The following is a 56509-nucleotide window of genomic DNA, read 5'->3' as shown; positions in this document are numbered from 1 at the left end:
GGCGTTCGGCCAGATGCTCCCCGGCGATCCGCCAGCGACCGATCGCCGCGGTGCCCAGCCGGGGCAGCGGCCAGCCCAGAACCCAGGCGAGGTAGTCCACGGCGAGCGCGGCAGCCCAGAGCGGCACGCGAAGCCGGTCCGGGCCCAATGCGCCTACCAGCCAGAGCGGGGCGGAAAGCGCCGACCAGGCGGCGAGTCGAAACGGCACCAGCCGTCGTGGATGCCCACGCAACACGGCAGCGATCACCAGCGGCCGCACCAGCATCACCGTCAGGTAGGCGACCGTGAACACGAACGCCCGTTCCTCCATGGCGCGCGGCAGCGTCACCGCCATCACCAGGGCAGCGAACATGGTGCCGATCACGACCGCCTGGATGGCCGTCCGCTCCGGTTCATAGCGACTGGTGATCCAGGCGGTGTGCGACCAGATCAACCAGAGCGCCAGGAACAGCAGCAGCGTACGACCGAGCCCGGCGACGAGCATCCAGCCGCTGTCGTCGCCGGCCTCGGTGAACCGTTGCGAGACCCGGGTGAGGGCGGCGACGAAGGCCAGGTCGAAGAAGAGCTCCAGGAAGGTGGCGCGTCCCGAACTCGTCGCTGGGCGCAGCAGGTCCGTACCGCGTCGCGCCACCATCGTCCGGCCCCCCGTCCGCCCTGTGGCACCAACGAGTCGGCCGTCGACGGGGTTGCGTCGGCCGGTGGCCGGGGCGTGCCGCCTGCCCGGCCACCGGAGGCGATCAGTTGACGTTCCTGCCCTTCGGCGCGGTGTCCCACTCGGAGCGGCCGAGGGTGGTCATCCATTCCCGGACCTTGCCGGTGTCCGTCGGGGAGAACGCGAGACTGAGCAGGAGCAGCAGCCGGGCCTTCTGCGGCAGCAGGTCGCCCCCGGCGATGATAGGGAGGCTGCTGCTCCCGCCGTAGGTGGAGCCGGACCCGGTGCGAGAGGCGGTCACGAAGACCACGCCCGACCGTGCGGCGGCCGTCCGGGCGCTGCTCTGCGCGGAGGAGAGACCGCCGGATCCGGTGCCCGCCGTGACGATGCCCTTGACTCCGGCCGCCGCGAAGGCGGTGATCGCCTCACCGCCGGCCTGCTGGTAGCCGTAGACCACCTCGACTCGGGGCAGCGCGGCCGGCTCGATCTGCGACATGTCGAACGGCGTCATCCAGCGGTTCTTGTCGTCGCAGTCGTCCACTCGCGACGGCGCCCGGCCGACCTTGATGTTGGGCCCGTCGATCCAGCCGAGCACGCCGAGTTCGCGGGTCTGGAACGTGTCCATCCGGTAGGTGCTCGTCTTGGTGACGTCCCGGGCGGCGTGGAACTCGTCGCCGAGCATGAGCACCGTGCCGTAGCAGTAGGTGGACTGGCTCGCCGCCAGGACGATCGAGTTGTAGAGGTTCGCCGGGCCGTCGGCCCCGATGACCTGCGGACCGTCCGGGGTCACCGCGGCCCACGGACGCATCGCCCCGGTGAGTACGACCGGCTTGCGGCTCTGCACGGTCAGGTCGAGCCAGTACGCGAACTCCTCCATCGTGTCCGTGCCGCTGGTGACCACGACGCCGTCCGAGCTCCGCAGTGCCGACTCCACGGCGAGGGTGAGCGCGTGGAACTCGGCCATGCTGTACCCGCCGGAGCCCTTGTTGCCGAACTGCACCGTTGTCACGTCGGCGACCTCGCCGATCTCGGGCTGTAGTTGGGCGACCATGTCCTTGATCGCGATCCGCCCGGACTGGTAGTTGGTGAAGCTGCTCCGCGAGGTGGCGACGCCCGAGATCGTGCCGCCGGTCCCGATCACGGTGACCTTGGGCTTCTTGGTCTTCACGGCGGCGACGGCCTGGGTGTAGGCCACGCTGCGGATGCCCTCCGGACCGGTCACTGCGAGCGCGTGTTCGCGCGGAGCGTCCGCCGGTGGTCGAGGTTCCGCCGTGACGGCGAGCACGACGGCGGCAGCGACCGCGGCGGTGATCATCGGTGTCAGGATGGCGCCGAGGCGGCGGGGGGAGATGGTCGGACGACCTTGCAGGCTGGGCAAGTTGACCTCCGCGAAAGCTGGGATGCGCATTCTCCGGTGTGCGCTTTCGTCGGTACTACAGGTTCATGCCCGTCTATCGCTACCTCTTGCGGACCGCCATGTGTGTCGAGAGGGCGGTTCGGAGGCCTATGTCCGTTTGTTGAGCTGGAAATCCGTGCTCGTGGTGCTCTCGCGGGGCGTGCGGTCCGGCGCGTCGGCGTGGAGATCGTTTGCGGCGATCTCCACGCCATCCACCGTTGAGCGTCACGGGGCGACTGCGGCCATCACCAATTCCGCGATCTTCTTCTCGACCGCCGGGCTCCACCTCTGGAGCGCGTACGACACCGGCCACAGGTCCCCGTCGTCGAGCTTGGCCGCGTCCTGGAACTCCAGCGTGGAGTAGCGGGTGTTGAACTTCCCCGAGTTCTTGAACGCGACGACGATCTTGCCGTCGGCGTTCGCGTACGCGGGCATCCCGTACCAGGTCTTCGGCGACAGCTGCGGAGCGGCCGTGGTCACCGTCGAGTGCACCCGCTCGGCGAGCGCACGATCGTCCGGCGCCATCTTCGCGATGCTGTCGAGAGCAACTTGTAGCTCGTCGGCCTTCTTGGCGCCCTTCTTTCCCTGGGCGCGCAGCTCGGCGGCGCGCTCCTTCATGGCGGCACGCTCGTCGGCGCTGAAACCGGACTCGGTCGTGGAAGTCGTCGCGGGCATTCGGGCTGCCTTTCGATCCTCGGGCTCGGCGACATGCCGGCCGTCTGAAAGGAAGGCTAGGCCCGGCGGCTCCCCGGTGCTTCTCGATTCCTGACCGGATCGGGCCGTCGTGGCTGGGTGACCCGTAGGTGTCGTCGTTCGGCCAGTTCCTCCGCGCCGACGACGGTGAGTACCGGGGTGCCGGGCGGCGCGAACATGGTCACCACCAGCTGCGACTGCGCGTCTGGAAGGTTGTTGGCACCCTGGTAGTGGATCACGTCGCCCCCGGGCTCGAAGAGGGCGTCACCGGCCTTGAGTACCCGGGGCGGCTGCCCTTCCAACTCGAAGAGGATCTCGCCTTGCGTGACGTAGCCGAAGAGCGGCCCGGGGTGCCGGTGCGGCGGCGCGCCGGGGTCGCCGGGCGGCAGGGTGACCCGGATGGTTCTGGCCTCGGCGCCGGCCGGGATCCGGGCCGCCGCCTCCGGCAGGGTCGCGATCACCTCGACGCCTGGGGGCAGGTGTGCTTGCTCAGCGCTCATGTGTTCCTCCATCCGGCGACTGTTCACGAGCAGGGACCGGACAGCCGCCCTGTTTGTGACGGACCTACCCGACGAACCTGCTCATGGCCGCCGGAGATCCGGTCGCGCGGGCACCGGCCGGTGTCGCGAAGCGTCAGCCGGGGGGGCTATAGCGGTCAGAGGTCCTTCTCGAAGGAGAGTTGGTTGTACGGCGAGGTGCCGTAGGCGCCGATCTCGCGGTATCCGGCACTGCGGTAAAGAGCGATGGCTTCGCCGAGCGAGTTGTGGGTTCCCAGCCGGACCGTGACCACGCCGTGCGCGGCGGCGTCGGCTTCCAGTTGCTTCAGGAGGCGTCGGCCCAGGCCGAGGCCGCGGATTGACGTATCGGTCCACAAGTGGCGGATCTCCGCGATACCGGGGGCCAGCCGGACCCATACGCCGCATCCGGCGGGTCGGTCGCGCTCGCAGGCGAGCAAGAGCGTCCCGTCCAGTTCCTCGGGTCGGGTCAGCGTCGCCTCGTCGTAGCCTCCGGGGAAGCGTTCGGCCAGCTCGGTTGCGTACCGGCGCAGGCACCGCCATGCTCGTTGGTCATCCGCCGAGACCGGGGTGATCGTGACTGTCGCCAGACGTAGCAGCCGCCGGACCTGTTGCTGGGCGGCCACCAGCTCATCCTGCTGGCCCGGAGTGAGCTCGCCGAGCAGGTCGACGACACCGGCACGAGACCGATCATCGAGGGCGCTGCGTTCCCGTTGGCCGGCGTCGGTGAGCTCAGCGATCCTGGCTCGGCCGTCGGCGGGATGCGGGACGACCCGGACCAGCCCCTGCTCTTCGAGGGCCCGAAGCAGCCGGCTCAGATACCCGGAATCCAGGCCAAGACGGCTGCGCAGCTCACCAACGGCGGTGCGGTCACCGATCTCCCAGAGCAGTCGGGACAGCCCGAGGGGGCGATCAAGGCCGAGGTACTGATCGGTGAGCAGACCCAGACGCGCGGTGTAGAAGCGGTTGAAATCCCGTACCCGCTCGATGACGTCAGCCTTCATCCCGTCGAGATTAGCTGACCGAGGTCAAACGAATCATCGGACGATCCGGAGGTCCGTTTCGCCTGGCCTTACCAGGTCCCTCCACGTGAAGATCCCTCGGCGCCACCTGTGGAGATCGGCGTTCGTGGTGCGGCTGGTCAGGGCGACGGTCTCCTGCTTCCGTCGATCACCAAGTGACATGCACGGCTGATCGCCGCACCCGCCCCGGGGCCTGCCCGCTGTGTGGTGGGGAGTCGCACCTCCCGGACGGCGCGGGCGGCGGCCGGAAGCCGCGTCGCGATGCAGTGGGGGTCAGGCGGACCGCCTGACCCCCACCGGTCGGTGCGGCTCTCTGTCAGCCCAGGTACTTCTCCCATGGGCCGGTGATGGCCAGCGTGAGGCCAGGGTCCTGCATGTTGACGAAGAGCACCTTGCCGTCGGCGCTGAAGGCCGGCCCGCAGAACTCCGAGTCGTTGAGCTGGTTACGGGCGATCGCGTACGTGGGGCCGCCCGGGGTCGCGCTGAGCACGTGGGAGGCGCCCGAGCCGTCCTCGGCGAGTACGAGGCTTCCCCACGGGGTGACGGTCACGTTGTCCGGGCCGTCGAAGGTGAGGTCGTTGTACTTGACCGGCGTACCCTCCTCGGACTGGGTCTGGTGCGGGAAGTACGTGACCAGCTGGATGGTCTGGGCCCGGTAGTCGTAGAACCAGACCATGCCGTCGTGCGGGGCGGCGTCCGTGGGGAGGTCACCCTCGTCCCAGGCGTAGGAGTTGACCACGTAGACGCCCTCGTCGGTGCCCCACACACCCTCGAACTTGCGTCCGCGCGTGACCTGGCCGTCGGTGAACTGCTCGCGTACCGGCCTGGTCCGCGCGTCGCGGTCGGGCACCTCGATCCACCGTACGGGGAACGGACGGCCCAGCTGGGCGGAGGTCAGGTAGGCGACGTCGGGCAGCACCGATCCGTCGTCCATGATGATCTGCATCGCGGCGAGGACGCCGGCGTTCGGAGCGAGGCCGGTGAGCACGCCGGGACCGACCTTGACCCCGTGCGGCGCGGCCCAGCGGTAGAAGAGGCCGTTGGGTCCGTCGGCGTCCTCGGAGAGGTAGATCTTGGTGCGGTCCTTGTCGACCGCCAGGGCCTCGTGGGAGTAGCGGCCCAGGCACTTGATCGGCCGCGGGTCCGCGCCACCGTCGGCGCGGACCTCGAAGACGTAGCCGTGGTCCTTCTGGAAGACGCCGGACCGGCCGCCCTCCGACCACTTGTCGCCGGCCCGGTCCTCGGTCTCCTCGCAGGTCAGCCAGGTACCCCAGGGGGTCGGTCCGCCGGCGCAGTTGGCGACGGTGCCGGAGAGGGCGACGAACTCACCGAGGTTCCGCCCCGCGCCGTCGGTCCTGATCACGGTGCAGCCACCGGCGTCGACGGCGCCCGTGTCGTAGACCGTGCCCTTGACGTGCGGTACGCCGAACTCGGCGCCCGGGTCGATCTCGTGGTTCTGGATCAGGGTGTAGCGGCCGTGGCCGGCGTCGTAGACGGCCATGCCGTCGTGGGAGGACGGGGTCGGGCCCTGGCCGTGGTCGAGGCGGGTGACGCCGGTCCGGGTCACGATCGTGTAGCTGAAGCCCTGCGGCAGGGCCAGGATGCCGTCGGGGTCGTCCACGAGTGGCGGGAAGGGCACCCGGCCGGATCCGACCGGCGGGCGGGTCCCGCCCGGGTGGGCCTGGGCCAGGGAGGGGAAGGCGCCGGCGACGGCGATGCCCACACCGGCGGCCGCGCCGCCGGCGAGGAAACTGCGACGGGAGGAAGGCACGTGGATCAGCTCCTGATCGAGACAAGTGCGACGCGTTGCAGCCAACTCGCGTGCGCGTACACCGACGCGTCGCTCGTGAGATCGGTCGATGACATCAGAGTTAAGAATCGGGGCTAGGCACGCGCTGCTCAGGCGGCGCGTACCGCCCGTGACGCTCCCGAGCACGCGATCCGGGGACGGCTGACCCGATCGGACTCACCTTGACAGGGGCGGCTAATCGGATTAGCTTTTAGCTAACCGAGTTAGCCAGCCCCCTGGAGGGTTCCATGACCGAGTACCTGACCGTCAACTCCGGCACCCTCGCCTACGAGGTGACCGGCGGCTCCGGACCGCTCGTCGTACTCGCCCACGGCATGGGCGACAGCCGCGAGGCGTACCGGTTCGTCACCCCACACCTGGTGGCTGCCGGCTACCGGGTCGTCGCGGTCGACCTGCGCGGCTGCGGCGAGTCGAGCGCGCAGTGGCCCTCGTACAGCCGCACCGACATCGCCGGCGACCTGCTCGCGGTGATCCGGCACCTCGGTGGCCCGGCCGTGCTGGTCGGCCACTCGATCTCCGGCGGAGCCGCCACCATCGCGGCCGCCCAGGCACCCGACCTGATCACCGGCATCGTCGAACTGGCTCCGTTCACCCGCAAGCAGTCGATCAAGCTGAGTGACCTGCGGGTCGGCCGCTACCGCAACGGCATGCTCCGGCTGCTCGGCGCCGGCCTGCTGGGCAGCGTGCCGCTCTGGCGCAGCTACCTCGACATCGCCTACCCCGGGAAGAAGCCGGTCGACTGGACCGACCGGACGGCCCGGATCGACGCCATGATGCGCGAGCCCGGCCGGATGAGGGCGATGCAGAAGATGGGCCAATCGGCGCCCGTCGACGCCGGGGCGCAACTGGGCGACGTACGCTGCCCGGTGCTGATCGTCGAGGGCTCGCTCGACCCGGACTGGGCCGACCCACGGGCCGAGGGTGAGGCGATCGTGGCGGCCCTGCCGGCCGGACTGGGCCAGCTGGAGATGATCGAGGGCGCGGGTCACTACCCGCACGTCCAGTACCCCGACGAGGTGACGTCCCTGCTGCTCACCTTCCTGCGGGCGCACACCCGCGCCTAGGGCCTGGTCAAAGTCCCTGGCCGGCCCCCGCCCCACGCCTCGTCCGTCGTGGTGTCCTCAGACGAGCAGACGCTCCCGCAACGCCGCTCCGAGGTTGAATCGGCCCACCGTCTGCGGGCCGGTCGGATCGTGCACGTCGAGGGTGTTGTTGCGGCGCATCAGCTCACGAACCGGAGGCGGCAGCCGGGGTGGGTCGTCCATCGCCGCGAGAACCTGGCCGGCGCTCGTGATCAGCCGATCGACCAGGGTGGTCGCGTCGGTGTCCACCCGCACCCGGCCGTACTCCCAGCCGGCGGTGGTCAGGTCGAGCACCTCGAACACGCGGGTGACGAGCGGGTTCGGGTCGGTCAGCCGGTCGAGCCGGGACGCCCGGCCGCCGACCACCGTGACAGCGGCCGCGACCTGGGCGTACGGGTGGAAGCCGGACGGCAGCGCGATCAGTGGCCAGCGGAGTGCCTGGCCGGCCTCCTTCCACAGCGGCCGGTAGTTCCGGCGGTGCACCAGGAGCCGGCGGCCCGTCCGTAGGTGGATCTCATGGGCCTGCGCCTGTAGATCCGTGTGGGCTTCCTCGGCGACCTGGCTGACGATCCGAGCGGCAACGATCAACCCGTCGTCACCGTCCAGCATCCCGCTGACCGCCTCGACCTGCTCGGGAAACCCGACCTGCGCCCGGGCGCCGTACCGGTACTGGACGTCGCGTAGCAGCGCCTGCTGCCGCTCCGGATCGAGTTGGACCCGCCCGCCGCCCAGCAACCGCCGGAGCCACCGCATTTCGCCTCGTTTCAGCAGAACCATGCCGGACCGCGGCAATGCTAGTGCGTCCGGCCTCCCTTTTGTCCCGCGGCATCGCCTGACACGGATCTCGGATTCCGGCCGCCTGCCGCCCGTCGGCTGGCAGGGTAGATGTCCATGGACAGGAAGCGCGTCGACGGTTGGATCGCCGCCTACGAGCAGGCGTGGCGAACGCCGGGCACGGACCCGCTGGTCACGCTCTTCACCGCAGATGCGAGCTACCGGAATGCGGGCCAGTGCTCCGGCCTTCAGGCCGGGGGTGAAGGCCCGCGCGGGGAGGGTCGTGAGGCCTGAGCAGTGCTTTAATCGGGATGGTTCTGTTGCTCGATGTACTGTTTTACGGCGTTCAGCGGTGGACCGTCGACCGAGCCTGCGAAGTACGAGCCTGACCACAGTTTGTTGGCCCGGTAGTAGTGGCGCACGAGGTCGGGGAATTCCTGCCGTAGGCGGCGCGAGGAGACGCCTTTGAGGCTGTTGACCAGCCGGGCGACCGCGACTTTGGGCGGGTAGTTGACCAGCAGGTGCACGTGGTTGTTCTCGCCGTTGAACTCGACCAGCTGAGTTTCGAAGTCGGCGCACACGTCCTGCATGATCGCCTCCATTCGGGTCAGGTGCCGGTCGGTGAACACGTTGTGCCGGAGCTTCTGACGAAGACCAAGTGGACGTGCATCGCGAAAACGCAGTGTCTGCCGGTGCGTATGTCTTGGATTTCAGCCATAGACCAACATGATACTGTGGCGGTCGTGCAGCTCCGTTACAACTATCGGGTCTACCCGGACGCCGCCCAGCGCACCGCGCTGGCGCAGGCGTTCGGGTGCGCGCGGGTGGTGTTCAACGACGGGTTGCGTCTGCGTCAGCAGGCACGGGAGGTGGGTGAGGAGTACGTCTCGGATGCGGAGTTGTCCAAGCGGGTCATCACGCAGGCCAAGACGACCCCGCAACGGGCGTGGCTGGGTGAGGTGTCCTCAGTCGTGTTGCAGCAGGCCCTCGCGGATCTGAACACCGCGTACCGCAACTTCTTCGCCTCGGTCTCGGGCAAGCGCAAGGGGCGCAAGGTCGCCCCGCCCCGGTTCCGGTCGCGCAGGGACAACCGGCAGGCCATCCGGTTCACCAAGAATTCCCGGTTCAAGGTCCTCGACAACGGCCGTCTGCGTCTGCCGAAGGTCGGCGACCTGGACGTGCGGTGGTCGCGCCAGTTGCCGTCGGACCCGTCGTCCGTGGCGATCATCAAGGACGCGGCAGGCAGGTACTTCGCCTCGTTCGTCGTCCAGACCACGGACCAGACGCTGCCCGAGTTGGACTCGGAGGTCGGCATCGACCTGGGGTTGACGCACTTCGCGGTGCTCTCGGACGGCACGAAGATCACGGCGCCGAAGTTCCTGCGTCGCGCGGCCCGCAAGCTCAAGCGGCTGCAGCAGGCCCTCTCGCGCAAGCAGAAGGGCTCGAACAGGCGCAAGAAGGCCGTCGTGAAGGTCGCTTGCGCCCATGCGCGGGTGGCTGACACCCGGCGGGACTGGCAGCACAAGCTGTCCACGACGATCGTTCGCGAGAATCAAGCGATCTACGTCGAGGATCTGTGCGTTGCCGGTCTCGGCCGGACCAGGCTCGCCAAATCGGTGCACGACGCCGGGTGGGCCAGCTTCACCGCGATGCTGGAGTACAAGGCGGCACGTTACGGGCGCACGTTCGCCCGGGTTGACAGGTTCTTCCCGTCCACCCGGATGTGCTCGGCATGCGGCCGCATCAGCGAGAAGATGACGCTCAACGTCCGGTCGTGGGACTGTCCCTGCGGAGCAGCCCACGACCGGGACGTCAACGCCGCCATCAACGTGTTGGCCGCCGGACAGGCGGACAACGAAAACGACCGTGGAGCGCACGTAAGACCGGCATCCGTGCCGGCAGCGCGCAGAGAAGCGGTAACCCACCCAGACGCCGCGTGTTCCACACGCAGCGTGGAGGGAATCTCCGTCCTTTAGGGCGGAGAGGATGTCAAGGCGACCCGGTCGACCAGGAGTACCGGGACCTGTGGATCATGCGATTCGCCGAGGACGGACGCTGCCGGTCGTTCGAGGAGTGGCCGTTCTGGCCTGGACAACAGCCGGCGAACCCTCCCGACGGACCGTGACCCGGTAGTTACGGCACTCATTGCAGGGTGAGCGCGGTTTCGGACTCGAGGCGGGACAGCTTCTCCGGGTTACGGACGTAGTAGACCCCGGTGACCAGGGCGTCCTCGATCCGCAGTGCGGCGACGCCGTCGATCTCCCCGTCGACGCGGAACAGCAGCGCCGGGCTGCCGTTGATCACGGTCGGCTCGGTGGTGAGGGTGCCGCCGACCTTGCGCACGCTACCGATGAAGAATCGGATTGCCTTTTCCGGACCGACGATCGGCCGCGCCGCCGCCTGTTTGACGCCGCCACCGTCGCTGAGCACGACCACATCGGGCGCGAGCACGTCGAGCAGACCCCGCAGGTCGCTGGTGTCGACCGCGCGCTGGAACGCCTCCAGCGCCGCCCGGCTCTCGCTCGGGGAGACCACCTTGCGGGGGCGGCGGGCCTCCACGTGCCGCCGGGCGCGGTGCGCGATCTGGCGTACGGCCGCCGAGCTCTTGTCGACGGCCGCCGCGATCTCGTCGTAGCTGACGTCGAACGCCTCACGCAGCACGAAGACGGCGCGCTCGGTCGGCGAGAGCGTCTCGAGGACGAGCATCATGGCCATCGACAGGCTCTCGGCCAGTTCGACATTCTCGGCCGTGTCCGGTGCCGTGCGCAGTGGCTCGGGCAGCCAGGGGCCGACGTACGCCTCCTTGCGCCGCTGCATGGCGCGCAGGCGGTTGAGCGACTGGCGGGTGGTGATCCGGATCAGGTAGGCGCGTGGATCACGTACCTGACCCGGATCGACCTTGACCCACCGCAGCCAGGTCTCCTGAAGTACGTCCTCTGTGTCGGCCGCCGATCCGAGGATCTCGTAGGCGACGGTGAAGAGCAGGTTCCGGTGGGCTACGAACGTTTCCGTCGCCGGGTCACCGGCGTGGTCGCTCATCTCGGCGTCTCTCCTCCAGCCGGCCGGCTGGTGACCGTCGTCGCCTCGCCGGCTTCGGCGCGCCGCGACTCCTGGCGCTGGCGGTCCTTGAACCAGAGATTGAAGAAGCCGGGCCTACGCGCCTCGTGCCGCAGCTGCCAGACGGTGCTCTTGCACACGGCCTCCTTCATCATCGCAACCGGCCGGCCGCCCTGGAGGAACACCCCGGTCGCGGTGTCGTTCCTCCTGGCGTACTGGATGATCCCGGCGCGCCGTCCCAGGCTTATGCACTCGCCGAAGAAGCCGACGTCGAAGGCGGCGGGCGGCGCGCCGGCGAGCCGGCTCAGCACCGTCTCGGCGGCCTGCGGGCCCAGCTGCACCGCGGACTGGCAGCTCATCCGCACCGGCAGGTTCGACGGCGCCGCCGAGTCCCCGGCCGCGACGATGCGTACGTCGTCCACGCTCGTGAGAGTCTCGTCGGTGAGCAGGCGGCCCAGGCCATCGGTGCTCAGCCCGCTGCGCGCGGCCAGGTCCGGCACGCCGAATCCGGCGGTCCAGATGGTCACGCCGCTGGGCAGCTCGCGGCCGTCGGCGAGCTGGACGGCATCACCTCTCACGCCGGTCACCGTTGCACCTGGACCCTCGATCACGGTCACGCCGAGTTTGGCGAGCCGTCCGGCCACCGAGCGCCGGGCACGCGGATGCAGGTACGGCCCGAGTACCCGTCCGCACACGAGGGTCACCTTCCGGCCCAGCTCCGCCAGCTCGGAAGCGGTCTCGAGGCCGGTCGGCCCGGCTCCCACCACCGTCATCGCGGCCGATGCCGGCGCGGCGTCGACGACCGGCCGCAGCCGTCGTGCCTCCTCCAGGGTGGCGATCGGGTAGGAGTGCTCCGCCGCGCCGGGCACGCGCGGGTCGGCGCTGCCGCTGCCCACGGCGTAGATCAGGTAGTCGTAGTCAAGGGTGCCGCCGCTCGCCAGGGTGACGCGACGCCCGGTCGTGTCGATCCGGGTCACGGTGTCGACCACCAGCCCGACGCCGGAGGCCAGGATCTCCTGGTAGTCCACGATCGCGTCGTCCGATCCGCCGACGAGTTGGTGCAGGCGGATCCGCTCGACGAAGGCCGGGCGCGGGTTGATCAGGGTCACCGCCACGTCGTCGCGTCGGGTCAGGCGGTTGGCCGCCATCACGCCCGCGTACCCGCCGCCGACCACGATGACATTCGTCTTCTCGACCATGGCCTCTCCTTCTTCAAGGTGTGGCCTTAAGACACCGGGCGTACCGCTGTTTGTGACATCGGTGAGCCAGATCACTCACCGGGCCGACCCGTGAGCACGCGGGCGCCGGATCAGCCGCCGAGGGGCTGGCGACGCCACGAATGGAAGACACCTCGATGCCGGCTCATGACCAGTTGAGACGTTGGCGCAGGAGGGATCGTTCGGCCGGGTTGGTGCTCAGGGCGAGGGCACGTCCGTCAGCGGCTCGTGCCTCGACGGTGTCACCGATGTCGCGGAGAAGTTCGGCGCGAGTGGCGTGGAAGAGATGGTAGTGGCTCAGCTCGCCGGCCAGGCGATCAACTTCGGCGAGCGCGGCTGCCGGGCCGGCGACGAAACGTAGCGCGATCGCCCGATGGAGACGGGTGACCGGTGACGGTGCGAGGTGCAACAGCAGGTCGTACAGCACCGTGATCTGGGTCCAGTCGGTGTCCTCCCACCGGATGGCTTCCGCGTGACAGGCGACGATCGCTGCTTGCAGCTGGTATGGGCCTGGTCGCCGCTGCGCTGCGGCGCGGGCGATCAGCCGACTCGCGTCCGCGATGGCCTGGTGGTTCCACGACGATCGATCCTGGTGTTGGAGCGACACGATCTCGTTGTCGCGGTCGAAGCGGGCGCCGGCCCTGGCCCGGTGCAGCCGGATCAGGGCGAGCAAACCGGTGACCTCGGGCTCGGTGGGCATGAGCTGATGCAGCAGCGCGGCGAGGAACTCGGCGTCGTCGGCGACGTCGCGAGACTGGGGCTGGTCGCCGCCGGTGGACAGGTAGCCCTCGTTGAACAGCAGATAGATCACGGCGAGGACTTCCGCGAGGCGGTCGCCGAGGTCGTCCGGGGACGGGACACGGTACGGGATGCCGGCGTCGGTGATCTTCCGTTTGGCGCGAGTGATGCGTTGGCCGATGGTGCTCTCCGGGATGAGGAACGCTCTGGCGATCTGTGCGGTGGTCAGGCCACAGACCACCCGGAGAGTCAGGGCGATCTGGGCGGTACGAGGCAGTGTCGGGTGGCAGCAGGTGAAGATCAGCCGTAGACGGTGGTCGGGCTGCGGCTCGGCCGGCCACGGCACCAGGGCGAGCTTCTGCCGGTGACGATGCTCGCGGCGGAGGTGGTCGAGGCCGCGGCGGCGGGCAACGGTGTACAGCCACGCGTCCGGTCGGTCTGGGATGCCCTCCGCGGGCCAGTGCGTCAGGGCGGCCTCGACAGCTTCCTGTACGAGATCTTCGGCGGCGCTGAAGTCGCCGACCAGATGGACGAGGGACGCGGCGAGCCGGCCCGCGTGGTCGCGCACCACGCGGGCGAGCTCGGCGTACGTCGGCTGGGTCAAGCGGCGATGGGCCGGATCTCCACCACGGGGCAGGCCGGCCACGACTTCGCCACGCGTAGGGCCTCGTCGAGATCGGCCACCTCGATCTCGGCGTACCCGCTGATGATCTCCTTGCCTTCGACGAACGGTCCGTCGGAGACCAGTGGCTCGACCCGGTCGAGCCGCAGCGTGGTCGCGGTGTCCGGCGGCAGGAGATGGGAGTGGTGGGTGATCTTGTCGTGGTGGTCGGCGAACCACTGTCGCACGCGGTCGTAGGCGCGTCCGCGCTCGGATTCATCCATGGCGGCCAGGTCGGCAGCGAACTGCTCGGTGTCGACGAACATCAGCACGTACTTCATCGTTCCTCCGGTCGGTCCGATGCGGACAGGGTGGCCATTCGTCGGGTCAGCTCCGCGTTCCGCTCACCGTAGAACTGGTTTTCCGATGCGCGCTGCACCGTCGCGCCGCATACGACCAGGCAGGGCGTGGCCCGGTGGTAGTTGTCGGGAATCGGGTTGGAACCGGCTGACAGCGTCACTGGCGATCCTCCTTCGTCGGGCCTTCACCAGTCAGACGACCGGCGAGCGGCCGGATCCGACAGCCCGCCGGAACTTCTTCGGGCGAGCACCATCGGTACGCGGGCGTCAAGGCACGACTGCGCAAGGCGCACCCGCCGATCGGGGCACTTCTTCGCCATGGGCGGCCGACCTTGGAAGTCCGCTGAGCCCGCCTTTCGCTGCACTAGCCTGCGCTGCGGCAGGAGCAGCCGCTCTGACATCCGCAGGAGTCGGTCCCGGCGGTGCTGCCGGTGCGGGCCGGGGCGCAGCAGGCGTCGCCGCGCCAGGCTTCCCGGCCTTCCTTGACGGCTGCGGCCGCGATCACCAGCGCCGCCACGGGGTCGGCCCAGGACCAGCCGAACAGGCTGTTCAAGCCCAGACCCACGAGCAGCACCGCGGACAGGTAGGTGCACAGCAGCGTCTGTTTCGAGTCGGCGACCGCGGAGCGGGAGCCGAGCTCGCGGCCGGCCCGCCGCTGGGCGTAGGACAGTGCGGGCATGATCAGCAGCGAGAGCGCCGCGAGGACGAGCCCGACGCTGGAGTGTCGCGGCTCGGCGTCTCCCACCAGTGCCCGTATCGATTCGACGCTCACGTAGGCGGCGAGGGCGAAGAACGACACCGCGATGACGCGTAGCGCGGTCTTCTCGCGTGCCTCCGGGTCGCGGCCGGCGAACTGCCATGCCACCGCGGCGGCCGACGACACCTCGATCACGGAGTCGAGCCCGAACCCGATGAGCGCCGTGGAGGAGGCGTGGGTACCGGCGGTGATCGCGACGACGGCCTCGATCACGTTGTAGGTGATGGTGGCGGCCACGAGCAGCTGGATCCGCCGCGCCAGCACCGCCCGCCGGGCGGGGGGCGAGCCGAGCACGGGTAGCTGGCGTGACGGGGAGGCCATCAGCAGCAGTCCTTGCTGCCGGCGTCGGAGCAGGCTGCCGGATCCACGGCCAGTACGAGTCCCAGAAGGTCGCCCAGGGCGTGGGCGAGGCGAGGATCGGCGAGCTCGTAGCGGGTGCGCCGGCCTTCCGGGGCGGCCACGACGAGTCCGCAGCCGCGCAGGCAGGCGAGGTGGTTGGACAGGTTCTGTCGGGTGGTGCCCAGCAGGTCGGCGAGTTCCGCGGGGTAGCCGGGCGCTTCCTTGAGGGCGAGGAGCAGGCGGGCGCGGATCGGGTCGGACAGGGCGTGGCCGAACCGGGCGAGCACCTGCCCGTGCGTCAACGTCTCCATGGCCCGATAGTACATTGCGTGATGTACTAACCCGAGTGCGTGCTCAGGTGCAGGTCGGTTGTCGGCGGGGCGTACGCGGCTCCCGCCGTTGCGTCGGGGAGATGTCGACAGCGCCGCTCAGCGGGCCCGTTTCGTCGCCCGTTTGCGGGGTGGCGTCAGCAGGTCGGCTATCTGAGCGATCGCGGCCGGCACCAGGCGGTAGTACGCCCAGACGCCACGCTTCTCGCGTTCGAGCAGGCCGGCCTCGGTGAGGATCCGGAGGTGATGACTCACGGTCGGCTGGGAGAGTCCCAGCGGCGCGGTGAGGTCACTCACGGAGGCTTCACCCTCCGGATTGGACTGGATGAGGCTGAGCAGCCGCAGTCGGGCCGGATCGGCGAATGCCTTGAGCACTCCGGCAAGGCGTTCGGCGTCGGCACGTTTGATCGGCTCCCCGGCAAGCGGCGACATCGCAGGCATGGCGGTTTTCGCAGGTACCACGCGCTCCATAGTTGCACCGACACCATCGACAAGTCTCAGGAACCGGGACCCGTACCCCGATGGCGGTCACGGAGCCGGCGGCGAAGGCCCGGCCTCAGCTCCGGTCGGTGGCGCCTCGCGGGGTCGCGGGCTTGTCGGCGTGCCGCCCGCCGGCGGGATCGCGGGTGCGCCGGAGTCGCGCCGGCTGGGACGCCTGAATCGGTGACTGCCACAAGCATGCCGACTGGCGATGGCCGGAACTTCGGAAGATTCAAGATCAAATTAAGGAAATTAAGGTGCGGGCATTGACCCCTTAAAAAAGTCAAAGTAAAACTGATGCGTACGCGTCGCCGGGGTTGAGGGAGTCGAGGGTGGACTGGCAGGAGCTGACGGACCTGACGCGCGGGCAGCAGTTCGTGGTCGAGCGGGTCCGCCTCGCCGGCAGCGGCGTCGTCGTCGAGGGGCAGTTCGAGCCGCCGCAGCTGGCCCAGCTCGGCGTCGACGACCAGGTGTTCGTTGCCGCGTTCGTACGGTCGCACGGTTCGATCAAGGAGATGGAACGGATCTTCGGGGTGAGCTACCCGACGATCAAGTCCCGGTTGAACCGCATCGCCGAGCACCTCGATTTCGTCGACACCGATCCGGCACCCACCGGCGCCGACGTCGTCGACCGGCTGCGGCGGGGGGAGATCAGCGTCGAGGAGGCGCTGGCCGAGCTGGAGAAGTCCCGGTGATCCCGCAGTTGGTGACGGTAGGTCATCGCCGTCCCGACGGCCGCTGGCGACGGCTGTACGTCCCTGTCCTGCCGGTAGCACTGGTGCTGTCGCCGCTGCTGCTGCTCGGCGTGCTCGGCGGACTGGTCGCCTGCCTGGTCTTCCGGGTCAGCCCGGTGGGCGCGCTGCGTGGCGCCGGTCGCCTGTTGTGGGCGCTGCCCGGCGCCCGGTTCGAGATCGAGGACGGCCGGACGGCCGTGCTGGTGAGCGTCAGATGAGTCGAAGGGGAGAAGCGACGATGAATGAACAGCGCCGCCAGGTCCTGCAGATGCTGGCCGAGGGCAAGATCACCGCGGACGAGGCCGAGCGGCTGATCGACGCCCTCGAACGGGAACAGCCCGCTTCGCCGCCGGGGACCGCGGCCCAGCCGAAACCGCGACCCAAGTACCTGCGCGTGGTGATGAACTCGGAGGACCACACCGGCGGCGACGGGCCGAGCCGGGTCAACGTCCGGGTGCCGCTACAACTGCTGCGCGCCGGGGTCCGGCTCACCAGCCTCGTCCCTCCGCAGGCGCTCGCCCGGGTGAACGTGAAGCTGCACGAGTCGGGGGTGCCGATCGACCTCACCCAGCTCAGGCCGGAGCACATCGAGGACCTCATCGAACATCTCGACGACCTCACCGTCGACCTCGACGACCCCAGCGCCAAGGTGCAGGTGTTCTGCGAGTGACACCGTCATGGAGCCGGGCAGGTCCGGGTGACGGGCGGGGGCTGGCGGCGGTCAGGAAAGGCGGCGGGAGTGGGCCGCGAGCAACGAACGCAGCGGCGCCGGGTCCGCAGCAGCATCGAGGCCACGCTTCGGCAGTACGAGCATCGACCCTCCGCGCCGCTGCGACGCGAGCAGGACGAACGACCGGTCCGTCTCGACATGAAGCGGGTACTGCGCCCAAAGTGTCGTGGACTGTCCGGTGGCGCTACGCACGTGGATCCCGCCCTCGGTGACCGTGGCCTGCATGGGCTGCGACAGCCCGGGATTGCCGCGCATGATCTGCCGCACCGACAACCGGTAGATCCACGAACCGTTGGAGACCCGGCGCAGCAGGACGCTGAACCCGGCGGCAGCGAGCACCACCACGACGAAGAAGACGGCCATTCCGATGAGGGGACCCGCCGCCATGTCCCCGGACAGCGCGGAGGAAACGAAGACGACGGAGACCGCGGCAACCGTCAGGAGAGTGCTCAGCCACCGCAGGTACCAGGGACGCGAGATCCTGCGGGTCTGGGCGCCGAAGCCGTCAAGCAGGTCGTCCGAGGTGAGCGTGTAACGCAACTCCACCGGGTCGGCCGTCACATTCTCCGAGGGCATGGCGGGGAAGCTTACTGGCCCCGCGCACACGCGCGAACCGGGCATGACGCTGCCGGGTTTCGAGACGACTGATTCTGGTCGCCGGGCAGTCCCGGGACGGCGGGCCGTCGTACGGATGGGGGCGTCAGTTTGCCCTCCCTGAGGGTCCGCTCGCCCGTTGAGCAGTAACGCATCCGGCGTGCGCATCGACGGGCGGTAGAGCGGGCGGGCGTCGATAATGACAAGAGTGCCGCTCGCCTTCGTCCTTCACCATCACCGCAAACCACGACCGCACTTCGACCTGCGGCTCGAGGAGAATGGTGTGTTGCGCTCCTGGGCGGTACCTCGCGGGCTGCCGGACGATCCCAGCGACAACCGGCTCGCGATCGCCGTGCCCGACCACCACCTTGACCACCTCACCTACGAGGACGCCGACAAGTCGATCGCCGACATCGGCACGTGGGAGGAGCACGACCGCACCGAGCGCCGGATGTTGTTCACCTTGCACGGTCGTACCGGCCCCCGGCGATACGCGCTCATCCGCACTGGCGAGGGGTGGCTGCTCCACCTGACGAAAGAGCAGCCCTCGGCCGAGCGCGCATAGCAGGTGACGCCACCGGTGCGACGGCGGCCGCGCGGGAAGTGCTGCAGGTTCAGGCCGTGGTCTCCTTCTCGGCGCGCTCGGCGTCTAGGAAAAGTCCGAGGGCTTCCACGACCAGGCGGTGGTCGTCGAGTTGGGGAAGCCCCGAGACGGTGACGGTGCCGACCGGGCCGGTGCCCCTCAGGATGATCGGGAAGCAGCCGCCGTGTGCGGCGTAGCGGGCCGGATCGAGGTGGGCCTGCTCCTCGAAGGTGGCGCCGCGGTCACGGTAGCTCTGGCCGACGAGGTAGGAGCTGTGACCGAACCGGCGCACGACGCGGATCTTGCGCTCGATCCAGTCGTCGTTGTCGGCGGAGGTACCGGGCAGCGCGTAGTGGAAGAGCTGGTGGTCGCCGAGGCGGATGTCGATCGTGACGCCGTGGCCCCGTTCCCTGGCCATCTCGACCAGGCGCGTCCCCAGGGCCCACGCGTCGTCGTGGCCGAAACGGTCGAACTGGAGGCGTTCTTCCTGCTCCTGAAGCTCTGGCATCACGGTGTACGGCTCCCTTCCTCGTTCGTCACAGCGATCTAAACAGAGCAGGAGGCGGTCAGGCGCCACGGTGTGCCTCGGGCAACAGCTCTCCCTCCGGTGTCGCGTCACGCCGGAGGGGAGGCGACGACCGGCCGGACCCGGTTGCGCGGCCCGATCGGTGGTGATCGGGCCAGCGGCCACCGTCGATCCGTCGGCGCTCTCCCCATGGCCGGTGGCCGCCGCGGCGACCGGCGGCCACGAACGGCATGACCGACGCCCCACCGGGTACGCGACGACAATGCGCGTCACCAAGTACCTGCACTCGTGCCTGCTCGTCGACACGGGCGCGGCCCGGCTGCTCATCGATCCCGGCCGGTTCACCTTCGTCGAAGGCCGGGTCACCCCCGAGGATTTCGGCGAACTCGACGCGATCGCCGTGACCCACCACCATCCGGACCACGCCGACCCGGACGCCCTGACCCGCGAGCGGCTCCTCCCGCCGGCGCTCGTCGTACGCGACTGGAGGTGATCATCGGCCCGCTACGATCGCCTGCCCGGTGGTGCGACCGACTCGCCGGGGTGCCTCGTGCGTTCCGCGCGTCGAAGAGGACGACGGCGGCGAGGACCGCGGGCACGGCGCCGGCGGCCAGCAGCGGTGGGACGAACAGCAACGGTGCCGCCAGCCCGAGCAGCGTGAGCAGGGCGATCGGTCGGTCCGGCGAGACGCGACCGTAGACCGCGTGTTCCAGACGAGCCCGTCCCAGCAGGAACAGCGTGGGCCCGCCGATGAGTACGACGACCCACGCCGAGTGGATGTGCCCGAGTGGCTCGATGATGATCATTTCGTCGCCGACGGCGGTGACGACGACGCCGGCCATCATGGTCAGGTGCGCCAGTGCCATGGGACGGGCCAGCCGTAGCGGATCGGCCGCGGCGGCGATGGCTCTGTCCAGCAACTCCCCGGCGCGGAAGACGTAGATCCGCCAGAAGAGGATGGTGGTGAGGATCGACACGGCGAAGGCGCCGGTCTGGTCGGCGGTCATGTCGGTACGGGTGAACGTGAGCCCCGTGACGAGAATCAGCTCACCGAGGGCGATGATGAAGAGCTGACGGTGACGTTCCGCCAGATGCTCGGCGGAGACCGGCCACTCCGGTGAGGCCACCCGTCCGAGCCCGGGGGTGGGAAACCGGAGGCTGAACGCGGCGTAGTCGACGAGGGCGGCGAGGATCCACAGTACCTCGCGCGCGACGCCGCCGGCGAGGCCGCCGGCCAGCCACAGGGCGCCGGTAGCGGTGGACCAGACGAGCAACCGCCAAGCGGTGCGCCTCTCGGTTGCGGCAGGGTGACGACGAGGAAGAGCATCACCGCGACGTGGAGGGCGGCGGAAACGCCCGCGAAGACGATGCCGCGCTCGCCGAAGGCGTCGGTCAGCACGGCCGCCATCGCGAGACTGCCGATCATCATTCCCAGGACGACCGCCTGCACCACGGGACGTCGAGGGTCCATCCGGTTCGTCAGCCACGCCGTGATGGTCCAGACCCACCACAGCGCGAGCAGCAGCACGAGCGTCCGGTAAGCCCCGGTCCAGGTCAGATCCGAGATCAGCGTCCGGGAGAGCTGCGTGAGGGCGAAGACGAACGCCAGGTCGAAGAAGAGCTCCAGGAACGCGACCTGCTGTCGTTCCTGGGACGCCCGGAGCAGCCCGACCGGCTCTTCGTTCCCCATCACCTTTCCCACCGGGCCGTCGTGCGAGCGCGGAGTTCCGGAACGCGGCGCCATGGCTCTTCGTCCGCAACCCGCGGGACTGCTGCTACCAGCAGGATTATCCGCCGGCGGCCCGGTTCGGGGGCCGTTCGGCCCGTTGTCCTCGCCGATTCCTGGCGTCCCGGAGAAGCGACAGGGCGATGACGAGGAGGCCGAGCAGGGCGACGACGGCATTGGCAGTCGTGAGGAACACGCTCTCACCCCGGGTGGCGTGGTCGAGGTGGGTCAGGTGGAAGAAGAAGTGGGGTACGGCGAAGATGGAGAACGCCGCCGCCGCGGGGATGGTGAACTCGGATCGCGGTACGGCGAGCGCGATGCCGAGGACGACCGCGATACCGAGGGTGGCCCCGCCGAAGTCCCGCGCGTAGTGCTCGCTGAACGGCGGGGTGAGAGCGACCGTCGGAAAGTTGCGGTAGAAGCTTTCGGGAAAGGCCTGGTTCCAGAATCCGACGACGAGTTCGTCGAGGAAGAGAACGGCCAGGGCGATCCGGATCATCGCCGTCAGCCAAGGGCCTCGGATACGGTTTGCCGCCGTGGCGGACGTCCGGCCCGCGCTCACCGAACCTTCCTCGTGGTGCTCCGTGCCGCCGGGCTCGCCAGCCACTGGTCGAAGGTCTGCATGCCTCGCGGGCCAGGCCCGGTGGGCAGCAAGGCACCCCCGGCCATGGCCCGACCGGTTGCCCCCGGAAGGCGGACCGGCAGCACGACGCGATGACTGCCCCGGAAGCGTAGTAGCCGGCGGGCCATGTCCGGCATTCTCAACTGTTGCGGGCCGGCGATGTCCGGCACCAGGCCGGCCGGCTCCGCCACGGCGAGGTCGACCAGACAACGAGCGACTTCGTGAGCCGCGATCGGCTGGCTGAGCACCTGGGGCACCGCCACGATCGGTCCGCGGTACGCGGCCCGCTGCGCGGCGAACTCGTGGAACTGTGTCGAGCGCAGCACCGTCGCGGGCACCCGGCCGTCCAGGACGAGCTCCTCCTGCCGCCGTTTGCCCGCGTAGTAGCCGAAGCCCACCCGGTCGACTCCGACGACCGACAGGGCGACGTGGTGCCGCACCCCGGCGCGCCGGCCGGCGGCGAGCAGGTTGCCGGTCACGGTGCCGAAGAAGTTCACCGACCTCTTCCGGCTGATCGTCGACCTGTTGGTCACGTCGATCACGGCAGCCACGTCGGTCAACGCTTCGTCGAGCCCGGTGCCGCGGATCAGGTCCACGCCTCTGGAGCGGGCGATCACGACGGGTTCGTGGCCGCGCGCCCGTACGCTGTCGACCACTCGCCGCCCGATCCAGCCGGTCCCGCCGGCTACCGCGATACGCACTGAGCCACCTCCCGATCCGCGTCCGCCCCAGTGGTGCGTCACCCGGCCCGGGTGCTGGTGCGCAGGGGAGTCGGCCGTCGTGCCGCCATGTTGGTCCTATCCATCCGTAGTTCCGGCCAAGGCTGGAACCCCAGCAAATCGCTCAATGGGTTGGAGCCCTCACGTTCGCTCACGGCCCTGCGGCGGGTTGACCTCCGGAAGCGGGCGTCCTGAGCCCGAACATGCTTCGGGCGTTCCGCTAGTGGACCGGACGGCATCACGATTCGTGACAGGGCTCGCACCGGTACCCGTCACGATTCGGAGAGCCGCGCGGTCCTCACAGGTGACGACACCCCCACCACCGGGCGATGGACATCGAGGCGAACCAGCTCCGCCTCGACCGTGTCGCGCGGTCCCGAGGCGTCGCAGCTGGAGTCCGACCCGCGGGGTATCCAGGTGGCCGGGCACCTCGACGGCGGGTAACGAGCACGGAAGCAGTCCGGAATCCGGGACGGAAGGGATGAGGCGGGCGGCCATGGGAGAACGCGGGAAAGACGGGACGCTGATCGACGCGTTGGAGGTGTTCGACGCCCTCCGCCCCCGGCTCTTCGGCATCGCCTACCGGATGCTCGGCAGCGTCACCGAGGCGGAGGACGTCCTACAGGACGCCTGGCTCCGATGGCAGCAGGCCGACCGCAGCCAGGTACGCGACCCCATCGGATTCCTGGTCACGGCGACCTCTCGACTCGCTCTGAACGCCGCCACATCGGCTCGCGCCAGGCGTGAGCTGTATCCCGGGCCGTGGCTGCCCGAACCCGTCGACACGGCCGCCGACCCGATGTTCGTGGCCGAACTGAAGGAGTCGCTCGAACTCGCCGCGCTGCTCCTGCTGGAACGGCTGACCCCCGCGGAGCGGGCGGTGTACGTGCTGCGCGAGGCGTTCGACTACCCGTTCCGGCGGATCGGCGAGTTGCTCGGCATCGGCGAGGCACACGCGCGGCAGCTCGGTCGACGCGCGCGTACCCACCTGGCGCGGGAGCGGCACGACCCGGTCGGCCGCGCGGACCACAGGCGTCTGCTGCACACCTTCCTGGCCGCCGCCCGGTCAGGCGAGCTGAGCCAGCTCGAGAAACTGCTCGCCGACACGGCCGCCTCCTACGCCGACGGCGGAGGCGCCGTCCGGGCCGCACCGGTACCCGTCGTCGGGCGCGACAACGTCGCGCGTTACCTCCTGGGACTGTTCCAGAAGTTCGGTCGTGACCTCTCGCTGGAGATCGTCGAAGCCAACGGTCAGGCCGCGATCCTCGCGTCGCGCGCCGGAACCGCGGTCGCCCTGCTCACCGTCGACGCCTCGCCCAACGGAATCGAACGAGTGCTGATCGTCCTCAATCCGGAGAAACTCACTCAGTTCCAGCGGCAGTCGTCGATATCCCCGGATCGATCGGCCGAGGGCCCGGCCGATCGATCCGGCCCCCGGTAGCCGTCCGCCCCGGTGGCAGCGCGTTCCGCCGGCACCGGACTGCCCGTGTCGTCGCCGTACCCGCGTCACCGCCTCGCGAATGAGATCGTTGGCAGGTGACGGAGTCACTCGACCTGCACCTGGAGTTCGATCCGGGCGCGGGCTCCCCGGGCCGCTCGCTGGAGAACGCGTTGCGGGAGAGCATCCGGACCGGCCGGTTGCGGGCCGGCTCGCGGCTGCCGGGGAGCCGGAGCCTGGCCACCGACCTGGGCCTGGCCCGCGGCACGGTAGTGCGGGCGTACGCGCAGCTGGTGGCGGAAGGGTGGCTGGTGTCGGCGCCGGGCTCGGGCACCCAGGTCGCGGAGGTACGCCACGATCTGCCCGGCTCGCGGCGGAGACCACGGCCGTCGGCGGCGCTCGAGCCGGTCATCGAGTTGCGGCCGGGAGTCCCCGATCTCGGTTCGTTCCCGCGTACGGCCTGGGCGGCCAGTGTCCGGCGGGCCATGGCGACGGCGTCGCGCGGCACGTTGGACTACCCCGAGCCGACGGGCCTGCCCGCGCTGCGGGCGGCGTTGGCCGACTATCTCGCCCGTACCCGGGGGGTGCGCTGCGACCCGGACTCGGTGGTGGTCACCGCGGGCTTCACGCAGGGCCTGTCCCTGCTGGCGCGAGCGCTGCACCGGCGGGGCGTACGCGCCGTCGCCGCCGAGAACCCCGGTCTGGCCCCGCACCGCATGGTGCTCCGTGCCGCAGGCATGACGGTCACCCCGCTCACCGTCGGCGCGGGCGGGGCCGACCCGGACGAGGCGGCAGGTCAGGCTGCTCTGCTCACTCCCGCGCACCAGCATCCGACCGGGGTGGTGCTCGCCCCGCGGCACCGCTACCGGTTCATCGCCTGGGCGCGGGAACGCGACGCGTTCCTGATCGAGGACGACTACGACGGCGAGTTCCGCTACGACCAACGCCCGGTGGGCGCGATGCAGGCGCTGGCGCCGGAGCGGGTCGTCTACGCAGGCAGCACGAGCAAGTCGCTGGCGCCGGGCGTGCGCCTGGGCTGGTTCGTCGTTCCCGAGCCGCTGCGTCGCGATGTGGCGGAGGTGATCCTTCAGGCCGGTGCCGCGGTCTCCGCGATCGACCAGCTCGTGCTGGCCGACCTGCTCGCGCACGGTGACTACGACAGGCACATCCGCCGCATGCGCCTGATCTACCGGCGCCGGCGGGCCGAGCTGGCCGACCGGCTGGCCGAGGTGACAAGCACCCCGTTGCAGGGCATCGCCGCCGGCATGCACGCGCTGCTGCCGTTGACCTCGGTGGCCGAGGAGCGGCGGCTGATCCAGGCCGGGCGTGGCCGGGGCCTGCACCTGGTCGGTCTGCACAGCAGCGGCTACTGCCACGATCCGGCGGACGAGCGGCAGCCGGCGGCCCTGATCCTCGGGTACGCGGCGCCGCCGTCGCACGCGTGGAAGTCGGCGCTGACCGAACTCAGCCAACTGGTCCAACAGAACCGTCGCTGAGTGGTCCAATCTGCTGGTCCGGGGCGGGCTACGTTCGACTCATGCAGACGATGAAGATTGGAAACAACGAGGTAGTGCTGCTGGGCACAGCCATGCCGCCGACGTTGCCGCAGGGCTCGCACGTGATGACGGCGACGATCGAACTGCCGCCGGGCGATCCGGGATCGCCGCCGCACCGCCACTCCGGTCCGGTGTTCGGCTACCTGCTCGAGGGCGAAATGATCTTCGAGCTCGAGGGTGAGCCGGAGCGGGTGATCAAGGCCGGCGAGGCGTTCTGGGAGCCCGGTGGCGACGTCATCCACTACCAGGCCGCCAACAACCTGCCCGACCGTACGACCAAGTTCCTGATCGTCATGGTTTGCGCGCCGGACCAGGAGATGCTGGTGCTGGTCAGCCCCGAGGAACTCGAACAGCGCAAGGACCGCCGGGCGCCCCGGCGAACTGACGGAGCGTCTTGATCATGCGTATCCTGCTCGCCGGCTCGACCGGCGTCATCGGCCGCCGGCTCGGGCCGCTCCTGAGCGCTCGCGGGCACCAGGTCATCGGACTGGCCCGCACCGGACCGCTCGCCGTCGACGTGCTCGACCGGGACGCGGTGGCGGCCGCTGTCCGCGACGTCCGGCCCGACGTGGTGATGCACCAACTCACCAACCTGAGCGCCGGCGACCGCGCCGCCAATGCGCGGCTGCGCCGGGACGGGACCCGCAACCTGGTCGACGCGGCGCTCGCCGTCGGGGTGCGCCGGATCGTGGCGCAGGGCATCGCCTGGGCGTACGAGCCGGGCGCCGAGCCCGCGACCGAGGACACCCCGCTCGACCTCGACGCCGCCGAGCCACGGCAGAACACGGTGGCCGCTGTCGCCGCCCTCGAATCCGCCGTCCGGGAGGCGCCCGAGTGGGTCGTGCTGCGGTACGGCACCCTCTACGGCCCGGGCACCTGGTACGCCCGCGACGGACTGATGGCCCGGTACGCCGCCGCCGGCGAGCTCCCCGCAGACGCCGACGTGACCAGCCTGCTGCACATCGACGACGCGGCTGCCGCCGCGCTCGCCGCTCTCGACTGGCCCTCCGGCGCGGTCAACGTCTGCGACGACGAGCCCGCCGCGGGTTCGGAATGGGTGCCCGAATTCTGCGCGGCGGTCGGGGTCACGGCTCCCGCGATGGTCGCGGACGAACGGCACGGCTGGGCCCGGGGAGCGAACAACCACTACGCCCGTAAGCACCTCGGCTGGATCCCGAAGCACCCCGCCTGGCGGGCCGGGTTCGCCACCCTGTGAGCCGCCCGCCGCGGCGCCGGTCCCGCGGCACGTCTGGTGTCGTGGGCGGCCGGCCCCGGGCTGACCCGGCGGCGGTCGGTCGTCATCATCCTGCCCGCTGCGGCGGGCTGACCGGCCGGGATCGGCGGCGGCCCGAGCCCGGGGCGACCGCTTACCGCCGCCGCCCCGGACCGGGTAGTGGTTCAGGCGATCCGGTAGGCCCGCTGGATCGTCTGCGTCACCGTGTTGCCGGCGGTGTCGGTGGCCGTCAGGCGCAACGACACGAAGCCGGGCCGTCGCGGGTGGACGATGCGGGCGACGTCCCGGACGACCGGCAACGGGACCCACGTCTTCCCGTCGTCGAACGACGCGGAGACGCCGAGCGACCGGTTGGGCGCGGCGGCCGAGCCGGCCTGCTGGTCCAACGCCACGGGAATGGTCATCGCCCTGCCCGCCCGTGCCGTGTTGGTGTCGTCGAGCTTGGGCATCGGCCGTGCCGTCGTCAGGGGCAGTCGTTCGGGCTTCGACGTGTGGGCCGAGGCGAAGGTCCACGCCACCGAGACCGACGTCGACAGCGTGTCCGGTGCGCCGCGCGTGACGGTGGCCTCCAGCTGGTAGGTGGCCTTCTCCGCGGGTACCGCGAAGTCCGCCCACGCACCCTCGGCGGTGGCGATCTCCTTACCGTTGCGCAGCAACCGCAGGTGGACCGGCAGGTCGTCGCGGCTGGCCGGACGAGCGTCCGCGTCGCCGAACAGCGGCGGCGCCGCCACCGAGATGGTGTCGCCGTCGCGGCCCGCGTACCCCAGTGGTGACCAGGTCGGGGCCTCGGCCACGGTGGCGCCGAAGGGGGCCGCGTTCCAGGTCCGGGTGTACGTCCGGCCCGCCTGGAAGGTGGAGTCCTGCGTGGTGAGGTTGTCGCCCTCGACGAAGGTGGACGTCCAGACGATCCCACCGTCGGTGTTGTAGTACTCGGTTCCGTGGAAGGGCAGGTCGATCGACGTGCTCGAACCGATCGGGCCGGGCCCGCCGGGGGACGCCGCGCGGTGCTGACGTACCGCGGTCGCCGTGGTGGACTGGCTGCGGTAGGTCGCCTTGACGGTGGCCAGGTTCTTCGGCGACAGCTTCCGGGTCAGCCCGGTGAACATGTCTCCCTTGAGCACGTACGCGAGATCGTAGGTGTAGGGGCTGTTCCGGAAGGTTCCGTCCTTGCCGGGCCGGGCGAGCCCGACGCCCAACGTCACGGCGAACTCCGGCGCCGCGGCCGCCGGTCCGATTCGGCCGAAGAACACCTCCGCGAACGACGCACCGTCGAGCTGGACGCCCGGGTAGCGCAAGCCGTCGTTCCAGTTGGCGCTCACGTGGATGGCGAGCGGTGCGGCGTCCCGTTGGGGCACGGTCAGCGAGACCGGCCGCGCCGTACGGGCGTCGATCGCCTCGGTGACCGGGCCGCGTACGTCCAGGACCGGCTGCACGAGCAGGGTCGACATGTCGCCGTCGTGGATGGTGCTGTAGAGCGCGTAGCGGCCCTTGGGCAGCCGCATGGTGCCCCCGCCCGGTTGGCCGTCGAGGGTGGTGAACTCGCCGGTCGTCAGGTTCGCCGCCACGGTCCGGTACTCGGTGGCCGGTCGGCCGTCGCGGCCGGTGTGGTCGAGCCGCACGTCATAGCTCTCGACCTCCCGGTTGAGCGCGAAGGGTGTGCGTACCCGCAGGTCCCCGGCGCCGGTCGCGGTCAGCGCACCCTGGTAGACGCCGTCCTCGGCCTCCACCCGGGTGTCCACGGTGATGGTCGCCTCGGCCCGGCCGCCGGCCGGCACCACGAGGGTGGTCGGGCTGACCGCGACCATGCCGGCCGGGGTCGGGCCGACGGTCAGCGACAGGGTGATCGGCGCGGTGCTGGTGTTGCGGTAGCCGACGACCTGGGTGATCGGCGTGTCGTCGGCGTGCGGCCAGCGCTGGACCGGGAAGTCGATCGCGGCGAGTTCGGCGGCGACCGGCTGGGCGACGGCCCGGCCGATGTCCACCCGGCCCGCGCCCTGTTCGTAGAGGCTGTTCTCACCGGCGGGCTTGGCCGAGTCCATCAGTGCGGCCTTCAGCTGCTGTCCCGACCAGTCCGGGTGCTGTCCGGCGAGGATCGCGGCCGCGCCCGCCACGTGCGGGGTGGCCATCGAGGTACCCGACATCGGGACGTAACCGCCGCCGGGGGCCGCCGCCACGATGTCGACACCCGGTGCGCTGATCTCCGGCTTGATGTGGTTGTCGCCGACGCGGGGGCCCTTGGAGGAGAAGTAGGCCCGCTGGTCGTCGGCGTCGACCGCGGCGACGGCGAGGGCGTCGTCCGCGGAGGCCGGCGTCGAGACCGACTTGGGCTTGCCTTCGTTGCCGGCGGCGACCACGAAGAGCGTGCCGTAGCGGTGGCTCAGCTCCTGGACCGCGGTCTCGAGTGGGTCGAGCGCCGGGGTGTCGGTGTCGCCGAGGCTCAGGCTGACCACCCGCGCCTGCGCCGCGGCCCACTGCATGCCGGCGATGACGTCCGAGTCCTGACACTCGTTGGTGGCGCAGACCTTGCCGACGAGCAGCTTCGCGCCCGGTGCCACCCCGCGGTACCGGCCGTCGGAGGCGGCGCCGCTGCCGACGATGGTCGACGCCACGTGGGTGCCGTGGCCGACCGCGTCCGCGGGGTCGTCGCCACCGGTGAAGTCCCGGACGGCGGCGAGGCGCCCGGCGAAGTCGGGGTGGTCGGCGTCGATCCCGGTGTCCAGCACACCGACGGTGACGCCGCTGCCGTCGAAGCCGGCCTGCCAGGCCGCCGGGGCGCCGATCTGCGGCACGCTGCGGTCCAGCGTGACCTTGCGCTTGCCGTCGAGCCAGACATGACTGACCCCGGTGGCGAGCGTACGTGCGGACTGCGTACCGCGGGTGATTGACGACCAGAGCGCCACCCGGTCGGCCAGGCCCGCCCGCACGGCCAGCGCCCGGGCGGCGGGCAGGTCGGCGCGCACCCGCGCCGAACCCCCGACGGCCGCGGACCGCGCCTGCGCGGCCATGTTCTCCGGGTACGCGACCAGCAACGGCAGTTCGGCCGTGCGGTCGTCGTAGCCGAACTGACCGAGCGCGGTGAGGTCGAACAGCCGCGGGTCGAGCCGGCCGTCGCGCAGCAGCGGTACCGCGTCGACCGGGATGACGTACTGGTGGCCCCCCTCCCGGCTGCTCACGAACCGCATTCCGGTCCGTCCCGGTCCATGCTGGATCTCCGGGTGGCCGTTCGCGTCCAGCGACACGCGGTCTCCGGTGATCAACGTGAAGGTGCCGCCTGGTCCGGAGACCGCCGGCGTCGCCGGCTCCTCCTGCGCGCTCGCTGGGGAAGCCGACAGGCCGGCCGCGGCCAGCACTGTCGCGAGCACTGCGGCTGTCAGCGAGCGTCGTTGCCGTCGTCGCACATCGTCCTCTCCGCCACGGGCCTCTCCCGGGGTCGGCACGATGACGCCTGACCGGCACGTCGGGTTGATCAAGCGGACTGTGACGGGCGTCACAATATTGGACCGCGCCGGTGGGGCCGGTCCGCCCGTCCGGGTTGCATGCGGCGGTGACCAGCGGACGAGGCTTCGAGGGGGCAATGGTCGGATGCGCGACGCCGAGGAGTTCGACGCCCTCTACGCGGCCTGTGCGGGTCGGATCGTGGGCCACGTCTATCTGCTGACCGGCAACCTGAGCGAGGCGGAGGACGCCGTCGCCGAGGCGTTCATGCGGGCCTGGCAGCGCTGGCAGACGGTGCGGGAGGCGGACAGCCCGGAGGCGTGGGTGCGCCGGGTCGCCTCCCGGATCGCGGTGAGCAGCTGGCGCAAGGCGCTCAACCGGATGCGCGCACACCACCGGGCCGTCGTCGAACAGAGCGTCCCCGGCCTCAGCGAGGACCACGTCGCCCTGCTGCAGGCGCTGCGGCGGCTGAGCGCCGACGAACGCCGCGCCGTCGTGCTGTACCACCTGAACGATCTCAGTGTCGCCGAGGTGGCGGCCGAGATGCAGCGGCCCACCGGGACCGTCAAGTCGTACCTTGCTCGCGGCCGGAGAGCGATGGCCGGGATGCTGACCGAGGAGCACCAGGAGGGGGCGTCCCATGGCTGACCCACGCGACGACCTCACGGCCATCGCCGACGGGATCCGTCGGGTCACGACGCTACCGCCGGCGCAGACCGTGCGCCGCCGCAGCGACCGCCGCCGTCGTCGTCGCACGGCCGTCACCGGCGTCGGCCTCGCCGCGCTGGCGCTGCTCGCCGGCGCAACCGTGCTGCAGGCGCGGAATCACCTCGGTACGCCGGACCGTGGTGTCGTGGCCCCGGCGGGCGAGGTCCCGCCGTCGGTGTCACCGTCCGTGACCGCGCCGGCGGGCCCGCAGGAGATCCTCGCCGGTCGCCGGCAGGTCGCGATCGTGGTCCCCGGTATGAACCGGGCGGTGTTGGCGGTCGACCGGGACGGCGACCAGGTGCGGGCCACCGCCGAGCACGGCATCGACGACCGGGCGCTGTGGGTCCTGCGGCCCGAGGGCGACCGATTCCGGATCGTGCTGGCCGGCCCGGGTGGCACCGGCCAGGTCTGCATGACCGTCGTGCACGACGCCGCACCGGGCAGTGTCCGAGACCGGGTGTGCGATCCGGGCGCGCAGACCCAGCTGTTCAAGATCGAGCAGTTGGCCGACGGCAGCTACTCGATCTTCCAGGGCCGCCGCTACGTCCAGGTGGTCGACGGCACGAACGCTCTGGTGCCTGACCTGCCGGAGGCGCTCACCACCACGTACGAGTTCGAGGACCGCGGTCCCGCCGCCGACGCGCGGGCAGGTGGGGGTGGGGCGCCAGATTGACCTGAAGTACCGGCCGTGCCATGTCGTCGTCATCGGGCCCAACGGTCAGGCTTCGCGAGCGTAGGACGCTAGGCGGTCGGCGAACGCGATGACGAGGCCACGCAGTTCGTCCGGGCGTTCGATGACGAACGGCCGGCCGAGTGAGGCGAGCACCGGGGGCAACCAGTCGAGCCGCTCGGCCCGTAGCTCGACACGCAGCCAACGCTCGGTCTCCGGATCCCCGCCTGCCTCGGGCGCGGGCTCGTCCACGGTCGCGACGCTGGCGGGGAGTCGAGCGCGGATCTGCTCGACCGTCCCGTGGATCCGCAAGGTCACCCGATGCCGGTACTCAGCGGTGGCGAACCCGGACAGGACGCGCTGTGCCGGACCGGGTTCCACGGGCGCCTCGAACGAGCCGGGCAGGGTCCGCGCGTCCGCGATGCGATCAAGCCGGAAGGTTCGGTCCGAGCTGATCTCGGGGTCCGTGCCGGTGACGTACCACCTGCCCGAATGGGCGACGATCCCGTACGGGTGCAGGCTGCGTTCGCTGCGCCGGCCGTGGCGGTCGGTGTATCTGATCGAGACCGGCCGACGGTGGCGTACCGCGTCGGCGATGGTGAGCAACACCTCGGCGTCGGGGGTGGCGAACTCGCCGGGCGAAGCCGTGAAGGCGAGGGATTCCAGGACCGTGTCGAGTCGGCGGGCGACACGCTCGGGCAGCACCCTGCGGATCTTGGCCGCAGCCGTCTCGCCCGCCGTGTCGGCAGTCGTCATCAACCCCGCCCGGCGGCCGGCGATCAAGCCGAGCAGCGCGGCGAGCGCCTCGTCGTTGCTGAGCATGAGCGGAGGCAAGCGGTAGCCGGGGCCGAGCCGGTAGCCACCGTAGCGGCCGCGCACCGCCTCGACCGGCACGTCGAGGTCGATCAAATGATCCACGTACCGCCGCACGGTACGGCCGTCGACGCCGAGCCGGTCGGCCAGTTCGGCAACCGTCCGGATGCCCCCCGACTGCAGCAGCTCCAGGAGGGTGAGCACGCGGCCAGCAGGTCGAGACACACCCGGAGCCTAGCGACAATACCGGACCGATTGTGTCCGCTATTAGGTCTAGCGTGCGAAGTGCAAACGGCTTCACGAAACCAGGGAGAACGCCATGGACTTCGTCTCGATCCGGATCATCACCGGCGACATCGCACGTCTCGTCGAGTTCTACGAGAGGGCCACCGGGATACAGGCGGCCTGGTCCACCGAGGATTTCGCCGAACTCCGGGCCCCTGGTGCCACCCTCGCCATCGGCAGCACCCGCACTGTGCCCTTCTTCGCGCCCGACGCGGCTCGCCAGGCCGGGAACCACAACGTGATCATCGAGTTCCTCGTCGACGACGTGGACCGCGTGTACGCGAACCTGACCGGCTTCGTCGCCGACTTCGTCAACGAGCCCACCACGATGCCGTGGGGCAACCGGTCGCTGCTGTTCCGTGACCCCGACGGCAACCTCGTCAACTTCTTCACCCCGGTCACCCCGGCGGCCATCGCGAAGTTCGCCCGTTGACGCCGGGCGTGGAGGAGCCCGGGGCTCGGTGCCTACGCCGATCGCGGTGAAGTGGCGGCCCGGCCCGCGCCCGGGCCTGCGCCTCTCCCGGCTCTTCGCTCGTGCTCAGGGCAGGACCCCGGGCGCAAGGTCGTACGGTTGCGGCGCCTCAAGGCCGGGCCCACGCCTTCATGACCAGGAGGTCATCGGCCGGGCCCGGCCATCGGCACCGCTGGACGCTCAGTTGAAGCCCGCCACCGGGCGCGGCCGGTACGGGGCTTCGAGTGCCTTGATCTCTTCATCGGTCAGCTCGATGTCGAGTGCGGCGACCGCGTCGTCGAGGTGATGCGGCTTGGTCGCGCCGACGATCGGCGCGGTGACGTTACCGGCCACCCAGGCCAGCGCGACCTGAGCCCGGGAAACACCCCGGTTCGTGGCGATCGCCGCGACGGTCTCCACGATGGAGCGGTCGGCGTCCTCGTAGCCGCTGTACAACGTGCGGCCGAACTCGTCCGACTCGGTGCGGGCGGTGGTCGCATCCCAGTCGCGGGTCAGCTTGCCGCGGGCGAGGGGACTCCATGGGATCGTGGCGACCCCCTGGTCGGCGCAGAAGGGCAGCATCTCCCGCTCTTCCTCGCGGTAGAGCAGGTTGTAGTGGTTCTGCATCGAGACGAACCTCGTCCAGCCGTTCAGATCAGCCAGGTAGAGCGCCTTCGCGAACTGCCACGCGTGCATCGAGGACGCGCCGATGTAGCGCACCTTGCCCGCCTTGACCAGATCGTGCAGGGCTTCGAGCGTCTCCTCGATCGGCGTCGCGTAGTCGAAGCGGTGGATCTGGTAGAGGTCGACATAGTCGGTACCCAGCCGCCGAAGGCTGTTGTCGATCTCGGTGTTGATCGCCTTGCGGGACAGGCCGGCGCCGTTCGGGCCGGGACGCATCCGACCGTGCACCTTGGTGGCGATGACGACATCCTCGCGGCGGGCGAAGTCCTTAAGCGCGCGGCCGAGGATCTCCTCGCTGCTGCCGTCCGAGTAAACATTCGCGGTGTCGAAGAAGTTGATGCCGGCATCGAGGGCCTGCCGGATGAACGGACGGGACTGATCCTCCGGTAGCGACCACGCATGGTTGCCGCGTTCCGGATCGCCGTAGCTCATCGCCCCCAGGCAGATCCTCGAGATCTCCAGGCCGGTCGAACCTAGCCTTACGTACTGCACGGTGGTACACCTCCAGCGGGCGGCCGGGGCCTGTTGCCCAACCGTCAACACGGTACTCCGCGCGCGGCAGCCATCAGCGTCCGCGATGCGCCGCACAGGTTCAGGATCGAAAGCCGTTGCGGCCGGCCACCGGCCCGGCCGCGGCGGCGGTCTTCGTCAGCCTCGGGTGAGGACCTCACGCAGCCGCTTCGCGAACTCCTCGGGCTTGCCCGCGTAGCCGAACTCACCACCGAGGAAGCCGCCGTGATGGCTCGGGAAGACCGTCGCCTCCTGGCCGAGCAGGGCTGCGGTGCCGAGCGCCGTACGCGCCGTGTACGTCTGCGCCGACTCCTCGCCGACAGCGATCACGATCCGCGTCGGTGCGGCGGTGAGCCGGCCCGGGTCGGGGCGGTAGTCCGTGATCGCCCACGAGTTCTTCGACAACAGCGGGTTGTCACGAGTGCCGTCGTCGTCGGCCGGCATGCCGAGCATCGCCGGATCGGGCGCGGGCTGGGCGAAGTAGGCATCGGTGAACTCGCCCTGCCAGGAGGTCATCGCCATGAACGCGGCCATGCCGGCACCGAAGCCCTTGGACCGGTACGCCTCGCGGAAGGCGGCGCAGGCGCGCTCGGCGTTGGCGGCGTCGGGAAGCACGGCGTTGATCGGCGGCTCGTGCGCGACCAGCGTGACGACGTCGCCGGGGTGGGTCGCGACCAGTTCGAGCGCGGTCACGGCGCCGCCGCTGCTCGCGAACAGGTCTACCGGACCGGCGCCGAGCGCCTCGATCAGCAGGTGCAGGTCGGCCGCCTGCTGCTGCGGAGTGTGGTCGGATCGGCCGTCCGTGCGCTTGCTGCGACCCAGGCCACGCGGGTCGTAGGTGACGACGGTGCGGTCCGGGAAGTTCGCGGCGAGCGCGTCGAAGCCCTCCGCCGTCATCGGCTGGCCGATCATGAGCAGCGCCGGCTGGCCGCCGGCCGGCGGGAGCGGTCCGCGCACGTCGTAGACCAGATCGACACCGGACGCGGCGAGCGTGTGGGTCTGTTTCGTAGTCATGAAGGTGAGATTAGGGCCAGGGTCGGACAGAATCCCGCCTGCGACATGCGCAGGAGTGTTGGACACGTCGCCGAGCGTGGTCGTTGATCTCATGGCGGCCCCGGCTCGCACCTCGGCCGAACGGGTGGGACGAGGTCGCGGCCCCGGCATTCAGACTGATGCCGGGGCCGGAGCACCAATCAGCTCAGGCGTACGGACAGGCGACGGCGGTAGGCGTCCAGAACCACGGCGACGATGATGACCGCCCCGGTGACCGTGGTCCGCTGAAAGTCGGAGACGCCCATCAGGTTCAGCCCGTTGGACAGCACTCCCAGCAGACAGGCGCCGAGGAGCGTGCCGACAACCGAGCCCCGGCCGCCGGCGAGGCTCGCGCCGCCGATGACCACCGCGGCGATCGCGTTGAGTTCGTAGCCCTGCCCGAGGATCGGGCTGGCCACCCCCAATCGCGCCATGTAGATGATCGCGGCGACGCCGACGCAGGCCCCGCCGATCACGAAACAAGCCACCTTGATCAGGGCAGTGCGGTGGCCGGACAGCCGCACCGCCTCCTCGTTGTTGCCGGTGGCATAGATCAGGCGGCCGAAAACCGTGCGGCTCAGTACGAACCAGGCCACCGCCACCAGCAGCATGGCGACCACGAACACAGCAGGCAGGCCGGCGAAGGTGGCGGTGCCGAACCGGGTCAGGCCCGGCGGCAGGTCGTAGATGGTGGCGGCGCCGGTGTACTGCTGCGCGGCGCCTCGGGCGACGTACAACATGCCGAGCGTGACGATGAAGGAGGGCACCACCCAGCGTTCGGTGACGAAGCCGTTGACGAAACCGGTGACCGCGCCGATCACGACGCTGACCAGGATCGCGAACGGCACCGCGAGGGCCGTCGGCAGGCCGGAGTCCGTCATGGCGGTGCCGGCGACGACCGCGCACAGTGCGATCACCGAGCCGACGGACAGGTCGATGCCACCGACCAGGATCACGAACGTCATGCCGACCGCGAGGATCGTGTTGATCGTGATCTGGGTCATGATGTCGCGCACGTTCTGCGAGGTGCCGAAGTACGGTGCGAAGGCGAGGAAGAACGCCACGAGCGCGACGAGGGCCACCCCGATCCCGGCCTCGCCGAGCACCTGGCTGGCCCACCGACCGCCGATCGCCCGCGGCGCGGTTACCGCCGTCATACCGCAACTCCTTTCAGGTAACCCGAGTAGGCGAGGTTGAGCACCCGCTCGGCGTCGAACTCGGCCCGCGGTACCTCCCCCGCAATAGCGCCTCGGGAGAAGACGATGATCCGGTCACAGATGCCGAGCAGTTCCGGCAGGTCGGAAGAGACCACCAGCAGCCCCTTGCCGGCGTCGGCCAGGTCCAGCAGCAGCTGATGGATCTCATACCTGGCGCCGACGTCGATGCCGCGGGTGGGCTCGTCGACGATGAGTAGGTCGGTGTCGGCAGCAAGCCAGCGCCCCAGCACGACCTTCTGCTGGTTGCCGCCGGACAGGGCGCGGACGTGTTGACGTACGCCCCGGGACGCGACGCGCAACTTCTCCGCCAAAGCGGAGGCCGACGCGGCCTCGGCGGCCCGGTTCAGCAGGCCGAATCTGCTGACGGCCGGCAGGTTGGCGAGGCTCATGTTCGCTGCGATGGACAGGTCGAGCACCAGCCCCTGGGCCTTGCGGTCTTCGGTGAGGAAGCTCATCCCGGCGCGTACGGCGGTGCGTGGGTGCCGTAACCGGGCGGGACGCCCGCGCACCTCGACGCGACCGGATGCGCAACGGTCCGCACCGAAGATGGCCCGCATCGCCTCGGTACGCCCGGAGTTGACCAACCCGGCGACGCCTACGACCTCACCGGCGCGAACGGCCAGCGACAGCGGCGGTGCGGCGGGAGCGATCTTGAGGTCGGTGACCCGCAGCAGTTCCGCCCCCAGTTCGCGCGGGCGCACCGGCGGATACTCGTGGGCGAGGTCCCGGCCGACCATGAACCGGACGAGTTCAGCCGTGGTGAGGTCGGCCACCTCCTGGGTCGTCACATGCTTTCCGTTGCGGAGCACGGTGACCCTGTCGCCGATCTCGAAGATCTCTTCCAGGTGATGCGAGATGTAGATGACGGCGACGCCGGTCGCAGTCAGCCGGCGCAGGATCTCGAACAGTCGCCCGGTCTCCTTGGGCGTGAGCGTCGCGGTGGGCTCGTCCATGATGAGCAGCCGACACTGCCCACTGAGTGCCTTCGCGATCTCGACAAGTTGCATCTGGGCGATGCCGAGTCGCTCCACCGGAGTCCTGGGGGACAGGTCAAGGCCCACCTCGGTCAACAGTTCCCGCGCCATACGGTCCAGCGCCGACCGGTCGACCACCCCTGCCCGGCGTGGCAGGTGGTGCAGGAACAGGTTCTCAGCGACGGACAGGTTGGGCAGCAACGCCAGTTCCTGATGTACGACGCGCACGCCGGCCTGCAACGCGTCGGCCGCGCTGTCCGGCTGGTACCGCTCGCCGTACAGCGTCATGCCACCGGCGTCGGGGCGCTCAACTCCGGACAGGCACCGCACCATCGTGGACTTGCCGGCACCGTTCTCACCGATCAGGACGTGGACCTCGCCGGACCGCACATCGAGGTCGACAGCGTCGAGCGCCGTCACGCCCGGATACCGCTTGGTGAGGCCCGAGACCTCCAGCACAGCCATGGCCACCTACTCCTTAGGCGGTTGCGGTGGGACCGGAATCACCGATCCCACCGCGACCCGCGTCACGACCCGACGTTGTCCTTGGTGATCAGCTTGATCTCGGTCTTCTGCCAGCCCGTCACCTGCTCGCCGCCGATCATCTTCATGGCGAAGTCGATGCCGTCAGCGGCCTGCTGCGAGCCGTACTGGTCGAGGGTCGAGACCATCACCCCGCTCTGCAGGTGCTCCTTGACGGCGGGGATGTTGTCGAACGACGCCACCTTGACGTTCGCCTTGCGCTCCTGAATGACCTTGATGGCACCGAGGGCCATCGAGTCGTTGGAGGCAAGCACACCCTGGATGTCCGGGTGGGCGGTGAGCATGCTGGCGAAGACCTGGTTCGCCTCGTCCGTCTCCCAGTGCGCGGTCTTCGAGTCGAGCAGCGTCAGCCCGCCCTCCGCCACCGCGTCGTTGAACCCGTTCTTGCGCTGGGTGGCGTTGTCGGCACCCGGGTTGCCCTCGAGGATGACCACCTTGCCTCCCTTGCCGAGGAGATCGGCGAGCACCTTCCCGGACTGTCGAGCGCCGTCCCGGTTGTCCGGGCCAACGAAGGGCACCTCGACCCCGGCCTGTTGCAACGCGCCGTCGTCGAGCTTGACGTCGATGTTGACCACCTTGATATCGGCCTTCACCGCCTTGGCGACCACCTGCACCAGCGCCTTCGAGTCCGCCGGAGCGATCACGATCGCCCTGGCTCGCTTGGTGATGCAGCTCTCCACGAGAGCGACCTGCCCGTCCACATCGGTCTCGTTCTGTGTGCCGCTCGAATCGAGGGTGAGGTCGTTGCGTTCCTTGACGTGTGTGACCGCGCCGGTCTGCATCTGCTGGAAGTACTCGTTGGCGAGGGACTTCATCACCAAGCAGACGGTCGGCTTGCCGCCGGCCTGGCCGGGGGCCGGGCCATCGGTGCTCTCCTGGCCGCAGCCGGCCAGTGCCAATGCCGTGGTGACGGTGACGACCGCGGTGAGGGCGATTCTGCGTCGCACGGGTGACTCCTCTCGGTGGGTGGTGGGTGTGACTGGGCCTGCTCGGCCTTGGTTAGAAGGCGACTCCCGCGTGCAGGACGACGTTGGCGTAGGCGGTGGCCTCCCCGGTACGCACCACCACGCGCGCCCGACGGGTGAGGCGCTTGAGTTCGTCATGGGGCACGATCTCGGTCGGGATGTCGCGCAGGACGTCCCAGCCGCCGCCCCGTTCGGCGGCCACGGTCGCGCGCTCGACGACGCATTCGTCCAGCACGGCCGCGAGTACGGCGAGGAACGGCGGCTCGCCGCGTCGCCAGAGCAAGTCGATCGACTCCACTCCGGGCGGCACGGGCAGCCCGGCGTCCGCGATGACGATGAGGTCACCGTGTGCGGCCTCAGCGAGTACCGCCAGCAGGCGCGGATGCCACACTCCGTCAGGTCGCATGGGTGGTCACCTCCGGGGGGTTGTACGTCGGTGCGTCGAACAGCCGGTCCACCTCGTCGCGGTGCGGCAGGGATGCCGCCGCCCCGGGGCGGGAGGCGGCCAACCCGCCGGCAGCACAGGCACGCCGGGTGGCCGTGGTGAGGTCGGCCCCACCAGCGGTGCGGGCGAGGGAGAACTCGGCGCAGAACGCGTCGCCGGCGCCGACGGCGTCGACCGCGTCCACCTCGAAGGCCGGAACGTGGGTCAATCCAGCCTGGTCGGCGGCGATCGCGCCGTGTTCGCCGAGTGTGACCACCACCTCGGGAACGCCGAGGTCTCGCAGCATCCGCGCCGCGTCGTTGGCGGTGGCAGCTCCCGGGGCGAGCCCAGCAGCCTCCGTCTCGTTGACCACCAGCACGTCGGACCCGCGGATCAGCTCGGCGAGGTCGTCGCCTGGGTGGTCGGGTAGCGGTGCGGCGTTGAGTACCACCGGGACACCAGCGGAACGGGCGGCGTCGGCAGCGGCGCGACACGCGTCGACGGGGACCTCCAACTGGAGCAGCAGCGCGTGCGCACCGTCGAGCTGTGCCCGCAGGTCGGGTGCCGTCAGCGTCGCGTTGGCACCGGGCGAGATAGTGATCATGTTTTCGCCGTCGGGGTCGACGACGATGAGGGCCACCCCGGTGGCGACCTCCGGCGCGACTGCCACACCGGTCACGTCCACCCCGCTGGCGAGGAGGTCGTCGCGCAGTTCGGCGCCGAACTGGTCCGCGCCGACCGCGCCGACCAGCGCGACCTGGGCACCTAACCGCCGCGCGGCGAGTGCCTGGTTGGCGCCCTTGCCGCCGGTGCCACGCACCATCTCGGTGCCGGCGACCGTCTCGCCGGGACGTGGCAGGCGCGGTACCCGGATCGACAGGTCCATGTTGAGGCTGCCGAGGACGACGATCTTTCCAGTCGTCACGCCGCGGCCTCCGTAACGGAGGAGTCGCCGCCGGCGGGGTCCGGGCAGCCGCACGAGCCACGGGCGACCAGCCTGGTCGTGCAGACGACACGGGTCGCCGGGCGGGCGGGGTCGGCGACCTTCGCCACCAGCCACTCCACCGCGAGCCGGCCCAACCTCTCGACGGGTTGCCGCATCGTCGACAGGGCCGGAACGGTGTAGGCGCCTCCCTCGATTCCGTCGAACGAGAAGATCGCGAGGTCGTCCGGGACGCGGACACCCATCTCGGCGGCCGCCCGAAGGACGCCGAGCGCCTGTTCGTCGCTGGCGACGAAGAGCGCGTCGGGCCGATCCTGCTCGGCCAACAACGCAAGGCCGGCGCGGTATCCGTGGGCCCGGCCGAAAGGAACGTGCACCAGGGCGGCCGGCTCCTGGCCGGCATCGGCGAGCGAGCGCCGCCAGCCCGCCACCCGGTCGACCGTGGGGTGCAGGCCGGCGAGTCCGGCGACGCAGCCGATCCGACGCCGGCCATGCCCGATCAGGTGGGTGGTCGCCTGATAGGCGCCCCCTTCGTGGTCGACCAGCACCTGAGTCGCCTCTGGCAGTTCGATCTCCCGGTCGAGGACGAGCCGTGGCATGCCCTTCTGCGCGAGTTCGGTGATCCAGCCGCGGGCGCCGCCGTGCGCGGGCACCACGATGAGGCCGTCGACCTGCCGGTCGATCAAGGCCCGGACGTACGTGGCCTCCCGCTCGTCGTCGTCCATCGCATTACCCAGCAGCATCGTGTAGCCGTGTTCGAAGCCGACATCCTCGATGCTGCGGGCGAGTTCGGCGAAGAACGGGTTGGAGTTGTCCGGGACCACGAGGCCGAAGGTCATGGTCCGGTTCGTACGCAACGAGCGGGCCACCGCGTTGGGTCGGTAACCAAGCTGCCCGATCGCCGCGAGCACCCGTTCGCGGGTGGCCGGAGCGACGCCCCGCGGACCACCGTTGAGGACGTAGCTCACGACCGCCTCCGATGTACCGGCAAGCTGTGCGACATCTCGACGTGTCACCATTGCGCGCCCTCGACTCCCGTCATCAACTCGTGTTGAGGTGGAGTATCTGAACGCCGCCAGCGATCCGCAAGGGTCGATCGAGTAGCCGCCCACGCTTTCCGCTGTCTGACCATCACCATGTTTCACCGATCGTTGTCTCGTCCGTTCTTCGCCAACGCAGCCGCAGGGGCGGCGCGGCCACGACGACGGGACGAAGGCGTGCTTTACCGCGACGTCGTGGCCGTGAGCCCACTCAGATCGGTCGTGTCATCAGGTCGACGTACAGGTTCCAGAAGGCGTTCTGGTCGATGTCGAAGAGCACCTGGACCTTCTGCGTGCCGGCGGGGAAGTTCTCCGGGTCGTTCATGTCCCGGTTCCCGCTCGGGCCGTACCCGAGCGCTCGGCCGTAGTCCGGGCCGAACGTCGTGTCGATGTCCACGTACCGGTCCTCGATCTTCGTGGCGATCGAGGGGTCGAGGAACACGGCGGAGGTGATGGCGTCCCAGACGAAGGACTCGCGGGCTGGGTTCGCCTCGAACTGCGGGCCCTGCAGGTCACGGAACATCTTGGTGATCGGGGTGTTCCGGGCGCCGACGATGCGGTCGTACTCCTTCTTCGTGTAGTGCACCCGCTCGGCCACGTCGTTGGGCACCACGAGTTGCCGCTTGAACGGAGTTCGGAGAACGATCTTCGCCGCCTCCGGGTCGAACCACCAGTTGAACTCAGCCGCTGGTGAGGTGTTGCCGGGGATGTCGACGGCGCCACCCATGTAGATCACCTGCTTGACCAGGGGCACGATCTCGGGGTACGTGCGCACGGCGAGGGCGACGTTGGTTGCCGGGCCGAGGACGAACAGGGTGACCTGGTTCGGATGCTTCTTCACCTGCTCGGCGATGAACTGCGCTGCGGCCTCCCGGGCCGGCTTTGTTTTGGGGTAGCCGCCGTAGGGCTCGGTGGCCAGCTCGCGGTAGGACGGGGGACGCTCGCGCCGGTACGCCCCCATGTACTCGACGTTGCCGAACAGGTCCTGCTCGGCACCGATGGTTGCCTGGCGGCTGCCCATCAAGGGCTCGCCGCCACCCTGTACGACGGGCACCTGGGTCTGCTGCTTGATGAGTTCGAGTTGCCGCAGCGAGTAGGCCGTTCCCTCCTCGGCCCAGGTGTTGCCCGACACCACGGTGACCCCGAGCAGGTCCACCTTCTTCGAGTTGGCGAGCATGAACATGGCGACGGCATCGTCGTTGAGCTGCCCCATGTCGACATCCATGATGACTTTTTCGGTCGCCGCCGGGGCCGGCGGTGCCGCCGGAGCGACCTGCGCTGGCAGGGCTACCTGCGCGGCCGGCTGCGCCTGGCTGGCCGGTACCGCCAGGAGCACCGCGCCGAGGACAGCTGTGGAAACCGTCGAGACGAGTACCGGGGCTTTGGGCATCTTCACCGTGCGGACCATCCTTTCGCTCGAACGCTGCGGCGAGGCGGGCTCGCCGAATGGAATCGCGGCCGGGGCGGCCAGTCGCGGCAGCCCGTCCGGAGGCGAATCCGCACGCACGTGGCCCAGAATCACCAGGAGTGACTCGGGGGTTCGGCGCGCGGGCTGTCGCTGGCTGGGACGAGGCTGCCAGTGACGGATCCGGAGCGTCACACAATCATCAACTCGAATTGGCAACTCGAGTTGCCAGGCAGCTTGCGGCACTCGCATTCACGACGGCAACCCTTCGTGATCGATCCGTGACATGGCTATCTGTCGATGCCTGCCGGGTCGAGTCGTGCCACTCGAGGCCGTCACCCCGTCCGGCCTGCGCCGAAGTGCCTGTCCATAAGGGACAGGCATGTCAGCGACGCGTGAGTCGCTGTCGCTGACCGCCGAGCGACCTTCGGTTACGAACATGTAACGACACTGGTCGCTGTCTTGCCGGCCGTTTCGGAGATTGGCTTCGATGACTGCAACACGAGTTGACAACACGAGTTGCAAGCACGGACAGAAGGGAACCGCGAATGCTTGGAGGACGAAGACTCGCCCACGGGATCGTTGCCGTCATGGCGACTGCGCTCGCCGTCACGGCAGTCGGCGCACCACCGTCGTCCGCGTCCGGACGCCACCACGCGCAGCCGGTCAGGCTCATCTTCGACACCGACTTCGGCGGAGACGTCGACGACGCCGGCGCCGCCGCGATGCTCAACGCGATGCAGGACGACGGCAAGGTGCGGGTACTGGCGATGATGACCAGCAACCTGACACGTTGGGCCGCCCCCGGGCTCGATGCCATCAACACGTACTACCGCAACGGGAACATCCCCATCGGTGCGCTCGAACCGGGCTACGACGACCCGGAGAACAACAACCTCTCGACGTACGCCGAGCACCTCGCGAAGTCCTTCCCGAACGACGTGCGGGACTCCTCCCGAGTACTCGAGGCCGTCGACCTGTATCGGAAGATCCTCGCCAAGCAGCCCGACCACAGCGTGGTGATCGCCGTGGTGGGTGGCCAGACCAACCTGGCCCAGCTGCTGGCATCGCGTCCCGATCACCACAGCAGGCTCTCCGGGGCGCAACTGGTGGCGAAGAAGGTCCACCACGTTGTCGCGATGGGCGCCCAGTTCCCAACCGGTTTCGAGTGGAACATCCGACTCGACCCGGCAGCGGCCGCCACCGTCGCCGAGCGCTGGCCGACGCCGGTCGTCTACAGCGGCTTCGAGGTGGGCGACAGCATCTACACCGGACGGCAACTGTTCTTCGGAACCCCGCCGGCCAATCCGGTCCGGGCCGCCTACGAGCTCTACGTCGGCTTCGGGAACAACCGCGAGAGCTGGGACATCACTGCCGTCTACTACGCCGTGCTCGGCGGGAACGGGATGTTTCGGCGATCCGAGCCGGGCGTCGTCAACTTCGCCGCGGACGGATCGAACAACTGGACCCCCAAGCCGGGCGCGAACCGCTTCTACCTCGAGACGACCGCCCCGGACGGCGAGATCGCCGGTGTGCTCGAGGAATGGATGGTCCAGCCACCCGAGTCGGGGCGCCACCGGCACGACGGATGACCTTCCGAGCGGACAACCGTCGGTGCCCGGCCCGGTGCCACCGGCGGCCATGACTTGACACGGCCGTGCGGTGAGGGGGTCCTCGCCCCCTCACCGGACCGGCTCCCGCAGGTACGCAGCAGGGAGGACCCGGAATGTACGGAGCGCGACGAGTTACCCGAACGATTGCGGTCGGGGCGGTGGCCGTCTGTGCGGCCACTGCCCTGGCGGCGCCACCCGCCCCCGCCGCGGCGAACGGGCCCGCCCCGATCACGCAGGCTGCCCACACCTCGGCCACCGCCGGTGCCACGGCGGTGAGCGGACCCGGAGACAGGCTCTCGCTGAGCAGGGAGACGTACGCCGACCGGCTCCAGGCCATGTGGCTAGCCGAGTGCATCGCGAACTGGACCGGACTCCGCACCGAGCTGCAACGGTCCAAACTCCCCTTCTACACGGACGACGACTGGGGCACCAACCAGGGGCAGGGCGGTGCGCCGATCGACTTCGTCATCCAGGACCCCTGGGGAGCCGATGACGACACCGACATCGAGTACGTCTACACGCACCTGATGGCCAACGTCGCGGGCAGCCCCTGGTTATCACCCGAGCAGATCGCCGATGGATGGCGGCGGCACATCAACGACTTCATCTGGGTATCCAACGCCCGCGCAAGAGGACTGATGGAGCGCGGCATCGTGCCGCCGTCCACCGGAATGAACGTCGCGAACACCGACTCCCTCATGATCGACGCGCAGCTCACGACCGAGGTGTTCGGTGCGGTCGCCCCCGGTCGGCCCGACCGTGCCCTACAGCTTGCGGACCTGCCGATCCGCACCACGGCGGACGGCTACGCCACCCACATCTCCCAGTACTACGTGGCGTTGTACGCCCTCGCCCCCGTCGTCGACCAGCGGATGACCGGGCGCGACCAGGCGTTGTGGTTGACCCGAGAGGCGCGTAGGTACGTGCCGAACACGTCGAAGGCGGCGGACATCGTCGACTTCGTCCTTGCCGACTTCCTGGCCAACCCGGATGTGAACGACTGGGAGATGACCCGCGACCGGATCCACCGGCGTTACCAGGTGGACGCGGCGGAACACGGCTTCATCTACCGCGCCGACGTCGAGGCGGCGATCAACTTCGCCACGGGAATCATGGCGCTTCTGTACGGGCAGACCGACTACCGGCGCACCATCCAGATCGGGACCCTGTCCGGCTGGGACTCCGACAATCCCACCGCCACCCTGGGTGGTCTCATCGGCCTGATGCGAGGCACGGATCACATCCGGGCGCAGTTCCCCGGAGTCACTCTCTCGGACCGATACAACATCAACCGCACCCGCGACAACATGCCCGACTACCTGCCGGACGATGCGCAGGCCGAGGACACCTTCACCATGCTCGCCGGCCGCATGCTGCCGCTGGTGGACGAGATGGTCCGCTCCGGAGGCGGCACGGTCTCGACCGAGGGGTGGGCCATCCCGACGGTCCCGGCCCCCGACCCTGAACGCCTCGCCAGCCTCGCCGGCGCCAACCCCGCGGTCGACCTGTACCTGCGCAGTGCCAACAACCAGGTAAGACGCGCCGGCGGCAAGGTTCAGCCGACCACTTCGGCGACCGGAACGAGCGATGGTGGCGGGCGTCCGGATCCGGCACTGTTCGCCGACGGGCGCGAAGCGAACTTCTCCGGTGACGAACCGCGGCAGGATGCCAAGTTCTTCACCGGACGCATCGACGGGCCGCTGACGTTCGCGGTGACCTACGACCGGCCCGTGGAGGTCGACACGGTGCGCTTCATGGGAGGCGACACCACGGAGACCGGCGGCTGGCTGAAGTCTGCCCGGGTCGAGTTGCGAGGGCTCGACGGCCGATGGCAGAAGGCGCCGTCGAGCGTCGTGCAGCTGAGCAAGCTCGGTAGCGAGCAGCCTTACCAGATCGTGGATTTCGCCCTCGGGCGTTCGATGCGAGCGACGGGCGTGCGGGTGGTCGGAGACCTCGGGGAGAGCGAATACGCGAGCGTCGCCGAGGTCGACGCGCTCGCACCTGCCAAGTCCCGCGGAAGCGGCGTCGTCGACTCGCCCCTGGTGGTCACTCCCGCATCCGCCGCACTCACGCCTGGTGCGAAGCTGAGGGTCGCCGTCACCCTCCCGCACGGCGGGGCACGCCCGTGGAACGGCCGCCTCACGCTCGACGCGGACGGACTGCGGGTGTCGCCGAAGAGCGTGGAGTTCCACAACGTGCGACCCGGCGGGCAGGCGTCCGCAGTGTTCCAGGTGCAGGTGCCGGAAGGTACGCGCACCCTAGGGCTCCGGCACCTGACCGCTGAGGCGAGCGTCGCCGGGATCGACATCCCGTCCACCACCGGAGTGGTCTCCGTGTTCACCTTCGGTGACATCCGTCCCCTGGTGGCCACCGCCGGACGGGGGAACAGCATCCGGCTGGACTGGCAGCCGGCCGACGCCGGGAAGGGCCTCGTGCGATATCGGGTGTACGGGTCGTCCGACCCCGGCTTCGTCGTGGGGCCGGCCACGCTGCTCGCGGAGGTCGACGACACCTCCTTCACGCACACGGAAACCGGGTTGAACGAGACCTGGTACTACCGGGTGATCCCAGTGGACGACGGCGGCGTCGAGGGAGCAGGTTCGAACCTCGCCTCGGCCACCACTGGTTCCGTCTTCATGATCGAGGCGGAGTCGTTGACACCGCCGGCGAAGGCGACCGCGCCGTACCAGATCCAGGGCGACTGCTGCGGCGTGAGCTGGTCCGACGGCCGGCAGCTCTGGTTCCAGGCGGAAGGGGTCGGTGACCGACTCACTCTGCGGTTCGAGGTGCCGCAGTCCGGCCGTTACGACCTGATTCTCGCGTACACCAAGGCCTGGGACTTCGGGATCCAGACCCGGACGCTCGACGGTGAGCCGCTCGGGGAGGCCTACGACCATTCGACATCCGGGGATGTGGCGATCGATCGCCAGACCTACGGTCCGGTCGACCTCAGCGCCGGGACGCACGAGATCAGCTTTGTCGTAACCGGCAAGCAGGCGACCTCGCCGCGGTACGGCTTCGGGATCGACACCATCGAGCTGGAGCCGCATTCAACGGTGAGGTGACCGGAGAGTCCGCGTCCTCGGGGCGCTCGTACCGTCAGGTACGAGCGCCCCGCTCGTCGATGCGGCGCTAGTGCGGTGTCAGGGTGGGTCTGATCCGCCGGCGAGACTGCTCACCAGATAGGAGTTGCGCGACTCGATCAGCCGACGCAGGTACCGGTGCAGCAGCGCCTCGGTGAGCAGCCACCCGAGCACGCCGTACGGGGCAGCGAAGTCGATGACGTCACGGCACGACGGCGACGAGCGGCTCCGGTCAGGACTTGAGCTTCGGTCACCCACCGGCCCGAAGTTGTGACTCAGGTCACCATCCATGAACTTTTGCGCGTCGTTCACGTCTGGAGCCTCCGGATAACCCTCGCATTCCTCTAGGAGAACGATGCGAACAGTTCGCAACATATCGGCGCTGGCACTCGTGGTGCTGGGCGTCTCGGCGGTGGTGCCCAGCGGCACACCTGCCTCCGCGCAGCCCCGGGCCGCGAAGCCGACGACCATCCCGGCGGTGGCGAAGCCGGCGACCGTGCCCGCGGTCGCCGCCAAGCCCCGGACGATCACATTGGTCACCGGCGACACCGTCCACGTCAGCGCCGTGAACGGCCAGACGGCCGTCGACGTGGTGCCGGGCAAGGGACGGGAACGGATCCCGTTCATCACCCACAGCGCCGGCGAGGACGTACGGGTCATCCCCGCCGACGCCGTCAACCTGCTCAACCGGGGCAAGCTCGACGAGCGCCTCTTCGACATCTCGACGCTTGTCGAATTCGGCTACGACGACACCCGGGCCACCCTGCCCCTCATCGTCCAGCACGGCAGCGCCGAACCGGCCGGGTTGGCCGGCGCCCGGAGCACCCGGGAGCTTCCCGGGCTGAGCGCCGTCGGGGAGAGCCGCACGGAGGCCGTCTCCTTCTGGAACGGCATCACGTCCACCACGGGTGGCACCGAGCGGCGCCTGCGGGCCGGGTTCGACAAGATCTGGCTCGACGGGCTGCGCCAGCCCACCCTCGACGTCAGCGTCCCGCTGACCGGGGCGCCGGAGGCCTGGCAGGCGGGCTTCACGGGAGCCGGCGTGAAGGTCGGCGTGGTCGACACCGGCGTTGACCGGACCCACCCCGACCTGGCCGGCCGCGTCGCCGCCGCGGAGAACTTCACCGCCGACCCGGACGCCCTGGACCGGGTCGGCCACGGCACCCACGTGGCCTCCACCATCGCCGGCGGCGGCGAGGCGTCGCAGGGCCGCTTCAAGGGCATGGCACCCGGCGCGACCCTCTACAGCGCCAAGGTCTGTGTCGAGGAGGGTTGCCCGGAGTCGGCGATGTTGGCCGGCATGACCTGGGTGGCGCAGCAGGGCGTCAAGGTCGTCAACATGAGCCTCGGTGGCCCGGACAGCCCGGAGACGGACCCGATCGAGGCGGCCGTGGCCGACCTCACCCACCGCTACGGCGTGCTCTTCGTCGTCGCCGCCGGCAACGACGGCATGGACGGTGAGTCCACGGTGGATTCGCCCGGCAGCGCTGCTGAGGCGCTGACGGTGGGAGCCGTGACCAAGACGGGCGAACTGGCCGAGTTCTCCAGCCGGGGTCCGCGCGCGGGCGACGCCGGTATCAAGCCGGACATCACCGCGCCCGGCGTCGGCATCGTCGCCGCCCGCAGCGCGACGTCCGACCTGTGGCCGTACGAGGAGAACCCGCAGTACACCAGCATGAACGGCACCTCGATGGCGACTCCGCACGTGGCCGGCGCGGCGGCGCTGCTGACCCAGCAGCACCCGGACTGGACGCCCGAGCAGATCAAGTCCACGCTGATGGCGGCCGCGAAGCCGAACCCCGCCATCGGTGTCTACGAGCAGGGCGCGGGCTTCCTCGACGTGGCACGGGCGACCCGGCAGAGCGTCACGGCGAGCCCGGTCAGCGTGGCCTTCGAGCGGACCACCACCGCACAGCAGCGCACGATCACGTACGCGAACAGCGGCTCCTCCGCTCTCACCCTGGCCGTCTCGCTCGACGCCAAGGACGCCGACGGCGCCCCGGCGGGGGCCGGCCTGTTCAAGCTCAGCGCCTCCTCGGTTACGGTCCCGGCGGGCGGCACGGCCACTGTCACCGTCACCGTGCAGGCCGGCACCGACCTGCCGGATCGCTACTTCGGCGGTGAGGTGACCGCCAGCGGCGACGGCGCGCAGGTGCAGACCCCGGTCGCGCTCGACATCGCCCGCAGCCAGCTGACGCTCAAGCTGGTGGGACCGGACGGGGGAGCGCCCACGAGCGAGCAGGGCTGGGTGACCCTCCTGACCGACCTGGACCGGCAGACCGTCCTGCAGCTCACCGATCCCGAGACCACCACGTACCGGATCCGGGCGGGCCGCTACCTGGTCCAGACCTACATGCAGACCAGCGACGCCCGCTTCCCGCAGATCACCTCGCTGGTGCGCCCGAGCCTGGACCTGACCAGGGACCAGACGCTCACCATGGACACCCGCCTGGCGAAGCCGATCGCGGTGTCGGTGCCGAACCCGAAGGCCTCCCTGGTCTTCCCCGAGGCCGGCTGGACGATCCGGACCGAGCAGCCGCAGATCTGGGGCAGCAACGACCCGTTCGACGTGCTGATGAACCTTCCCTTCGATCACCTGCGGACCGCGCAGATCGGGGCCGGCAAGACGCCCGGCTTCGTCTCCTACGTCAACGGGATGTGGGGCCAGGTGGCCCAGGACGGCAGCCTGCACAACAGCCCGTACGCCTACCGGGTCTACCTCTACGAGCCGGAGAGGATGATGACCGGGCTGACCCGCAAGCTGCGCGCGGGTGACTTCGCCACGGTCCGCTCCCAGGTCAGTGCGGACGTTGCCGACGTGCCGGTGTCGCGGCTCGCGTTCGCGCACGCACCCGGGAACTCGGCGATCCACCGGTCGTCCGACGGGCGCCAGGCCCCGCCGAGCTTCACCTACGACGTGCCGAGCACCATCACCGAGTACTACAACCAGGACAAGAAGGCGGTGTGGCAGTCGGTCGCCGGACAGCAGGGGTACACGTACTACGAGTCGCCGTGGACCAGCTTCAAGCCCGGGCACACGTACACGGTGAAGTGGGCCAACGGGGTGGTCGGGCCGGTGTTCCCGGAGCCGAACTTCGGCCAGCAGTACGCCACCCGCTACTGGGGCGACACGATCGGCGGGCCGGGACCGCTGCACGGCGACGGCGCCGGGCACATGGGCTTCCGGCACGTCATCGGTGGCAGCGTGCAGGTGGACGTCTACCGCAACGGCGTCAAGGTCGGTGACGCGAACCAGGCGCCGTGGGCCTGGGACGTGCCCGCGGAGGAGGGCGACTACCGGCTGACCGCGAGGTTCCAGAGCGACCCGGCGTTCACCCTGTCGACGGTCGTCGACGCGGAGTGGACCTTCAAGTCCGGGCACGTGAGCGACGGCGACCTGGTGAAGCTGCCGATGACGGCGATCCGGTACACCCCGGAGCTCGATCTGGACAACCGGGCCCCGGCCGGGCGGCTGTTCGCGATCCCGATCTCGCTCGACCGTCAGGTCGGGGCGGCGCCGGGTCACACCAAGACCCTGACCGTCGACGCGTCCTTCGACGACGGCAAGACCTGGCGGAAGCTGACCGTGCAGCGCCGTGGCGAGAAGGCGGTCGCCCTGGTGCACAACCCGACCGGCCACGGCTTCGTCTCACTGCGCGGCGCCGCGACGGACACCAGCGGTAACACGGTCAAGCAGACCATCATCCGCGCCTACCGGTACTGACGGTCGGTCCCGGACGCGGTGCCCACCGGCGCCGCGTCCGGGTCACCGGTGGTCGTGGACTCGTTCGACGGCGGCTTCCCGCTCGGCGACGTCGTCGTGTTCCTCCCCGAGCTCCACGGCGTAGGCGCGCAGCAGGTCGTGCATCCGCCACCGGTCCCCGCCGGGCTCGATCAGCAGCTGCGCGCCGAGTTCGGCGAGCAGGGTACGGGCGGAACGCGGCGACAGGCCGCCCAGGGCGGCGGCCGATTCCACACTCACCTCACCGCCCGGGTGCAGGGGCAGCAGCCGGAAGAGTCGAGCTGCCTCGGGAGACAGGGCCTGGTACGACCAGGAGAAGGCCGCCGTCAGATCGGCGTGCGTGTCCCCGAAGCCGGTGAGCCGACCATCGGCCTCGGCCAGCTCGGCGGCGACCGAGGGCAGGCTGAGCCCGGGCCGGCCGACGCTGCGGGTGGCGACCAGCGCCAGGGCCAGCGGCAGTCGCCCGCACCGCATGACGATCTCGTCGATGGCGGCCGGGTCGGCGGCCGCCGCGTCGGCGAGGCGGCGGATGAGCAGTTCGCGTGCCTCGTCGCTGCTCGGCAGATCGAGGTGCACCGGGTGGGCGCCGGCCGGACCGCGCACGCCACTGATCCGGCGGCGGCTGGTGGTGATGACGAGGCTGCCGCCGGTACTGGGCAGCAGGTGCCGGATCTGGTCCCGGTCGCGGCAGTTGTCGAGCAGGATCAGCATCCGGCGTTCGGCCAGGATGCTGCGGTAGAGACCGGCCTGGGCGTGCAGCTCGTCCGGGATGGCGCTCGGCGCGACGCCGAGCGACCACAGGAAGCCGCGCAGCGCCTCCGCCGGTGTCATCACCGAGTCATCGGAGTCGAAACCGCGCAGGTCCGCGTGCAACTGCCCGTCGGGGTAGCGGGTGGCCAACCGGTGCGCCAGGTGCACGGCGAACGTGGTCTTCCCGACGCCGGGCATCCCGTCGATGACCAACGTGCTGGCTGGATCCGCGGCCAGCAGCTCCTCCACGGCGGCCAGGGCGGCCCGGCGGCCGGTGAAGTAGGGATGGTCGGCGGGCAACTGGGCCGGCCGCGACAGATCCGGTTCGGCAGGTGGCCATGCTTCGGCCTCCACACCGCCCGGTGGCGCGCCGGACCGGGTGAAGGCCGGGCGGTTGATGGTGGCCTGCGCCCGGGCGGGTGCCGCTGCGGGCGGCGCGAGGGCGGGTGTGGCGGCGTACGGTGACCCGGGGCCGGCGGCCGGACCGTGGTGGCGGAGCAGGGTGTCCCGCGCCGCTCGCAGGTCGACGCCCGGCTGGATGCCGAGTCCGTCGGCGAGCCGATGCTCGATGTCGGCGTACGCGGCGAGCGCCTCGTCCCGTCGGCCGTCCGCGGCGAGCGCGAGCAGCAGCCTCGCCTGAAGCGCCTCGTCCAGTGGCTCGTACTCGGCGGACGACCGGATCGCGGGCAGCACCGTGTGGACGTACCCGGCCCGTAGGGCGGCGTCGGTCGCCGCCCGGGCGGCCGCGGACCGCTCGCCGTCGACCGCGACGAAATCCGGATGGGTACGGCCGCCGGCCTGCAGGCCCGAGGCGCACCTGTCGCGCCACAGGGCCAGCGCCTCCCGGTACAGCTCGACGGCCGGCTCTGCGGAGCTGCCCGCCGCCTCGGCCACCAGGCGCCGGAACCGCAGCAGGTCGGACGACTCCCCGTCGATCCGCAGCCGGTACTCGGCGCCGTCGCGGATCAGCACCGAACCTGCCGTCCTCGTCGGCAGGCCCGGCTCGAAGCGCCGCCGGAGCACCCCGACGTGCCGGTGCACCACGTTGACCGCGCTGGGCGGGGGATCGGACTCCCAGAGCAGGTCGACCAGTTCGGCGACGCTGACCGCGCCGCCGGCCCGGACGAGCAGCAACGCCAGGATCAGCCGCTGCTGCCGGGTGCCCAGGTCGATCTCGGACTGGCCGCGCCAGGCCCGGATGGGGCCGAGAACTGCGAAGGACAGCGGGCTGGTCATCGTGAGGCGATCCAGGTGGGGCCGGTTGCCGGGATCGTCACAGCGTGGCAGGACCCGCACCCCTGACGGGGCCCGCGCCGCGGCGATGTGAGCTGGGACTCTGCCGACCGGCAGAGTCATCCCTGGTCAGGCCGCGTTGAGACCGCTGCGCAGCGCGCGCAGCGCATAGTGGGTCCGGGACTTCACCGTGCCGATCGGCAACCCCAACCGGCCCGCCACCTCCTCCGGCGACCGGCCGACCAGGTAGACCTCGGAGAGCAGGCTGCGCTGCGCCGGACTCAGGCGCCCGAGCGCGTGCCGCATGGCGTACGACGCCAGCGCGCTGCCGGTCGTGTCGTCACCAGCCGGAATCCAGGTCATGTCGACGAGGTGGACCTCGGCCGGACGGCCCCGCCGCAGCCGGGCACCGTCGATGACGAGCCGCCGGGCGACGGTGAGCAGCCACCGGCGGGCGGCCTCGGGTTCGGCGGGTACGGAGTCGAGGTGTCGCCAGGCCCGCAGCATCGTCTCCTGGAGCAGATCCTCGGCGGCCTGCCGCTGGCCGTGCGTCAGCAGGAGCAGGAGGCGCAGCACGGCACGGGCATGTTCCGCGTGCAGTGCGGTCATGCGCTCGGCCCGGCCGGCCGGCGGTTCATCGGGTGCCCGGAGCAATGTCTACCCCCACAGGCAGGAACAACGGCGAGTCGAGGCCCGAGCCTAGGGACGTGGGGTGAGGTTGGACTGACGTGTGAGTGCGAATCGAGTGCCGTCGCCGATCGCGATCGGTCACGGACGCGACGTGACTGCCGCCAGCAGGCCGGTCAACCGTCGGCCGGTGCGGGTCTGGGCGTACGGGATCAGGGCCAGCGCCTCCCGCCACGCCCTCACCGCGGCGTCCTGCTGGCCGTCGGCGGCGAGGGCGTCGCCGAGCAGCGCCAACACCTCCGCGGCCGGCGCCGGCGCTGACGCCTCCTGGTAGGCGAGTGCCGCTTCGCGCCAGCAGTCGACCGCTGTGCCGAGCTCGTGCCGGGCGTGGTGTGCCCGGCCGAGCACCTCCCACGCCTCGGCGATGCCCAGCCTGTACTGCGCTCCGCGCGAGAGCGCCATCGCCTGCTCCGCGCAACGCATGGCCTCTTCGGTCCGGCCCAGCTCGGCGTTGCTCGCGCCCATGACCGCCAGGGAGTCGGCGAGCAGTTTGTCGTCGCCGACCGTCCGGGCCGATCCCAGCGCCGCGGAAACCGCCCGGACGACTTCTTCGTGCCGCCCCTGCGCGCCCAGGATCATCGCCCGGTTGATGTTGGCCCGGATCAGCTCACCGAGCAGGCCGAGCCGGCTGAGCAGCTCGACCGCCTGGTCGAGATGCCCGAGCGCGGTCTCGTGTTCGTGCCGGAAGTAGGCCGCCCCGGCCAGGCTTCGGTGCATCCGGGCCTGCCCGACCAGGTCGCCGCCGGCACGGGCGGCGTCGAGGGCCACCTCGCCGGTCGTCGCCCAGTCGACCCAGCGGCCACTGAGGTCGAAGAACTGCTGCATGCCCAGGGCGAGCTGCCACGCCTCGGTGTGCCGGCCCTGCCGGGCGGCCCGGCCGACCAGCGCGGTCAGGACCTGCCGCTCGGCGGCGAACCAGCGCATGGCGTCGCGCTGGTCGGCGAAGCGCAGCGGGGTCTCGCCCGGCCCCGGCTCGATCATCGGGTGGTACTCGGAGGTCAGCAGCCGCCGGTGTGCCTGGTAGCTGGTGGCCCGATAGAACTGCAGGCAGCGCAGCTCCGCGGTGGCGCGCTCGGCCGGGCTGTCATGCTCCTCGCCGAGCTCCGTGGCGTAGGCCAGCAGCAGGTCGTGGGTGCGGTAGCGGCCCGGCCGCTCCTCGCTGATCAGGTGCGCGCGGCTCAGCTCGCCGACCAGCGCCCGACCGGTGCGCAGCGAGACGCCGGCCAGCCCCGCCGCCGCGGCGACCGAGATGTCAGGGCCGGGATGGATCGGCAGTAGCCGGAAGAGGCGCGCGGCCGGGACGGAGAGCGCCTGGTAGGACCACGAGAAGACGGCCCGCAACCCGGTCTGCGGGTCGTCGCCGTCGAAACCGTCCAGGCTCGCGGGCGCTTCGGCCAGCTCGGCGGCGATCTGCGCCGGTGATGTTCGCGGCCGGGCCGCCGCGTGGGCGGCCACCACGGCCAGCGCGAGCGGTAGCCGCCCGCAGCGGGCGATGATGGCGTCGATCGCGGCCGGGTCCGCGGCGACATGGACGTCGCCGAGCGGGCGCAGGAGCGCCGCGCGGGCCTCGTCGAGGCTCGGCAGACCGACCGGCAACGGGTGCGCGCCGGCCGTGGTCAGCAGCGTACTGAGCCGAGTGCGGCTCGTGACGATCACCAGACAGCCGGGGCTGCCCGGTAGCAGGTGCCGGATCTGCTCGGCGTCCCGGCAGTTGTCGAGCACGATCAGCAGGCGCCGACCGGCAAGGCTGCTGCGGTACAGGCCGGCCTGCGCGTGCAGCTCAGCGGGAATCCCGTCCTGCGGCACCCCGAGCGAGCCGAGGAACCCGCGCAGCGCCTCGGTCGGGCTCATCGCCGGCTCTCGCCCGTCGTATCCGCGCAGGTCGACGTAGAGTTGCCCGTCCGGGTACGCGGCGGCGAACTGGTGCGCGAGGTGAACGGCCAGGGCGGTCTTGCCGATCCCGGGCATCCCGTCGATCGCGAGCACCGTCGGTCCACCCGGGCGGGTCACCAACGCGCGGGCCTCGGCGACGAGGTCGTCGCGGCCGGTGAAGAAGGGCAGGTCCGGCGGCAGTTGCGCGGGCCGGGGGAGCGGTGCCGGCGAGACGGGACGCGCGGACGGGGTGCGTTGGTGCAGCAGCCGGTCGTACGCCTCCCGCAGTTCCTCGCCCGGATCGATGCCCAGCTCGTCGTCGAGCCGGCGGCGCACCACCCGGTACGTCTCGACGGCCTCCGCCTGGCGGCCGTCGGCGGCCAGGGCCAGCAGCAGCCGGCTCTGTAGCGACTCGTCGAGCGGGTGCAGTTCCGCGGCCTGCCGCAACGACCCCAGTACGGCACTCATCCGGCCGCAGCGCTCGGCGGCGTCGGCGGCCTCCCGCACGGCCTGGGCGCGTTCGGCTTCCACGGCGAGGAACGCGGGATGCCGGCGGGAGGCCGGTTCCAGGCCCGCGGCGCACCGGCCGCGCCACAACCGCAGCCCGTCGAGGGAGTGCCGCAGCGCCGACTCCGGATCGCCGTCCCGCAGCCGCCGGCCGGCGAGCCTGCTCAGTGACCGGAACTTCAGCAGGTCCAGCGACTCCTCGTCGACACGTAACCGGTAGCCGGAGAGTTCCCGGGGGAGGTACCGCCCCGCCGACCGGGTGGGCAGGTCCGGCTCGAGCAGCCGGCGGAGCACCCCGACGTGCCGGTGTACGACGTTCGCGGCGCTGACCGGGGCGTCGTCGTCCCAGAGCAGGTCGACCAGTTCCGTCAGGGAGACCGGTGAACCGGCCCGGGCCAGCAGCAACGCGAGCACGAGGCGCTGCTGGCGGGCACCCAGACGCAGTTCGGCGCCGGCGCGGACGACTCTGACCGAGCCGAGCACCGAGAAGCCGATCGTCTCGTCCACCTCCGCCCGCACAGCGGAAACGGTAACCGGCCGATCCGCATCGAAGCCCGCGGCCACTGGACCGGGGCGAACGCCGGAGGTGGGGGGGGGGGGGCGGGGGGGGCGGGGCGGCACGGCGGGGCGGGGGTTGTGG

Annotated in this window: 52 protein-coding genes and 2 pseudogenes (1 of these 54 only partly in view); 18 read left to right on the top strand and 36 right to left on the bottom strand. The window is 70.4% G+C overall.

Features of this window, described 5'->3' with window-relative positions:
• The 6 genes from ABZS42_RS03780 to ABZS42_RS03755 form a co-directional block, all read right to left on the bottom strand.
• Nucleotides 1–634: the 5' portion of a low temperature requirement protein A gene (locus tag ABZS42_RS03780; RefSeq protein WP_355142253.1), read on the bottom strand. 602 nt of this gene lie to the left of the window's left edge; only the first 634 of its 1236 coding nucleotides appear in the window; its start codon is at nt 632–634; its stop codon lies off the left edge, out of view.
• A 103-nt stretch (nt 635–737) separates the two neighbouring features.
• Nucleotides 738–1967, bottom strand: coding sequence for an asparaginase (locus tag ABZS42_RS03775; protein WP_355142251.1), 1230 nt, complete (start codon nt 1965–1967; stop codon nt 738–740).
• A 306-nt stretch (nt 1968–2273) separates the two neighbouring features.
• Nucleotides 2274–2723 carry a hypothetical protein gene (locus ABZS42_RS03770; protein ID WP_355142249.1) on the bottom strand — a complete coding sequence of 150 codons (450 nt, stop codon included), beginning with the start codon at nt 2721–2723 and terminating at the stop codon, nt 2274–2276.
• Nucleotides 2724–2779: 56 nt separating this feature from the next.
• A complete protein-coding gene (locus tag ABZS42_RS03765; RefSeq protein WP_355142247.1) occupies nt 2780–3241 on the bottom strand; it encodes a cupin domain-containing protein in 462 nt (153 codons plus the stop codon).
• 155 nt (nt 3242–3396) lie between these two features.
• Complete coding sequence (locus ABZS42_RS03760; RefSeq protein WP_355142245.1) at nt 3397–4260, bottom strand: MarR family winged helix-turn-helix transcriptional regulator; 864 nt, start codon at nt 4258–4260, stop codon at nt 3397–3399.
• Nucleotides 4261–4594: 334 nt separating this feature from the next.
• Nucleotides 4595–6049: an alkaline phosphatase PhoX gene (locus ABZS42_RS03755; protein WP_355142243.1), complete on the bottom strand. Its 1455-nt coding sequence runs from the start codon at nt 6047–6049 to the stop codon at nt 4595–4597.
• A gap of 266 nt (nt 6050–6315) precedes the next feature.
• Here ABZS42_RS03755 and ABZS42_RS03750 point away from each other — a divergent pair, with 266 nt between their 5' ends.
• Entirely contained in the window at nt 6316–7152 is an 837-nt protein-coding gene (locus ABZS42_RS03750) for an alpha/beta hydrolase (protein WP_355142241.1), read from the top strand.
• Nucleotides 7153–7209: 57 nt separating this feature from the next.
• Here the strand turns inward: ABZS42_RS03750 and ABZS42_RS03745 are convergent, their stop codons facing one another.
• Nucleotides 7210–7923 (bottom strand): hypothetical protein, encoded by a 714-nt coding sequence (locus ABZS42_RS03745; protein ID WP_355142239.1) that lies wholly within the window; start codon nt 7921–7923, stop codon nt 7210–7212.
• A gap of 138 nt (nt 7924–8061) precedes the next feature.
• Between ABZS42_RS03745 and ABZS42_RS03740 the strand changes: the two genes are divergently transcribed.
• A complete protein-coding gene (locus ABZS42_RS03740; protein ID WP_355142237.1) occupies nt 8062–8238 on the top strand; it encodes a hypothetical protein in 177 nt (58 codons plus the stop codon).
• Nucleotides 8239–8246: 8 nt separating this feature from the next.
• Here ABZS42_RS03740 and tnpA read toward each other — a convergent pair.
• A pseudogene (gene tnpA, locus ABZS42_RS03735) lies at nt 8247–8662 on the bottom strand (IS200/IS605 family transposase).
• Between tnpA and ABZS42_RS03730 the strand changes: the two are divergent.
• The gene (locus ABZS42_RS03730; protein ID WP_355142351.1) at nt 8643–9920 is read left to right on the top strand and encodes a transposase; all 1278 of its coding nucleotides are present in this window, start codon (nt 8643–8645) and stop codon (nt 9918–9920) included. The pseudogene tnpA and the gene ABZS42_RS03730 sit on opposite strands and share 20 nt — an antisense overlap.
• A 166-nt stretch (nt 9921–10086) precedes the next feature.
• On the opposite strand, the gene ABZS42_RS03725 is transcribed toward ABZS42_RS03730, so the two are convergent.
• The 8 genes from ABZS42_RS03725 to ABZS42_RS03690 form a co-directional block, all read right to left on the bottom strand.
• On the bottom strand, nt 10087–10983 hold the full coding sequence (locus ABZS42_RS03725) for an RNA polymerase sigma-70 factor (RefSeq protein ID WP_355142235.1): 897 nt from the start codon (nt 10981–10983) through the stop codon (nt 10087–10089).
• Nucleotides 10980–12200, bottom strand: coding sequence for an FAD-dependent oxidoreductase (locus ABZS42_RS03720; protein ID WP_355142233.1), 1221 nt, complete (start codon nt 12198–12200; stop codon nt 10980–10982). The genes ABZS42_RS03725 and ABZS42_RS03720 overlap by 4 nt, the downstream gene beginning before the upstream one ends.
• 163 nt (nt 12201–12363) lie before the next feature.
• Complete coding sequence (locus ABZS42_RS03715) at nt 12364–13560, bottom strand: RNA polymerase sigma factor (protein ID WP_355142231.1); 1197 nt, start codon at nt 13558–13560, stop codon at nt 12364–12366.
• Nucleotides 13557–13898 (bottom strand): YciI family protein, encoded by a 342-nt coding sequence (locus ABZS42_RS03710; RefSeq protein WP_076469873.1) that lies wholly within the window; start codon nt 13896–13898, stop codon nt 13557–13559. Before ABZS42_RS03710 ends, ABZS42_RS03715 begins: the two co-directional genes overlap by 4 nt.
• The gene (locus ABZS42_RS03705) at nt 13895–14077 is read right to left on the bottom strand and encodes a hypothetical protein (protein WP_355142228.1); all 183 of its coding nucleotides are present in this window, start codon (nt 14075–14077) and stop codon (nt 13895–13897) included. The genes ABZS42_RS03710 and ABZS42_RS03705 overlap by 4 nt, the downstream gene beginning before the upstream one ends.
• Before the next feature lie 203 nt (nt 14078–14280).
• On the bottom strand, nt 14281–14994 hold the full coding sequence (locus ABZS42_RS03700) for a cation transporter (RefSeq protein WP_355142226.1): 714 nt from the start codon (nt 14992–14994) through the stop codon (nt 14281–14283).
• Nucleotides 14994–15323, bottom strand: a complete 330-nt coding sequence (locus ABZS42_RS03695; RefSeq protein WP_355142224.1) for a metalloregulator ArsR/SmtB family transcription factor — start codon at nt 15321–15323, stop codon at nt 14994–14996. The genes ABZS42_RS03700 and ABZS42_RS03695 overlap by 1 nt, the downstream gene beginning before the upstream one ends.
• A 117-nt stretch (nt 15324–15440) precedes the next feature.
• Nucleotides 15441–15782, bottom strand: coding sequence for a metalloregulator ArsR/SmtB family transcription factor (locus ABZS42_RS03690; protein ID WP_355142349.1), 342 nt, complete (start codon nt 15780–15782; stop codon nt 15441–15443).
• 371 nt (nt 15783–16153) lie between these two features.
• On the opposite strand from ABZS42_RS03690, the gene ABZS42_RS03685 reads away from it, so the two are divergent.
• Genes ABZS42_RS03685 through ABZS42_RS03675 form a run of 3 tightly spaced genes read left to right on the top strand, consistent with a single transcriptional unit; the run spans nt 16154 to nt 17225 of the window.
• Complete coding sequence (locus ABZS42_RS03685; RefSeq protein ID WP_355142222.1) at nt 16154–16516, top strand: DUF2089 domain-containing protein; 363 nt, start codon at nt 16154–16156, stop codon at nt 16514–16516.
• Nucleotides 16513–16773 (top strand): hypothetical protein, encoded by a 261-nt coding sequence (locus ABZS42_RS03680; protein WP_355142220.1) that lies wholly within the window; start codon nt 16513–16515, stop codon nt 16771–16773. Before ABZS42_RS03685 ends, ABZS42_RS03680 begins: the two co-directional genes overlap by 4 nt.
• 20 nt (nt 16774–16793) lie before the next feature.
• Nucleotides 16794–17225: a hypothetical protein gene (locus ABZS42_RS03675; protein ID WP_355142218.1), complete on the top strand. Its 432-nt coding sequence runs from the start codon at nt 16794–16796 to the stop codon at nt 17223–17225.
• A 51-nt stretch (nt 17226–17276) separates the two neighbouring features.
• On the opposite strand, the gene ABZS42_RS03670 is transcribed toward ABZS42_RS03675, so the two are convergent.
• Nucleotides 17277–17861: a YcxB family protein gene (locus ABZS42_RS03670; RefSeq protein ID WP_355142216.1), complete on the bottom strand. Its 585-nt coding sequence runs from the start codon at nt 17859–17861 to the stop codon at nt 17277–17279.
• 217 nt (nt 17862–18078) lie between these two features.
• Between ABZS42_RS03670 and ABZS42_RS03665 the strand changes: the two genes are divergently transcribed.
• Nucleotides 18079–18444 carry a DNA polymerase ligase N-terminal domain-containing protein gene (locus ABZS42_RS03665; RefSeq protein ID WP_355142214.1) on the top strand — a complete coding sequence of 122 codons (366 nt, stop codon included), beginning with the start codon at nt 18079–18081 and terminating at the stop codon, nt 18442–18444.
• A 49-nt stretch (nt 18445–18493) separates the two neighbouring features.
• Here ABZS42_RS03665 and ABZS42_RS03660 read toward each other — a convergent pair whose 3' ends face one another.
• The gene (locus ABZS42_RS03660) at nt 18494–18970 is read right to left on the bottom strand and encodes a heme-degrading domain-containing protein (protein ID WP_355142212.1); all 477 of its coding nucleotides are present in this window, start codon (nt 18968–18970) and stop codon (nt 18494–18496) included.
• Nucleotides 18971–19250: 280 nt separating this feature from the next.
• On the opposite strand from ABZS42_RS03660, the gene ABZS42_RS03655 reads away from it, so the two are divergent.
• Nucleotides 19251–19481 (top strand): MBL fold metallo-hydrolase, encoded by a 231-nt coding sequence (locus ABZS42_RS03655; protein WP_355142347.1) that lies wholly within the window; start codon nt 19251–19253, stop codon nt 19479–19481.
• A 139-nt stretch (nt 19482–19620) separates the two neighbouring features.
• Here ABZS42_RS03655 and ABZS42_RS03650 read toward each other — a convergent pair.
• From ABZS42_RS03650 to ABZS42_RS03640, 3 genes and pseudogenes are all read right to left on the bottom strand, one after another.
• A pseudogene (locus tag ABZS42_RS03650) lies at nt 19621–20678 on the bottom strand (low temperature requirement protein A); the annotation flags it as partial.
• Between the two features lie 97 nt (nt 20679–20775).
• Nucleotides 20776–21213, bottom strand: a complete 438-nt coding sequence (locus tag ABZS42_RS03645) for a hypothetical protein (protein WP_355142210.1) — start codon at nt 21211–21213, stop codon at nt 20776–20778.
• Between the two features lie 59 nt (nt 21214–21272).
• Nucleotides 21273–22037 carry an NAD(P)H-binding protein gene (locus ABZS42_RS03640; protein ID WP_355142208.1) on the bottom strand — a complete coding sequence of 255 codons (765 nt, stop codon included), beginning with the start codon at nt 22035–22037 and terminating at the stop codon, nt 21273–21275.
• 514 nt (nt 22038–22551) lie between these two features.
• On the opposite strand from ABZS42_RS03640, the gene sigJ reads away from it, so the two are divergent.
• From sigJ to ABZS42_RS03620, 4 genes are all read left to right on the top strand, one after another.
• Nucleotides 22552–23496, top strand: coding sequence for an RNA polymerase sigma factor SigJ (sigJ, locus tag ABZS42_RS03635; protein WP_355142206.1), 945 nt, complete (start codon nt 22552–22554; stop codon nt 23494–23496).
• A 95-nt stretch (nt 23497–23591) separates the two neighbouring features.
• Nucleotides 23592–24989: a PLP-dependent aminotransferase family protein gene (locus tag ABZS42_RS03630; RefSeq protein WP_355142204.1), complete on the top strand. Its 1398-nt coding sequence runs from the start codon at nt 23592–23594 to the stop codon at nt 24987–24989.
• 41 nt (nt 24990–25030) lie between these two features.
• Nucleotides 25031–25447 carry a cupin domain-containing protein gene (locus tag ABZS42_RS03625; RefSeq protein WP_355142202.1) on the top strand — a complete coding sequence of 139 codons (417 nt, stop codon included), beginning with the start codon at nt 25031–25033 and terminating at the stop codon, nt 25445–25447.
• A 2-nt stretch (nt 25448–25449) separates the two neighbouring features.
• The gene (locus tag ABZS42_RS03620) at nt 25450–26265 is read left to right on the top strand and encodes an NAD(P)-dependent oxidoreductase (RefSeq protein ID WP_355142200.1); all 816 of its coding nucleotides are present in this window, start codon (nt 25450–25452) and stop codon (nt 26263–26265) included.
• Between the two features lie 182 nt (nt 26266–26447).
• Here ABZS42_RS03620 and ABZS42_RS03615 read toward each other — a convergent pair whose 3' ends face one another.
• Entirely contained in the window at nt 26448–29681 is a 3234-nt protein-coding gene (locus tag ABZS42_RS03615; protein ID WP_355142198.1) for a S8 family serine peptidase, read from the bottom strand.
• Nucleotides 29682–29865: 184 nt separating this feature from the next.
• Between ABZS42_RS03615 and ABZS42_RS03610 the strand changes: the two genes are divergently transcribed.
• Nucleotides 29866–30366 carry a SigE family RNA polymerase sigma factor gene (locus ABZS42_RS03610; RefSeq protein ID WP_355142196.1) on the top strand — a complete coding sequence of 167 codons (501 nt, stop codon included), beginning with the start codon at nt 29866–29868 and terminating at the stop codon, nt 30364–30366.
• The gene (locus ABZS42_RS03605) at nt 30359–31099 is read left to right on the top strand and encodes a hypothetical protein (RefSeq protein ID WP_355142194.1); all 741 of its coding nucleotides are present in this window, start codon (nt 30359–30361) and stop codon (nt 31097–31099) included. Before ABZS42_RS03610 ends, ABZS42_RS03605 begins: the two co-directional genes overlap by 8 nt.
• A gap of 45 nt (nt 31100–31144) precedes the next feature.
• Here ABZS42_RS03605 and ABZS42_RS03600 read toward each other — a convergent pair whose 3' ends face one another.
• On the bottom strand, nt 31145–32134 hold the full coding sequence (locus ABZS42_RS03600; RefSeq protein ID WP_355142192.1) for a YafY family protein: 990 nt from the start codon (nt 32132–32134) through the stop codon (nt 31145–31147).
• 94 nt (nt 32135–32228) lie between these two features.
• On the opposite strand from ABZS42_RS03600, the gene ABZS42_RS03595 reads away from it, so the two are divergent.
• On the top strand, nt 32229–32627 hold the full coding sequence (locus ABZS42_RS03595; protein ID WP_355142190.1) for a VOC family protein: 399 nt from the start codon (nt 32229–32231) through the stop codon (nt 32625–32627).
• 219 nt (nt 32628–32846) lie between these two features.
• On the opposite strand, the gene ABZS42_RS03590 is transcribed toward ABZS42_RS03595, so the two are convergent.
• The 9 genes from ABZS42_RS03590 to ABZS42_RS03550 all read right to left on the bottom strand — a co-directional run bounded on the left by ABZS42_RS03590 (nt 32847) and on the right by ABZS42_RS03550 (nt 42367).
• Nucleotides 32847–33821: an aldo/keto reductase gene (locus tag ABZS42_RS03590; protein WP_355142345.1), complete on the bottom strand. Its 975-nt coding sequence runs from the start codon at nt 33819–33821 to the stop codon at nt 32847–32849.
• A 156-nt stretch (nt 33822–33977) separates the two neighbouring features.
• Nucleotides 33978–34853 (bottom strand): alpha/beta hydrolase, encoded by an 876-nt coding sequence (locus ABZS42_RS03585; protein ID WP_355142188.1) that lies wholly within the window; start codon nt 34851–34853, stop codon nt 33978–33980.
• A gap of 179 nt (nt 34854–35032) precedes the next feature.
• Nucleotides 35033–36028 carry an ABC transporter permease gene (locus ABZS42_RS03580; protein WP_355142186.1) on the bottom strand — a complete coding sequence of 332 codons (996 nt, stop codon included), beginning with the start codon at nt 36026–36028 and terminating at the stop codon, nt 35033–35035.
• Nucleotides 36025–37527: a sugar ABC transporter ATP-binding protein gene (locus ABZS42_RS03575; protein WP_355142184.1), complete on the bottom strand. Its 1503-nt coding sequence runs from the start codon at nt 37525–37527 to the stop codon at nt 36025–36027. The genes ABZS42_RS03580 and ABZS42_RS03575 overlap by 4 nt, the downstream gene beginning before the upstream one ends.
• A gap of 62 nt (nt 37528–37589) precedes the next feature.
• Nucleotides 37590–38552 carry a sugar ABC transporter substrate-binding protein gene (locus ABZS42_RS03570; protein WP_355142182.1) on the bottom strand — a complete coding sequence of 321 codons (963 nt, stop codon included), beginning with the start codon at nt 38550–38552 and terminating at the stop codon, nt 37590–37592.
• Nucleotides 38553–38604: 52 nt separating this feature from the next.
• On the bottom strand, nt 38605–38976 hold the full coding sequence (locus ABZS42_RS03565; RefSeq protein ID WP_355142180.1) for an RbsD/FucU domain-containing protein: 372 nt from the start codon (nt 38974–38976) through the stop codon (nt 38605–38607).
• A complete protein-coding gene (locus tag ABZS42_RS03560; RefSeq protein ID WP_355142178.1) occupies nt 38966–39919 on the bottom strand; it encodes a ribokinase in 954 nt (317 codons plus the stop codon). The genes ABZS42_RS03565 and ABZS42_RS03560 overlap by 11 nt, the downstream gene beginning before the upstream one ends.
• Nucleotides 39916–40956, bottom strand: a complete 1041-nt coding sequence (locus ABZS42_RS03555) for a LacI family DNA-binding transcriptional regulator (RefSeq protein WP_355142176.1) — start codon at nt 40954–40956, stop codon at nt 39916–39918. Before ABZS42_RS03555 ends, ABZS42_RS03560 begins: the two co-directional genes overlap by 4 nt.
• Nucleotides 40957–41188: 232 nt before the next feature.
• Nucleotides 41189–42367 (bottom strand): nucleoside hydrolase, encoded by a 1179-nt coding sequence (locus tag ABZS42_RS03550; RefSeq protein ID WP_355142343.1) that lies wholly within the window; start codon nt 42365–42367, stop codon nt 41189–41191.
• Nucleotides 42368–42972: 605 nt separating this feature from the next.
• Here ABZS42_RS03550 and ABZS42_RS03545 point away from each other — a divergent pair.
• Nucleotides 42973–43974 (top strand): nucleoside hydrolase, encoded by a 1002-nt coding sequence (locus ABZS42_RS03545; RefSeq protein WP_355142174.1) that lies wholly within the window; start codon nt 42973–42975, stop codon nt 43972–43974.
• A 293-nt stretch (nt 43975–44267) separates the two neighbouring features.
• Nucleotides 44268–47060, top strand: a complete 2793-nt coding sequence (locus tag ABZS42_RS03540) for an ADP-ribosylglycohydrolase family protein (RefSeq protein WP_355142172.1) — start codon at nt 44268–44270, stop codon at nt 47058–47060.
• 78 nt (nt 47061–47138) lie between these two features.
• Here the strand turns inward: ABZS42_RS03540 and ABZS42_RS03535 are convergent, their stop codons facing one another.
• Entirely contained in the window at nt 47139–47390 is a 252-nt protein-coding gene (locus ABZS42_RS03535) for a hypothetical protein (protein WP_355142170.1), read from the bottom strand.
• A 43-nt stretch (nt 47391–47433) separates the two neighbouring features.
• Here ABZS42_RS03535 and ABZS42_RS03530 point away from each other — a divergent pair, with 43 nt between their 5' ends.
• The gene (locus tag ABZS42_RS03530; RefSeq protein ID WP_355142168.1) at nt 47434–50802 is read left to right on the top strand and encodes a S8 family serine peptidase; all 3369 of its coding nucleotides are present in this window, start codon (nt 47434–47436) and stop codon (nt 50800–50802) included.
• 42 nt (nt 50803–50844) lie between these two features.
• Here ABZS42_RS03530 and ABZS42_RS03525 read toward each other — a convergent pair whose 3' ends face one another.
• The 3 genes from ABZS42_RS03525 to ABZS42_RS03515 form a co-directional block, all read right to left on the bottom strand.
• A complete protein-coding gene (locus ABZS42_RS03525; RefSeq protein WP_355142166.1) occupies nt 50845–52806 on the bottom strand; it encodes a BTAD domain-containing putative transcriptional regulator in 1962 nt (653 codons plus the stop codon).
• A gap of 126 nt (nt 52807–52932) precedes the next feature.
• Nucleotides 52933–53412, bottom strand: coding sequence for a sigma-70 family RNA polymerase sigma factor (locus ABZS42_RS03520; RefSeq protein ID WP_355142164.1), 480 nt, complete (start codon nt 53410–53412; stop codon nt 52933–52935).
• 159 nt (nt 53413–53571) lie between these two features.
• Nucleotides 53572–56388, bottom strand: a complete 2817-nt coding sequence (locus ABZS42_RS03515) for a BTAD domain-containing putative transcriptional regulator (protein WP_355142162.1) — start codon at nt 56386–56388, stop codon at nt 53572–53574.
• Between the last annotated feature and the right edge of the window lie 121 nt (nt 56389–56509).

The sequence above is a fragment of the Micromonospora sp. NPDC005367 genome, assembly GCF_040606825.1.
Classification (GTDB): domain Bacteria; phylum Actinomycetota; class Actinomycetes; order Mycobacteriales; family Micromonosporaceae; genus Micromonospora.
This window is presented reverse-complemented; position numbering and strand designations above follow the sequence as displayed.

Excerpts from the sequence above, each read along its gene's own strand:
- ABZS42_RS03775 (WP_355142251.1), bottom strand. The coding sequence starts at position 1,967 with ATGATCACCGCCGCGGTCGCTGCCGCCGTCGTGCTCGCCGTCACGGCG.
- ABZS42_RS03770 (WP_355142249.1), bottom strand. The coding sequence starts at position 2,723 with ATGCCCGCGACGACTTCCACGACCGAGTCCGGTTTCAGCGCCGACGAG.
- ABZS42_RS03765 (WP_355142247.1), bottom strand. The coding sequence starts at position 3,241 with ATGAGCGCTGAGCAAGCACACCTGCCCCCAGGCGTCGAGGTGATCGCG.
- ABZS42_RS03760 (WP_355142245.1), bottom strand. The coding sequence starts at position 4,260 with ATGAAGGCTGACGTCATCGAGCGGGTACGGGATTTCAACCGCTTCTAC.
- ABZS42_RS03750 (WP_355142241.1), top strand. The coding sequence starts at position 6,316 with ATGACCGAGTACCTGACCGTCAACTCCGGCACCCTCGCCTACGAGGTG.
- ABZS42_RS03745 (WP_355142239.1), bottom strand. The coding sequence starts at position 7,923 with ATGCGGTGGCTCCGGCGGTTGCTGGGCGGCGGGCGGGTCCAACTCGAT.
- ABZS42_RS03740 (WP_355142237.1), top strand. The coding sequence starts at position 8,062 with ATGGACAGGAAGCGCGTCGACGGTTGGATCGCCGCCTACGAGCAGGCG.
- ABZS42_RS03730 (WP_355142351.1), top strand. The coding sequence starts at position 8,643 with ATGTCTTGGATTTCAGCCATAGACCAACATGATACTGTGGCGGTCGTG.
- ABZS42_RS03725 (WP_355142235.1), bottom strand. The coding sequence starts at position 10,983 with ATGAGCGACCACGCCGGTGACCCGGCGACGGAAACGTTCGTAGCCCAC.
- ABZS42_RS03720 (WP_355142233.1), bottom strand. The coding sequence starts at position 12,200 with ATGGTCGAGAAGACGAATGTCATCGTGGTCGGCGGCGGGTACGCGGGC.
- ABZS42_RS03710 (WP_076469873.1), bottom strand. The coding sequence starts at position 13,898 with ATGAAGTACGTGCTGATGTTCGTCGACACCGAGCAGTTCGCTGCCGAC.
- ABZS42_RS03700 (WP_355142226.1), bottom strand. The coding sequence starts at position 14,994 with ATGGCCTCCCCGTCACGCCAGCTACCCGTGCTCGGCTCGCCCCCCGCC.
- ABZS42_RS03695 (WP_355142224.1), bottom strand. The coding sequence starts at position 15,323 with ATGGAGACGTTGACGCACGGGCAGGTGCTCGCCCGGTTCGGCCACGCC.
- ABZS42_RS03690 (WP_355142349.1), bottom strand. The coding sequence starts at position 15,782 with ATGCCTGCGATGTCGCCGCTTGCCGGGGAGCCGATCAAACGTGCCGAC.
- ABZS42_RS03675 (WP_355142218.1), top strand. The coding sequence starts at position 16,794 with ATGAATGAACAGCGCCGCCAGGTCCTGCAGATGCTGGCCGAGGGCAAG.
- ABZS42_RS03670 (WP_355142216.1), bottom strand. The coding sequence starts at position 17,861 with ATGCCCTCGGAGAATGTGACGGCCGACCCGGTGGAGTTGCGTTACACG.
- ABZS42_RS03665 (WP_355142214.1), top strand. The coding sequence starts at position 18,079 with ATGACAAGAGTGCCGCTCGCCTTCGTCCTTCACCATCACCGCAAACCA.
- ABZS42_RS03660 (WP_355142212.1), bottom strand. The coding sequence starts at position 18,970 with ATGCCAGAGCTTCAGGAGCAGGAAGAACGCCTCCAGTTCGACCGTTTC.
- ABZS42_RS03655 (WP_355142347.1), top strand. The coding sequence starts at position 19,251 with ATGCGCGTCACCAAGTACCTGCACTCGTGCCTGCTCGTCGACACGGGC.
- ABZS42_RS03645 (WP_355142210.1), bottom strand. The coding sequence starts at position 21,213 with ATGATCCGGATCGCCCTGGCCGTTCTCTTCCTCGACGAACTCGTCGTC.
- sigJ (WP_355142206.1), top strand. The coding sequence starts at position 22,552 with ATGGGAGAACGCGGGAAAGACGGGACGCTGATCGACGCGTTGGAGGTG.
- ABZS42_RS03625 (WP_355142202.1), top strand. The coding sequence starts at position 25,031 with ATGCAGACGATGAAGATTGGAAACAACGAGGTAGTGCTGCTGGGCACA.
- ABZS42_RS03620 (WP_355142200.1), top strand. The coding sequence starts at position 25,450 with ATGCGTATCCTGCTCGCCGGCTCGACCGGCGTCATCGGCCGCCGGCTC.
- ABZS42_RS03610 (WP_355142196.1), top strand. The coding sequence starts at position 29,866 with ATGCGCGACGCCGAGGAGTTCGACGCCCTCTACGCGGCCTGTGCGGGT.
- ABZS42_RS03605 (WP_355142194.1), top strand. The coding sequence starts at position 30,359 with ATGGCTGACCCACGCGACGACCTCACGGCCATCGCCGACGGGATCCGT.
- ABZS42_RS03595 (WP_355142190.1), top strand. The coding sequence starts at position 32,229 with ATGGACTTCGTCTCGATCCGGATCATCACCGGCGACATCGCACGTCTC.
- ABZS42_RS03585 (WP_355142188.1), bottom strand. The coding sequence starts at position 34,853 with ATGACTACGAAACAGACCCACACGCTCGCCGCGTCCGGTGTCGATCTG.
- ABZS42_RS03580 (WP_355142186.1), bottom strand. The coding sequence starts at position 36,028 with ATGACGGCGGTAACCGCGCCGCGGGCGATCGGCGGTCGGTGGGCCAGC.
- ABZS42_RS03575 (WP_355142184.1), bottom strand. The coding sequence starts at position 37,527 with ATGGCTGTGCTGGAGGTCTCGGGCCTCACCAAGCGGTATCCGGGCGTG.
- ABZS42_RS03565 (WP_355142180.1), bottom strand. The coding sequence starts at position 38,976 with ATGCGACCTGACGGAGTGTGGCATCCGCGCCTGCTGGCGGTACTCGCT.
- ABZS42_RS03555 (WP_355142176.1), bottom strand. The coding sequence starts at position 40,956 with ATGGTGACACGTCGAGATGTCGCACAGCTTGCCGGTACATCGGAGGCG.
- ABZS42_RS03550 (WP_355142343.1), bottom strand. The coding sequence starts at position 42,367 with ATGCCCAAAGCCCCGGTACTCGTCTCGACGGTTTCCACAGCTGTCCTC.
- ABZS42_RS03545 (WP_355142174.1), top strand. The coding sequence starts at position 42,973 with ATGGCGACTGCGCTCGCCGTCACGGCAGTCGGCGCACCACCGTCGTCC.
- ABZS42_RS03530 (WP_355142168.1), top strand. The coding sequence starts at position 47,434 with ATGCGAACAGTTCGCAACATATCGGCGCTGGCACTCGTGGTGCTGGGC.
- ABZS42_RS03525 (WP_355142166.1), bottom strand. The coding sequence starts at position 52,806 with ATGACCAGCCCGCTGTCCTTCGCAGTTCTCGGCCCCATCCGGGCCTGG.
- ABZS42_RS03520 (WP_355142164.1), bottom strand. The coding sequence starts at position 53,412 with ATGACCGCACTGCACGCGGAACATGCCCGTGCCGTGCTGCGCCTCCTG.